Here is a 55,396-nt window from a genome sequence, read left to right as displayed (position 1 = left end):
TTGCCCGCGATGACGTCCTTCGAACCAGCGCAGATCTTCAGGCCAGTGCTGCCAGCCGCTCCACCGTATCGGGAAAACGCTGTACCAGGCGGATCAGGGTGGTGGCCTGAGCGTTGGGTTTTGCCCGTCCTTGCTCCCAGTTCTCCAGGGTCCGGGTATTGGTGCGCAGGTACATGGCAAATACCGATCTGGACAGGTTCAGCTGTTCGCGCACGGCCAGCACTTCTTCGGCGGTGATCGGTAGCAGTGCGTTCAGCTTGACCTTGTGGGTGCGCAGCGTGAGCTTGCCTTGGCGCTCTTTGGCCAGGGCGTCGAAACCTTCGACCAGTTCGGAAAAGATGTCACGTTTCATGATGGGTTCTCGCCTCGACTTCTCTGTTCAGCAGTTGCTTGAGCAGTTTTTTCTGATGGGGTGTCAGGTCGTTCTGCTCGTTCTTTGCGTAAAGGGTGAAGAGCCAGAATTGGGCGCCTCCGGACCACCAGTAATAAATCACCCGGATCCCGCCGCGTTTGCCCTTGTGCCGTCGCTCGTCGACAAAGCGGATCTTGCGCAAGCCGCCGGTTCCCTCGATGAGATCTCCGGCTTCGGGTGCTTTCAGCAATTCAAGCTGCAAGCTACGAAAAAGCTCGTCGTCCAGATAGTCCTGTCGATGGCGTTGGAACGGGGGTAACTCAATGAAAAGTGCGTCCATGCTCTGTACGTAATCTGCGTATATTTTTGATTGGATGGGTCGAGAGGTCAAGACGTTGCGCATGGCGCTCGTCGCCTTTTAATGACCTTAGACTTAGCAATCAGGATGAGGCGTAGGACGCGTCTTTAAAGCCTGAAAGGCAATTCCTTTCAGGTGGCAGGAGGAAGGGCAGGGCGGTTTTTCTTCGGAAAACAAAACGGCGCCCGAAGGCGCCGTCTTGTTTTACTGCGGATCGTGCTTGAGCGATCAGCCCGCCAGACCGGATTGCTGGACCAGGATCAGCAGCGGTTGTGGGTAGACGCCGAGGAAGAACGCCAGGACCGCGATGGCCAGCAGCATCACGCCGCCGGCTTTCTGTTCCCAGTGCAGCTGGGCGTCGACGCGGCGCAGGTTCGGCTCGATCAGGTACAGGGTGACCATGACGCGCAGGTAGTAGAACACGCCGATGGCGCTGCCCAGGACCAGGGAGCCGACCAGCCACCATTGGTGCGCTTCGACACCGGTGGCGATGATGTAGAACTTGCCGATGAAGCCCGCGGTCAGCGGGATACCGGCCAGGGACAGCATCATCACGGTCAGTACGGCGGTCAGGTACGGACGGCGCCAGAACAGGCCGCGATATTCGTACAGGGCATCCGCGTCGCGACCCTTGTAAGGCGAGGACATCAGGGTGATCACGCCGAAGGCGCCGAGGCTGGTGATCACGTAGGTGACCAGATAGACGCCGATGGCCTCCATCGCCAGGCCCTTGCTCGCCACCAGGGCGATCAGCAGGTAACCGAAGTGGGCGATGGACGAGTAACCCAGCAGACGCTTGAGGTTGCTCTGGGTCAGCGCCAGCAGGTTACCGAACAGGATCGAGGCAATCGCGATCAAGGTCAGCACGGTGTTCAGGACACCGCTGCTGGCCACCGGCGAGATCTGGAACAGACGCACCATCACCGCGAATACCGCCACCTTGCTCGCGGTGGCCAGGAAGGCCGCCACAGGCGCCGGAGCCCCTTCGTAGACGTCCGGGGTCCACAGGTGGAAGGGTACCAGCGACAGCTTGAACGCCAGGCCGATCAGCATCATGCCCAGGCCCAGTTGGGCCATCGGGCTAGGCAGGCCGGTCGCGGCCAGGGCCTGACCGATGCCGTTGAAGCTCAGGCTGCCGGCTTCGGCGTAGAGCAGGGCCATGCCGAACAGCAGGAACGCGGAACCGGCGGCCGACAGCACCATGTACTTGATGCCGGCTTCCAGCGAACGCTTGTTGAAGAAGGCATAAGCCACCAGGCCGTAGACCGGTACCGAGAGCAGCTCCAGACCGATGAACAAGCCGGCCAGGTGTTGCGCGCTGACCAGTACCAGGCCACCGGCGGCGGCCATCAGGATCAGCAGGTAGAGTTCTTCGCGGTTGCCCGGGTAACCGGTGCCGCCGTCGCCCAGGTAGGCGTGGGCGAGGGTGACGCAGGCCAGGGTGGCCACCAGGATCAGCGCCATGTACAGGCAGGCGAACTGGTCGATCTGCAGCAATGGAGTCACCGCCAGAGGGGTGACTTTCAGGGCTGGCAGGATCGACAGCAACGCCAGGTTCAGACCGGCGACCGACAGCAGGAAGGTTTGCGAATGGTTGCGACGCCAGGCGATAGCCAGCATCACCACAATGATGGTGAGGCTGGTGATCAACAGCGGCGCAAGCGCGATAAAGTGTTGAATCGTAAAGTCCATAGCGCTCTTACCGGGCCGAAGCGAGTTGAGTGAAGGCGGTACCGAGCCACTGCTGCACGCCACTCATCGTAGCGGCAGAGGTATCGAGGAACGGTTGCGGGTAGACGCCGATGTAAATCAGCAGTGCCGCCAGTCCAGTCACCATGATCAGTTCGCGAGCATCCATGCCGTGCAGTACTGCGTCCGATTTGGCCGGGCCGAAGTAGGCACGGTGAATCATGATCAACGAGTAGACCGAACCGAATACCAGGCCGGAAGTCGCGAGCACGGAAACCCATGGCGCGCTGGCGAAGGTACCGACCAGGATCAGGAATTCGCCGACGAAGTTACCGGTCGCCGGCAAGCCCAGGGAGGCCGCGGCGAAGAACAGGCTGATGGCCGGCAGGTAGGCGATCTTCGACCACAGGCCGCCCATTTCACGCATGTCGCGGGTGTGGGTGCGTTCGTACAACTGGCCGCACAGGATAAAGAGTGCCGCCGCCGACAGACCGTGAGCCAGCATCTGGATCACCGCGCCCTGCAGGGCCAGCTGGCTGCCGGAGTAGATGCCGATCAGCACGAAGCCCATGTGCGAAACGCTGGAGAATGCCACCAGGCGCTTGATGTCGGTCTGGGCGAAGGCCAGGAAGGCACCGTAGAAGATCCCGATCAGACCCAGGGTCATGGCGATCGGCGCGAACTCGGCCGAGGCATTCGGGAACAGTGGCAGGGCGAAGCGCAGCAGGCCGTAGGCCGCGGTCTTCAGCAGGATCCCCGCCAGGTCCACGGAACCCGCGGTCGGTGCCTGGGCGTGAGCATCAGGCAGCCAGGAGTGGAACGGCACCACTGGCAGCTTCACCGCGAAGGCGATGAAGAAGCCGAGCATCAGCACGTACTCGGTGGTGGTCGACATCTTGGTCTTCAACAGGTCGGCGTAGTTGAAGGTAATCACGCCGGTGTCGTTGAAGTTGACCAGTACCAGACCGAGGATCGCCACCAGCATGATCAGGCCGGAAGCCTGAGTGAAGATGAAGAACTTGGTCGCGGCGTAGATCCGGGTTTTCTTGCCGTCCGAAGAACTGTGACCCCAGAGCGCGATGAGGAAGTACATCGGCACCAGCATCATTTCCCAGAAGAAGAAGAACATGAACAGGTCGAGGGCGAGGAACACGCCGACGACACCGCCCAGGATCCACATCAGGTTCAGGTGGAAGAAGCCCACGTGACGCTGGATCTCTTTCCAGGAGCAGAGCACCGACAGCACGCCCAGAAGGCCGGTCAGCAGGATCATCAACAGCGACAGGCCGTCGAGGGCCAGGTGCACGTTGATGCCGAAGCGCTCGATCCAGACGTGCTTGAACTCCAGGGTCCAGGTCGGATCGGCGCCAGGCGCCGGAGCGAGTGAATAGTCGCCGTGGGCCCACAGCCAGAGGCCGAGGGCGAGCAGCAGGGACATGGTGATCAGCGCAATCCAGCGGGGGAGGGTGGCGCCGAAGCGCTCACCCATCCAGCACAGCAGGCCGCCGATGAAGGGGATCAGGATTAGCCAAGGCAGAATCATGACGGGCTCAATTCCTTTCGCAAGTTCGCAAGGTTCATATCAGACCGCTACCAGCACGACGGCGCCGATAACCAGCACGGCACCAGCAGCCATCGAGGCGGCGTACCAACGCAGTTGACCGGTTTCCGTACGGCTCAGGGAGTTGTGGCCCCCTTTGGCCAGGCGCGGGATCAGACCGATGGTCTGGTCGAGCGGGTCTTTGCGCAGTACATGGCTGATCGCCAGATATGGCTTGACGAACAGTTTGTCGTAGATCCAGTCGAAGCCCCAGGCAGCGAACCACCAGGCCGAGAGGATGCGGCCGATGCCGCTGTTGGCGATGGCGGTAACGAAGCGACGCTTGCCGAGGAACAGCAGCGCGGCCAGCAGGATACCGGCGATGGCGATGGCGCCAGACGCGAGTTCCAGGCTGTGCTTGGCTTCGCCGCCGGCATGGCCGACGCTGAGTGGCAACACACCGTGCAGCGGTGGAGTGATCATCGCGCCGACGGCGGTCGACAGAACGATCAGCACCGACAGCGGCAGCCAGTGGCTGATGCCGTGGCCGGCGTGGGCTTCGGTCTTGGCTTCACCGTGGAAGGTGATGAAGATCAGGCGGAAGGTGTACAGCGAGGTCATGAAGGCCCCCACCAGACCGGCATACAGCAGGCCGTGGTTACCGCTGGCGAAGGCTTCCCAGAGGATCTCGTCCTTGGAGTAGAAACCGGCGGTGACCAGTGGCAGGGCCGCCAGGGCCGCGCCGCCGACGATGAAGCTGGCGTAGGCCAACGGCAGTTTCTTCCACAGGCCGCCCATCTTGAAGATGTTCTGCTCGTGGTGGCAGGCAACGATCACCGCACCGGAGGCAAGGAACAGCAGGGCCTTGAAGAAGGCGTGGGTCATCAGGTGGAAGATTGCGCCGTCCCAGGCGCCAACGCCCAGGGCCAGGAACATGTAGCCGATCTGGCTCATGGTCGAGTAGGCGAGGATCCGCTTGATGTCGGTCTGTACCAGCGCGGCGAAACCGGCCAGGACCAGGGTCACGCCACCGACGACGCCCACCAGGTGCAGGATGTCCGGCGCCAGGGCGAACAGACCGTGGGTACGGGCGATCAGGTAGACACCGGCGGTCACCATGGTTGCGGCGTGGATCAGTGCCGAAACCGGGGTAGGACCGGCCATCGCGTCCGCCAGCCAGGTCTGCAGCGGCAGCTGGGCGGATTTACCGACCGCGCCACCCAGCAGCATCAGGGTCGCCAGGACGATCCAGAAGTCGCCGGCCTGGAACTTCGCAGGCGCCGCGACCAGCAGTTGCTGGATGTTCAGGGTGCCCAGCTGCTGGAACAGGATGAACAGGCCGATGGCCATGAACACGTCGCCGATGCGGGTGACGATGAAGGCCTTGAGTGCCGCGTTACCGTTATTGCGGTTGCTGTAGTAGAAACCGATCAGCAGGTACGAACACAGGCCCACGCCTTCCCAGCCGAAGTACAGGAACAACAGGTCATCGCCGAGCACCAGGAACAGCATGCTGGCGATGAACAGGTTGGTGTAGGCGAAGAAGCGCGAGTAACCGTCTTCACCGCGCATGTACCAGGACGCGAACAGGTGGATCAGGAAACCCACGCCCACCACCACGCCGAGCATGGTCACGGACAGGCCGTCCAGATACAGGGCGAAGGTCGGCTTGAAGTCGCCAACGGTCATCCACTGCCACAGCACCTGGGTGTAGTGGCCACCTTCCGGCGGGGCGACGTTGAATTGCCAGATCACATAAGCCGCGACAATCGCCGACAGGCCAACGGAACCGACACCGATCAGGGCGGAAAGGTTTTCCGAGAGGCGTCCACGGGAGAACGCCAGCAGCAGGAAACCGATCAGGGGGAACAGGAAAGTCAGATAGAGAAGGTTCATCCGCGCATCTCGCTGGCAGCGTCGATATCGAGAGTGTGGAAGCGGCGATACAGCTGCAACAGGATCGCCAGGCCGATACTGGCCTCGGCGGCTGCCAGGCTGATCACCAGGATGAACATGACCTGTCCATCCGGCTGCGCCCAGCGGCTACCGGCGACGATGAAGGCCAAGGCGGAGGCATTCATCATCACCTCCAGGCTCATCAGCACGAAGAGAATGTTGCGGCGCACCATCAGGCCGACCAGGCCGAGGCAGAACAGGATGCCGGCGACGGCCATGCCATGCTCCAGAGGGATAGTTCCGATAGTAGGCATGGTCTTACTCCTTCGCCTCGTTGCGGCCCAGGTGGAACGCCGTGACGGCTGCGGCGAGCAGCAGCATCGAGGCGAGTTCGACCACCAGCAGGTAAGGACCGAACAGGCTGATGCCCACGGCCTTGGCGTCCACGGTGGTGTGGCCGATACCGTTACCGCTCTGGTGGCTGAACAGCACGTACAGCAGTTCCACCAGCAGCAGGGCGGCGAGCACCACCGGCCCGAGCCAGATCCCCGGCTTGAGCCAGATGCGTTCCTGCTGAACCGAGGCAGGCCCCAGGTTCAGCATCATCACCACGAACACGAACAGCACCATGATGGCGCCGGCATAGGCGATCACTTCCAGCACGCCGGCGAACGGCGCGCCGAGGCTGAAGAACGTCATCGCCACGGCGATCAGCGAAATGATCAGGTAGAGCAGGGCGTGCACAGGGTTGGTGTTGGTCACCACGCGTAGCGTGGAGACAACGGCGACACCTGACGCGAAATAGAAAGCGAATTCCATCTTTCTTCCTTAAGGCAGCAAGCTCTTCACGTTGATCGGCTCGGCTTCGTTTTGCGCGGAGCCTTTTGGCTTACCGGCAATGGCCATACCTGCAACACGATAGAAGTTGTAATCAGGGTTCTTTCCGGGACCGGAGATCAGCAGATCTTCTTTCTCGTAAACCAGGTCCTGACGTTTGAACTCGGCCATCTCGAAATCCGGGGTCAGCTGGATTGCGGTGGTCGGGCAGGCTTCCTCGCAGAGGCCGCAGAAGATGCAACGCGAGAAGTTGATGCGGAAGAAGTCCGGGTACCAGCGACCGTCTTCGGTTTCAGCTTTCTGCAGCGAGATGCAACCCACCGGGCACGCCACGGCGCACAGGTTGCAGGCTACGCAACGCTCTTCGCCATCGGGGTCGCGGGTCAGCACGATGCGGCCACGGTAGCGGGGCGGCAGGTAGACCGGCTCTTCCGGGTATTGCAGGGTGTCGCGCTTGCGAAAGCCATGGCCGAAGACCATCACCAGGCTGCGCAGTTGGGTACCAGTACCCTTAACGATGTCGCCAATATATTTGAACATGGGTCAAATCCTCACTGAACCGCGCCCGCTGGCGTGTTCAACAACACAAGCGCAGCAGTCACCAGCAAATTGATCAGGGTCAGCGGCAGGCAGAATTTCCAGCTGAAGTCCATCACCTGGTCATAACGCGGACGCGGGATGGAAGCGCGCAGCAGGATGAACAGCATGATGAAGAACGCGGTCTTCAGGGCGAACCAGACGAAGGACAGTTGCGGCAGGATGCCGAACGGACCGTGCCAGCCACCGAAGAACAGGGTGACCAGCAGTGCCGAGATCAGGATGATGCCGATGTACTCGCCAACGAAGAACATGCCCCATTTCATGCCGGCGTATTCAATGTGGTAACCGTCGGCCAGTTCCTGTTCCGCTTCCGGCTGGTCGAACGGGTGACGGTGAGTCACGGCCACGCCAGCGATGAAGAAGGTACAGAAGCCGAAGAACTGCGGAATGATGAACCACAGGTTCTGCGCCTGGTAGTCGACGATGTCGCGCATGTTGAACGAGCCGACCTGGGCCACGATGCCCATCAGCGCCAGGCCCATGAACACTTCATAGGACACGGTCTGGGCCGAGGCCCGCAGGCTGCCGAGCAGGGCGAACTTGTTGTTGCTCGACCAGCCGGCGAACAGCACCGCGTAGACCGACAGGCCAGCCATGGCGAAGAAGAACAGCAGGCCGATGTTCAGGTCCGCCACGCCCCAGGTCGGGGTGATCGGGATGATCGCGAAAGCGATCAGCAAGGCACTCATGGCCACGACCGGCGCCAGGGTGAAGATCACCTTGTCGGCAAACGGCGGGGTCCAGTCTTCCTTGAAGAACATCTTCAGCATGTCGGCGGCGATCTGGAACATACCGAACGGGCCAACGCGGTTCGGACCGTAACGGTCCTGCCACCAGCCCAGCAGGCGACGCTCGACAAAGCTGAGCAAGGCACCGGCGACCACCACGGCCAGCATGATGACCAGGGCTTTGACGACCGCCAGGATCACGTCGATCACTTCAGGGGTGAACCAGGTCATTGCGCTGCCTCCTGCAGACCGTCAACGGATTTGCCAAAGATCGCCGGAGGAATGCCCGCCAGGCCGGCCGGCAGGGCCACCAGGCCAGCGCCCAGTTCTTCGTTGATGCGCAGCGGCAGACGCAGGGTCTGGCCCGCCACGTTCACGGCAAGCAGCGCGCCATCGTTGACACCCAGGCGATCGGCTTCGGACTTGGCCAGGGAAACGTAGGCGGCCGGGATGCGTTCCTGGACCGGAGCGGCTTTCGAAGAGTTCTCTTCGCTGCCGAACAGGTGGTAGAACGGCACCGCCTGCCAGGTGCCCTGGGCAGGGGAGAAGGCGCGCGGCACGCTGGCGAACCAGCCGAGGCTGTCGCCCTGGCTTTCGATCAGGCGGGTGCCCGGATCACCGGCACGCAGGTGACCACCGACTTCGTCCTGGAACTTGTTCCAGGCTTGCGGCGAGTTCCAGCCCGGCGACCAGGCGAACGGCACCTGGGAGCGCGGTTCCACGGAGCCCGAGTAACCTTCCATGGAGAAGGAGAACGCAGTGTCCTGGTCCTGCGGGGTACGTGGCTCGTGCACGTTGATGTCGGCGCGCATGGCGGTACGGCCGCTGTAACGCAGCGGTTCGCGGGCCAGCTTCAGGCCCTTGATGCGGAACGACGCCGATGGCGCGGCATCGACGATGCGCGCCAGTTGCGAGTTGCTCTGGGCGCAGGCGGCGGTCACGTGGTCCAGTTGGGTCCAGTCCACCGGCTTGTTCAGCAGGGTAGAGCGCAGGGCATGCAGCCAGCGCCAGCCTTCGTGAACCAGGATGCTGGCATCCATATAGGTTGGATCGAACACCTGGAAGAAGCGCTGGGCACGGCCTTCCTGGCTGACCAGGGTGCCGTCGCCCTCGGCGAAGCTGGCCGCTGGCAGAACCAGGTGCGCGCGATCGCTGGTGGCAGTCTTCTGGTGGTCGGCGACGATCACCACTTTCGCGGCGTTCAGCGCGGCATCGACCTTGGCAGCGTCGGTGCGGGTGTACAGATCGTTTTCCAGCACGACCAGGGCGTCGGCCTTGCCGTCGATCACCGCTTGCAGCGCGGCGTCCACCGATTCGCCACCGAGCATGGCCAGGCCGAGGCTGTTGGCCTCAGGCACGATCAGGCTGATGGAACCGTTCTTCTCGCGCAGCTTCAGGGCCTTGGCGATGTTCGCCGCGGCTTCGATCAGCGCCTTGGAACCCAGGGAGGTGCCGGCGATGATCAGTGGGCGCTTGGCGGCGAGGAGGGCGTCGGCGATGCGCTTGGCCAGTTCCTGGGCTTGCGCGTCCAGACCTTCTACGGCCGGGGCGCTGGCGTCCAGGGCGTGGGCCACGGCGAAACCGATGCGCGCCAGGTCGTCGGGAGCGGCGTGTACACACTCCTCGGCAACGTCGTCGAGCTTGGTTTCAGCCAGGCTGGCGATGAACAGCGGGTTCAGCGCGTGCTGGCCGATGTTTTTCACCGCGGCGTCGAGCCATGGCTGGACGCGCATGGCGTCGGCCATTTCTTCGGCCTTGCCCCTGACCGACTGGCGCAGGGCCAGGGCCATGCGGGCGGCGGTCTGGGTCAGGTCTTCGCCGAGGACGAACACCGCATCGTGGTCTTCGATGTCGCGCATGGTCGGCACGGGCAGCGGGCTGTTTTTCAGCACTTGCAGGACCAGGCGGATACGCTCCAGTTCGGCGGCTTCGATACCGCTGTAGAAGTGCTCGGCGCCTACCAGTTCACGCAGGGCGTAGTTGCTTTCCAGGCTGGCGCGAGGCGAGCCGATACCGACGATATTGCGGCCGCGCAGCAGGTCGGCGGCCTTGTCCAGCGCCTGGTCCAGGTTCAGCTTGGTGCCGTCGTTCAGCAGCGGCTGGCGTGGACGGTCTGTGCGGTTGACGTAGCCATAACCGAAACGGCCGCGGTCGCACAGGAAGTACTGGTTCACCGAACCGTTGTAGCGGTTCTCGATACGGCGCAGTTCGCCGTAGCGCTCGCCCGGGGAGATGTTGCAACCGCTGGAGCAGCCATGGCAGATGCTCGGCGAGAACTGCATGTCCCATTTGCGGTTGTAGCGTTCGGAGTGAGTCTTGTCGGTGAACACGCCGGTCGGGCAGACCTCGGTGAGGTTGCCGGAGAACTCGCTTTCCAGGGTGCCGTCTTCAACGCGACCGAAGTACACGTTGTCGTGGGCGCCGAACACGCCGAGGTCGGTACCGCCGGCATAGTCCTTGTAGAAACGCACGCAACGGTAGCAGGCGATGCAGCGGTTCATCTCGTGAGCGATGAACGGGCCGAGCTCCTGGTTCTGGTGGGTGCGCTTGGTGAAGCGATAACGGCGCTCGTTGTGGCCGGTCATCACGGTCATGTCTTGCAGGTGGCAGTGACCGCCTTCCTCGCAGACCGGGCAGTCGTGCGGGTGGTTGGTCATCAGCCATTCGACGACACTGGCGCGGAAGGCCTTGGATTCTTCATCGTCGATGGAGATCCAGGTGTTGTCGGTGGCGGGCGTCATGCAGGACATGACGATGCGACCACGGGTGTCGTTTTCGTCGGTGTACTGCTTGACCGCGCACTGGCGACAGGCACCGACGCTACCGAGAGCGGGGTGCCAGCAGAAATAAGGGATGTCGAGGCCTAGTGACAGACATGCCTGTAACAGGTTGTCCGCCCCATCGACTTCGAGCGCTTTGCCGTCTACGTGGATAGTGGCCATGGTTCAAAGTTCTTCGTTGGCCCGGTGTCAGCGGGCGTGGCTAATGGAATCTTGGTGCTCGCCTGGCGCGTCGCGGCGTCTTCAGGCGATACGAGGGCGGCACGGACCACCCTCGTTCGATACGTTTACGCGCCGACTACGATCGGCCGGGCCAGGGGCGGGACGGCGGCAGCACTGGTGGCTGCGATGCCGGCCTCGAACTCTGGACGGAAATACTTGATGGCACTGCCCAACGGCTCCACGGCGCCCGGTGCGTGAGCACAGAAGGTCTTGCCCGGGCCGAGGAAGCCGACCAGACCCAGCAGGGTCTCGATATCGCCGGCTTGCCCTTCGCCTTTCTCGAGGGCGCGCAGCAGCTTGACGCTCCATGGCAGGCCATCGCGGCAAGGGGTGCAGAAGCCACAGGATTCGCGGGCGAAGAACTCTTCCATGTTGCGCAGCAGCGACACCATGTTGATGCTGTCGTCGACCGCCATGGCCAGGCCGGTACCCATGCGGGTGCCTACCTTGGCGATGCCGCCGGCGTACATCTGCGCGTCCAGGTGTTCAGGCAACAGGAAACCGGTACCGGCGCCGCCTGGCTGCCAGCACTTGAGCTTGAAGCCGTCGCGCATGCCGCCGGCGTAGTCTTCGAACAGCTCGCGCGCGGTCACGCCGAACGGCAGTTCCCACAGGCCAGGGTTCTTCACTTTGCCGGAGAAGCCCATCAGCTTGGTGCCGTGGTCTTCACTGCCTTCGCGAGCGAGGGATTTGTACCATTCCACGCCGTCGCCGATGATCGCTGGCACGTTGCACAGGGTCTCGACGTTGTTCACGCAGGTCGGCTTGCCCCACACGCCGACGGCGGCAGGGAAGGGCGGCTTGGAGCGCGGGTTGGCGCGGCGGCCTTCGAGGGAGTTGATCAGTGCGGTTTCTTCACCGCAGATGTAACGCCCGGCGCCGGTGTGGACGAACAGCTCGAAGTCGAAGCCGCTGCCCAGGATGTTCTTGCCCAGCAGGCCCGCGGCCTTGGCTTCTTCCACGGCACGGTTGAGGTGCTTGGCGGCGGTGGTGTACTCGCCCCGCAGGAAGATATAGCCGCGGTAGGTTTTCAGCGCGCGGGCGCTGATCAGCATGCCTTCGATCAGCAGATGGGGCAGTTGCTCCATCAGCATGCGGTCTTTCCAGGTGTTGGGTTCCATTTCGTCCGCGTTGCACAGCAGGTAGCGGATGTTCATGGATTCGTCTTTGGGCATCAGGCCCCACTTCACGCCAGTGGGGAAGCCCGCGCCGCCGCGGCCCTTGAGGCCCGAGTCCTTGACGGTCTGGACGATGTCGTCCTGGGACAGGTCGGCGAAGGCCTTGCGCGCCGCGGCGTAGCCGTTCTTGGCCTGGTACTCGTCGAGCCATACCGGCTCGCCGTCGTCGCGCAGGCGCCAGGTCAGCGGATGGGTTTGCGGGCTGCGCTGGATGCGGTTGGCGGGGCCGAAGGATGTCAGGGTCATACGTAGCCCTCCAACAGTTTGGCCACGCCAGCAGGCTGCACGTCGCCGAAAGTGTCGTCGTCGATCATCAGTGCCGGGGCCTTGTCGCAGTTGCCCAGGCAGCACACCGGCAGCAGGGTGAAGCGGCCGTCCGCGGTGGTCTGGCCGAGGCCGATGCCCAGCTCGCTCTGGATCTGGCTGACCACGGACTCGTGGCCGCCGATGTAGCAGACCATGCTGTCGCAGACACGGATGATGTGGCGGCCGACCGGCTGGCGGAAGATCTGGCTGTAGAACGTCGCCACGCCTTCTACGTCGCTGGCCGGGATTCCGAGGATCTCGCCGATGGCGTAGAGCGCGCCATCAGGCACCCAGCCACGTTCCTTCTGGACGATCTTCAGGGCTTCGATAGACGCCGCGCGCGGGTCTTCGTAGTGATGCAGCTCGTGCTCGATGGCCGAGCGCTCGGTTTCGCTCAGGGCGAAACGGTCTGTCTGGATAAGCGGGCTGTTCATGCTTAGCGGTCCACGTCGGCCATAACGAAGTCGATACTACCCAGGTACGCGATCAAGTCCGCGACCATGCTGCCGCGGATCACCGAAGGGATCTGCTGCAGGTGGGCGAAGCTCGGGGTACGGATCCGGGTGCGGTAGCTCATGGTGCCGCCATCGCTCGTCAGGTAATAACTGTTGATGCCCTTGGTCGCTTCGATCATCTGGAAGGACTCGTTGGCCGGCATGACCGGGCCCCACGAAACCTGCAGGAAGTGCGTGATCAGGGTCTCGATGTGCTGCAGCGTGCGCTCTTTCGGCGGCGGCGTGGTCAGCGGGTGGTCCGCCTTGTACGGGCCTTCCGGCATGTTGCGCAGGCACTGGTCGATGATCTTGATGCTCTGGCGCATCTCTTCGACGCGGACCATGCAGCGGTCGTAGGCATCGCCGTTGGCCGCCAGAGGGACTTCGAACTCGAAGTTCTCGTAGCCGGAGTAGGGGCGCGCTTTACGCAGGTCGAAATCGCAACCGGTGGAACGCAGGCCGGCACCGGTGACGCCCCATTCCAGGGCTTCCTTGGTGTTGTAGGCGGCGACGCCGATGGTACGACCCTTGAGGATGCTGTTCTGCAGGGCGGCCTTGGTGTATTCGTCGAGGCGCTTGGGCAACCAGTCGACGAAGTCCTTCACCAGTTTTTCCCAGCCGCGCGGCAGGTCGTGGGCGACGCCGCCGATGCGGTACCAGGCCGGGTGCAGACGGAAACCGGTGATGGCCTCGATCACGGTGTAGGCGCGCTGACGGTCGGTGAAAGTGAAGAACACCGGGGTCATGGCGCCGACGTCCTGGATGTAGGTACCCAGGAACAGCAGGTGGCTGGTGATCCGGAAGAACTCGGCCAGCATGATGCGGATGACGTCGACCTTCTCCGGCACCTTGATCCCGGCCAGCTTCTCGACCGAGAGCACGTACGGCAGGTTGTTCATCACGCCGCCGAGGTAGTCGATACGGTCGGTGTACGGAATGAAGCTGTGCCAGGACTGACGCTCGGCCATCTTCTCGGCGCCACGGTGGTGGTAGCCGATGTCCGGTACGCAGTCGACGATCTCTTCGCCGTCCAGCTGCAGGATGATGCGGAAGGCACCGTGGGCCGAAGGGTGGTTCGGGCCCAGGTTGAGGAACATGTAGTCCTCGTTGGCGCCGGAACGCTTCATGCCCCAGTCTTCCGGCTTGAAGCGCGCGGCTTCTTCTTCCAGTTGTTGCTTGGCCAGGGTCAGGCTGAACGGATCGAATTCGGTGGCGCGCGCCGGGAAGTCCTTGCGCAGCGGGTGACCTTCCCAGGTCGGCGGCATCATGATGCGCGACAGGTGAGGGTGGCCGGCGAAGTCGATGCCGAACATGTCCCAGACTTCACGCTCGTACCAGTTGGCGTTCGGCCAGATACCGGTCACGGTCGGCAAGCTGAGGTCGCTCTCGGACAAGGCGACCTTGATCATCACGTCACTATTACGTTCGATCGACAGCAGGTGGTAGAACACGCTGAAGTCGGCGCCTGGCAGCCCTTGACGCTTGGTGCGCAGACGCTCGTCCACGCCATGCAGGTCATAGAGCATGACGTACGGCTTGGGCAGGTTGCGCAGGAAGGTCAGGACTTCGACGAGTTTGGCACGGGTAACCCACAGCACCGGCATGCCGGTGCGGGTGGCCTGGGCGGTGAACGCCTCAGGGCCAAAACGGTTATTGAGTTCGACGACCACATCCTGGTCGTCTGCCTTATAAGGCGGGATGTACAGAGCACTGCCTGTAGTCATGGTTTTTTATCGCTTTCGGTCAACGTAAAGAATGAAGCCAGTTTTTCGTTCTTTGTAAGAAGCGCTCTGGAATCAGACTTCGTCGGGGCTGCGCAGGTTGGTTACCTGAATACGCTGTTCGCGGCGCTGTTCCTTTTGCGACGGCATTTCGGCGCGATACACGCCTTGGTCACCGACGACCCAGGAAAGTGGGCGACGCTCCTGGCCAATCGACTCCTGCAAGAGCATCAGGCCTTGCAGAAAAGCTTCAGGGCGGGGCGGGCAGCCAGGCACGTAGACGTCCACGGGCAGGAACTTGTCCACCCCTTGAACGACGGAATAGATGTCGTACATGCCACCGGAGTTGGCGCACGAACCCATGGAGATAACCCACTTCGGTTCGAGCATTTGCTCGTAGAGACGCTGAATGATCGGCGCCATCTTGATGAAGCAGGTTCCGGCAATAACCATGAAATCCGCCTGGCGCGGTGATGCCCGGATAACTTCGGCGCCGAAGCGCGCGATGTCGTGGGGCGCCGTGAAGGCGGTGGTCATTTCCACGTAGCAGCAGGACAGGCCGAAGTTGTACGGCCACAGGGAATTCTTACGCCCCCAGTTGACCGCGCCGCTCAGCACGTCTTCCAGCTTGCCCATGAAGATGTTTTTGTGGACTTGATCTTCTAACGGATCGGAAACGGTTTCCCGTTCGCCGATCGGATACTGCTCGTTAGGAGCATCGGGGTCGATCCTGGTGAGATTGTATTGCATCGCCAAAGCCTCATTGTTTTAGCTTCGCCTGCCGCTTACGGCGACCTTCCGGAGCCCAATCAAGAGCCCCCACCCGCCAAAGGTAGACAAGACCTGCCAACAGAATTGCTATGAAAACGAGAGCTTCGACGAATCCGGTCCAGCCGCTTTCGCGGACGGACACAGACCAGGCAAAGAGAAATAGGGCTTCGATATCGAAGATCACGAAGAGCATCGCGACCAGATAGAATTTGGCTGAGAGCCGCAAGCGGGCGCCACCGGTAGGTAGCATGCCGGACTCGAACGGTTCGTTTTTGCTGCGGCCCCAGGCTTTTGACCCGAGGAGGCTGGAGACGCCGAGCATGAAGGCGCAGAGGCCGCCTACACCCAGAAGGAAAATGGCAAAGCCCCAGTTGTGGGCCATGAGTCCTGTCGCTTCGGGCATGCTGGTAATCCTTAACAGAGAGCAAAGGTCTCTGAGCTTGATAAAGAAATAAAGCAGTGACGATATGTCGCAGTGCAGTCAATCGGCGTGATTTTATGGCTAAACACCGGGCAAGTAAATTTTCTATGGCGAAATTATTTAGTGAAATAAGGACATAGCCCCCTTGCAAGCCCCGTAAGCCACGGCCTGTGGGCATTAGCGGGTGTTTTGTTAATTATCTTTTGTCCTTGCTGTAACGAATATCGTCATCATCTAAATGATAATCAATATTATTTGGTGCTACTTTTAAACAATGGTTCCCATGAAGAGCCGCTAAGTTGTCTTTTATATGCTCGTTACTGCAAGTTGCGAGCGAGCCCCTTTTACCCGCTTTTTCCTCCATGCATACCGCTCTGGATCAATGTTTTGCCTGATTGGCAGGTGTCCGGGCCGACGTCGTCGCCAGCAGGCTCGTTCCTGTCGGAGCTTGGGGTTTGGGTGATGCTGGCAAAAGCCGCAGGCAAAAAAAACGCCCCGAACCAGTCGGGGCGTCAGATGTGTGGCACTGCAGTTAGCTTTTACCGGGTCTGCAATGGCCGTTTTTCAGCGCGAAGTCGAATCAGTGGAACTGTTCTTCTTCGGTGGAGCCGGTCAGCGCGGTAACCGAGGACGAGCCGCCCTGGATCACGGTGGTCATGTCGTCGAAGTAGCCGGTGCCCACTTCCTGCTGGTGAGCCACGAAGGTGTAGCCCTTGGCGGCGTCAGCGAATTCCTGCTCTTGCAGCTTCACGTAGGCGGTCATGTCGTTGCGGGCGTAGTCGTGCGCCAGGTTGAACATGCTGTGCCACATGTTGTGAATGCCGGCCAGGGTGATGAACTGGTGCTTGTAGCCCATGGCGGACAGTTCGCGCTGGAACTTGGCGATGGTCGCGTCGTCCAGGTTCTTCTTCCAGTTGAAGGAAGGCGAGCAGTTGTACGACAGGATCTGGTCCGGGTATTCCTTCTTGATCGCTTCGGCGAAGCGACGAGCTTCGTCCAGGTCCGGCTTGGCGGTTTCGCACCAGATCAGGTCGGCGTACGGCGCGTAGGCCAGGCCACGAGCGATGGCCTGGTCGAGGCCGGCGCGCACTTTATAGAAACCTTCCTGGGTACGGGTGCCAGTCACGAACGGCTGGTCGTACGGGTCGCAGTCGGAAGTCAGCAGGTCGGCGGCGTTGGCGTCGGTACGGGCCAGGATGATGGTCGGTACGCCGGCAACGTCGGCCGCCAGACGGGCAGCGGTCAGCTTCTGTACGGCTTCCTGGGTTGGAACCAGTACTTTGCCGCCCATGTGGCCGCATTTCTTCACGGAAGCCAGCTGGTCTTCGAAGTGAACGCCGGCGGCGCCTGCTTCGATCATGCTCTTCATCAGCTCGTAGGCGTTCAGCACGCCGCCGAAACCGGCTTCGGCGTCAGCCACGATCGGCGCGAAGTAGTCGATGTAGCCTTCGTCGCCCGGGTTCTTGCCGGCTTTCCACTGGATCTGGTCGGCACGACGGAACGAGTTGTTGATGCGCTTGACCACGGTTGGAACGGAGTCCACCGGGTACAGCGACTGGTCCGGGTACATCGATTCGGCGGAGTTGTTGTCCGCAGCAACCTGCCAGCCCGACAGGTAGATCGCCTGGATGCCGGCTTTGACTTGCTGTACCGCCTGGCCGCCGGTCAGGGCGCCCATGCAGTTGACGAAATCTTTCTCAGGACGGAAGGACGGTTTGGCACCCTGGGTCACCAGGTTCCAGAGCTTCTCGGCGCCCATGCGTGCCAGGGTGTGCTCAGGTTGAACCGAGCCACGCAGACGGACAACGTCGGCAGCGGAATAAGTGCGAGTCACGCCTTTCCAGCGCGGGTTTTCAGCCCAGTCTTTTTCAAGGGCTGCAATTTGCTGTTCGCGTGTCAGTGCCATGGAGATAAACCTCGTCGCGTCTTGTGTGAAAAGTCGTTCTTGGGCGGAAAATTCCGACTCGCCAGATACGCAGGGTCAAAGGGTGCGTAGTTGGCTGCTCGCTGACCAGAAGCTTAGGCGGTCAAGTCGGGTATGACGCGATGGCGACGGTTGAACGATGGGCTCAAGGGGAAAGTGAGCAGGTGAGGGCCAGCTGTCGGGCGCATTCGGGCGTCGTGGGCCTTCATACGAACCATCAGTGTGTTGCCGATCTACCTAATTAGCTTCCGTCCCTCGGGACAACCTCGTTCCAGTCGCAATCTCGTCAAACACACCTTGTGGGCGGTACAGACACGAATCGGCTCAGGTGGGTAGGTTAGAGCGGCGATCCGAAGGCCCTTGCCAGGGCCCCTGATTAGCGGGAGCGAGGCCATCATGCCTTCGGTTTTTTGCCTCGTCAAACGTTTTGTAGTGCTTTTTTTCTAACACTACATCTTTGGTCTAATACGACTAATCAGTCAGTTTTCGGTGCTTTAGTCCAAGGCGTCGACTTTCACTCGCAAGGTCATGTCATCCCGGCCCTGAGTCGAGTAGCTGCGGGTTTCAGCCTGTTTGTCGGCCTGGTTCTGGCGATTGACGCCGGCCAGGGTGATCCACTCGCCAAGGCGGCCGCTGACAGTTGTGTCGGTACTTTGCACATTCACTACATCGGGACGTTCCTGGCTCATGCGGTCACGGTTGGTACTGATGCTCAGGTGAACGGTTTCGCCGGTGACGCTGGCTGTGACGTAGAAGCCCTGGGTGACATTGCGATACTGGGTCTGGTTCTGCAGGCGACCGTAAGGATCGGTCTGGGTGGTGGTCAGCGGCACGCTCTGGCCAACCTGGATCAGCGCCGGTATGCCTTCGCTGGCCTGGATCTGCTGTATGCCGCCATCGCGGCTGGCGGTGCTGCGGGTGATGATGCGAGTTTGTGGCGCGCCGTTGACCGAATAACCCTGATTGTTCTGGCTGTTGTTTTCGTTGGTGTCGACCGTGATCAGCAGGCGTTTGGCGGCGGTATCCAATTGCGCGATGAAGGCGCGCAGTTCCTCGATCTTCTCCGGTTCAGCATTGACGATCAGCTGGTTGCCGTAGGCGCTGACCCGGCCTTCCTTGCCGAGGAAGTTCTGCGCGACGGGCAGCAGGTCGGCGCTGGTGCGGTTGTTCAGGGGCACGATCTCGGTCGCAGCCGTGACTGAAAAGCTTGCAGTCAGCAGCAGCGTCGTGAGCAGGGTGCGTAGGGACATGTCCGTTATCTCCGCTATGGGGTGGAAGCCTTGAGTTTGACAGTTTGTCGGCTCGCGGTGGGGCAAGTTGAATCGCCGATAGCAAAACGCCCCAGCCTCCAAGGAGCCAGCTTAGCTTGCTGGATCCGGGGAGGGCGGGGCGTTTTGTGACGTCTGGCAGGATTATCGCTGGCAGGTTCACTGCTGCGCAGGGCTTGCTCAGGCGTTGCCGCGGACCATGTCGACGTGAGGGATGCCTGCTTCCAGGAATTCCGCGCTGACGATGCTGAAGCCCAGGCGCTCATAGAAGGCGGTAGCCTGAACCTGGGCGCTGAGCATCAGCTGCTTGAGGCCACGTTTCTCGGCTTCGCCGATCACTGCCTGCATCAGTGCGTCGCCGACCTTCAGGCCGCGCCAGTCCTTGAGGACCGATACCCGGCCGACCTGCCCGTCGGGCAGCAGGCGGGCGGTACCGATCGGAAAGTCGCCTTCGAGCGCGAGGAAATGCACCGCGCTGTCGTCGTCGGCGTCCCACTCCAGTTCGGGCGGGACGGATTGCTCGACGATGAACACTGCTTCACGAATGCGCCGGATCTCGGCGTTATCCTTTTGCCAGTCTGCGACACGTACGCGAATCTTATTCATCGGCAAATCCCAGGCTTCCTTGCTTGACCAGTTCGCACAGCAGGCTGCGTCCATCCTCGTCCGCCAGCCATGGGCCGAGGTTGTCGAGGTGCAGCGCGTCGGCGGCGCAAATCATCTTCAGCAGTTCACGCAGCTTGCCCGGCAGGTAACGGCTCTGGCCGCTGGCGAACAGCAGCAGGTCGTCGTCGACTTCGGACCAGGCCAGGCGCGCGCTCGGGTTGCGGATCAGGATGGCGCCCTGTTCGAGACTGCCGAGCAGGTCTTCTTCTTCCAGCTCGGGGCCGACCACCAGTTCCGGGTAGCGCGGCTCGGTCATGAACTGGCCGAACCAGGTCAGCAGCATGCGCTCGTCGCTCATGTGCTCGGCCAGCAGGCCCTTGAGGCGATCGAGGGCGTCGTGCTGGATCTGGTGCGGATCGCTGACAGGTTGCACGTCGGCGTCGGTATAGCGGTCTTCGTCCGGCAGGTACTGGCTGAGGAAGTCGGTGAAGTGGGTCAGCACTTCGGCGGCGCTCGGAGCGCGGAAGCCCACCGAGTAGGTCATGCAGTCATTCACTGCAACGCCGTAATGGGCCAGGCGCGGTGGCAGGTAGAGCATGTCGCCGGGTTCCAGGACCCAGCTTTCGGTTTCTTCGAATTCGGCGAGGATGCGCAGGTCCGCGTGCTGCAGCAGCGGGCTCTCGGCGTCGCACATCTGGCCGATCTTCCAGTTGCGCTTGCCGTGGCCTTGCAGCAGGAACACGTCGTAGTTATCGAAGTGCGGACCGACGTTACCGCCGGGAGCGGCGAAGCTGATCATCACGTCGTCAATGCGCCAGCTCGGCAGGAAGCGGAAATGCTCCAGCAGTTCGGCGACTTCCGGCACGAACTGGTCGACGGCCTGGACCAGCAGGGTCCAGTCACGCTCCGGCAGCTTGCTGAACTCGTCTTCGGCGAACGGGCCGCGGCGCAGTTCCCAGGGGCGTTCGCCGTGCTCGATGACCAGGCGCGACTCGACCTCTTCTTCCAGCGCCAGGCCGGCCAGTTCGTCGGCGTCGATCGGGCTTTCGAAGTCGGGCAGGGCCTGACGGATCAGCAGGGGCTTTTTCTGCCAGTAGTCACGCAGGAATTCCCGTGCGCTGATGCCGCCCAAAAGTTGAAGAGGAATGTCAGGATTCATGTGTAACCTATTGAAAAAATGCACTTTTCATACGGGAATAAAAACGCCCGGCGCTGCCGGGCGTCAAAGGTCTTGCCATCGATCAGATGCGTTTGGCTTGGGCCACGGCGTTGCCGATGTAGCTGGCCGGGGTGAGCTTCTTCAGCTCGGCCTTGGCGGCTTCAGGCATTTCCAGCGCGTCGATGAAGGTCTGCAGCGCTTCAGGGCTGATGCCCTTGCCGCGAGTCAGTTCCTTGAGTTTTTCGTACGGGTTTTCGATGTTGTAGCGACGCATCACGGTCTGGATCGGCTCGGCCAGGACTTCCCAGCAGGCGTCCAGGTCTTCGGCGATCTTCTGGGCGTTGAGCTCCAGCTTGCTGATGCCTTTGAGGCTGGCTTCGTAAGCGATCACGCTGTGGGCGAAACCGACGCCCAGGTTACGCAGGACGGTGGAGTCGGTCAGGTCGCGCTGCCAGCGGGAGATCGGCAGTTTGCTCGCCAGGTGCTGGAACAGCGCATTGGCGATGCCCAGGTTGCCTTCGGAGTTCTCGAAGTCGATCGGGTTGACCTTGTGCGGCATGGTCGAGGAACCGATTTCGCCGGCGATGGTGCGCTGCTTGAAGTAGCCCAGGGAGATGTAGCCCCAGATATCGCGATCGAAGTCGATCAGGATGGTGTTGAAGCGCGCGATGGCGTCGAACAGCTCGGCGATGTAGTCGTGCGGCTCGATCTGCGTGGTGTACGGGTTGAAGCTCAGGCCCAGCTCGTCTTCGATGAAGGCACGGGCGTTGGCTTCCCAGTCGATTTCCGGGTAGGCCGACAGGTGGGCGTTGTAGTTGCCCACGGCGCCGTTGATCTTGCCCAGCAGCGGCACGGCGGCGACCTGAGCGATCTGGCGCTCCAGGCGGTACACCACGTTCGCCAGTTCCTTGCCCAGGGTGGTCGGCGAGGCCGGCTGACCGTGGGTGCGCGACAGCATTGGCACGTCGGCGAAGCGCAGAGCCAGTTCGCGGATAGCCCCGGCGGTCTGGCGCATCAGCGGCAGCATCACCTCGTCGCGGCCTTCGCGCAGCATCAGGGCGTGGGACAGGTTGTTGATGTCCTCGCTGGTGCAGGCGAAGTGGATGAATTCGCTGACGTTGGCCAGTTCAGGCAGCTTGGCGGCCTGTTCCTTGAGGAGGTACTCGATGGCCTTGACGTCGTGGTTGGTGGTGCGTTCGATCTCTTTGACACGCTCGGCGTGCTCCAGAGAGAAGTTTTCCGCCAGGGTGTTCAGCACAGCGTTGGCCTCAGCGGAAAACGCTGGCACTTCGCTGATGGCGGAATGGGCAGCCAGGCGCTGGAGCCAGCGCACTTCGACCAGGACGCGAGCACGGATCAGGCCGTATTCGCTGAAAATGGGGCGCAGGGCCTGGGTTTTGCCGGCGTAGCGGCCGTCAACAGGGGAAACCGCAGTGAGCGAAGAGAGCTGCATGGGGTGTTCTCGGACAGTCGGGCAACGAAATGGGGCGCGTATCATACATGAAAATATCCGCCGGTCCGTTGCCAACTGACCAGCGTCTTACGCGTTACTGACTACAAAAGGTCTTGCGGGCGCAGTTCAGCTGCTGCGCATCAGCGGATAAAGCTCTTTGAGCAATTTGCGGCGGCTGATCACCAGCTGCCAGCGATGGCCACCCAACTGGCGCCACAGGCGCGCCGAACGGATGCCGGCCAACAGCAGGGCGCGGATCTTCGAGGCGTTGCTCGGCTGCTGCAGGTTGCGCATGTCGCCATGCACCTGGATCCGCTGGCGCAGGGTGCTCAGGGTGTCCTGATACAGCGAGCCGCAGGCGGCAATCACGTTTTCGTGGGCCGGGCCGAAGTGTTCGACCTGGGACTGAATCTGCGGCAGGCGCTTGCCGATGATTTCCAGCAGGTCGTCGCGCTTGGCCAGCTGGCGCTCGAGCCCTAGCATCGACAGGGCGTAGCGCAGCGGCTCGCGCTGCAGGGTGCTGGGGTCGCGTTCCAGGGCGCCGATCAGGGCGCGATAACCCTCACGCAGGTTGATGTCGTCGCCACCGTAGACTTCCAGGGTGTCTTTCGGGTCGCGGATCAGCAGGCTGCCGAGCATGCAGCTCAAGGCCGCTTCGGTGACCTGGCCGGTCTTGGCGATCTTGTCCACCAGGACGGCGGCGAGAAACACGCCGCCCAATGCCGTCAGTTGTTCCTGGGTCGGGCTCATGCCTTGCTGCTCCAGGGCTCTGCGACTTCGATCACGCCACCGCCCAGGCAGATTTCGCCGTCATAGAAGACTACGGATTGGCCGGGGGTGACCGCGCGTTGCGGGTCGTCGAAGGTGGCGCGGTAGCCGTTGGCGGTCTTTTCCAGGGTGCAGGGCTGGTCGCTCTGGCGATAGCGCACTTTCGCGGTGAGGCGGCGCGGTTGGCTCAGGTCGATCGGGTTGACCCAATAGATGTCGGAGGCGAGCAGGGCGCGGGAGAACAGCCACGGGTGATCGTTGCCCTGGCCAACGATCAGCTCGTTGTGTTCCAGGTCCTTGATCAGGACGTACCACGGCTCTTCGCCGGCGTCCTTGAGGCCGCCGATGCCCAGGCCCTGGCGCTGGCCGATGGTGTGGTACATCAGGCCGTGGTGGCGGCCGATCACTTCACCTTCGGTGGTCTTGATCTCGCCGGGCTGGGCCGGCAGGTATTGCTTGAGGAAGTCGCTGAAGCGCCGCTCACCGATAAAGCAGATACCGGTGGAGTCCTTCTTCTTGGCGGTGGCCAGGTCGTGTTTCTCGGCGATGGCGCGGACTTCGGGCTTTTCCAGCTCGCCGACCGGGAACAGGGTCTTGGCGATCTGCTCGCCGCCGACGGCGTGCAGGAAGTAACTCTGGTCCTTGTTCGGATCCAGGCCCTTGAGCAGCTCGGTGCGCCCGTCGATGTCGCGGCGGCGCACATAGTGGCCGGTGGCGATCAGGTCGGCACCAAGCATCATGGCGTAGTCGAGGAACGCCTTGAACTTGATTTCACGGTTGCACAGGATGTCCGGGTTCGGCGTGCGGCCGGCCTTGTATTCGGCCAGGAAGTGCTCGAACACATTGTCCCAGTACTCGGCGGCGAAGTTGGCGGTGTGCAGCTTGATGCCGATCTTGTCGCACACGGCCTGGGCGTCCGCGAGGTCGTCCATGGCGGTGCAGTACTCGGTTCCGTCGTCTTCCTCCCAGTTCTTCATGAACAGGCCTTCCACCTGGTAACCCTGCTCCATCAGCAGGAGGGCGGAAACGGAAGAGTCCACGCCGCCGGACATGCCGACGATGACGCGCTTCTTTTGGGTGTCAGAAGGGGCTGGATCACGCATAGGAATTCAACGGGTGTCTTGAAAAAGGACGCGATTCTAACAGGCTGAGGCCTGCAAGGCTAAAACTGCGGTTAAAGCGACGGACGGATCAGCTCGAGGCTGTGTAGTTGCCCGGCCAGATAGTCGTCGACGCAACGGATGATCAGCTCGCTGCGCCATTGCGGGCGCAAGGCCAGCAGTTCGTCGCGGCTCAGCCAGCGCGGGCCGATGATGCCGTCGTCCAGTGGGTAATCGGGGTGGTGCCTGAGCGGTTTGCCGGCAAAGCAGACGCGCTGGTAGGTCACGCCATTGCTGGGGGCGGTATACAGGTAGATGCCGACCACGCCGGTCAACTCGATGTCCCAGCCGGTTTCTTCCAGGGTTTCGCGAATGGCGGCCTGGAGCAGGCTTTCGTCCGGGTCCAGGTGCCCGGCGGGCTGGTTGAACACCGCCTGGTCGCCTTGGAACTCTTCGACGAACAGAAAACGTCCCTGATCCTCAACGATGGTGGCGACGGTGATGTGGGGTTGCCATTCCATATATAAAGCTCTGTCTTGAGTGGGTGGACATCATAAGGCGAACGCCAGCCCCGTAGGAGCGAAGCTTGCTCGCGATGAAAACAGTGCGNCTATCGCGAGCAAGCTTCGCTCCTGCAGGGAAGGTGTTGTCCAGAAAGCACAAACCCCGGCACCTGGCCGGGGTTTGCATTGCAGCGGTGTTGCTTAAACCAGCGCAGCGATAGCCGCGTTGAGGGTGGCGCTTGGGCGCATGGCCTTGCTCACCAGCTCAGGGTTGGCGCTGTAGTAGCCGCCGATGTCCACTGGCTTGCCTTGAACGCCGTTGAGCTCGGCGACGATAGTCGCTTCGTTCTCGGTCAGGGTCTTGGCCAGGGTGCTGAACTGCGCTTGCAGGGCTGCATCTTCGGTCTGGGCGGCCAGGGCCTGGGCCCAGTACAGCGCCAGGTAGAAGTGGCTGCCGCGGTTGTCGATGTTGCCGACTTTGCGCGATGGCGACTTGTTGTTGTCCAGGAACTGACCGGTTGCCTGGTCGAGTGTCTTGGCCAATACCAGCGCTTTCGGGTTGTTATAGGTGTTGCCCAGGTGCTCCAGGGAGGCGGCCAGGGCCAGGAACTCACCCAGGGAATCCCAGCGCAGGAAGTTCTCTTCCAGCAGCTGCTGCACGTGCTTCGGAGCCGAACCGCCGGCGCCGGTTTCGAACAGGCCGCCGCCGTTCATCAGCGGCACGATCGACAGCATCTTGGCGCTGGTGCCCAGTTCCATGATCGGGAACAGGTCAGTCAGGTAGTCGCGCAGCACGTTGCCGGTGACGGAGATGGTGTCCTTGCCTTCGCGGGTGCGGGCCAGGGTGAACTTCATGGCATCGACCGGCGACATCACGCGGATGTCCAGGTCGGCGGTGTCGTGATCCTTCAGGTAAGCCTGAACCTTCTCGATCATCACGCCGTCGTGGGCGCGCATCGGGTCCAGCCAGAAAATCGCTGGAGTGCTGCTGGCGCGAGCGCGGTTGACGGCCAGCTTGACCCAATCCTGGATCGGCGCGTCCTTGGTCTGGCACATGCGGAAGATGTCGCCGGCTTCGACGGCCTGTTCCAGCAGCAGGTTGCCCTTGCTGTCGGTGACGCGCACGACGCCGTCAGCCTTGATCTGGAAGGTCTTGTCGTGGGAACCGTACTCTTCGGCTTTCTTCGCCATCAGGCCAACGTTTGGCACGCTGCCCATGGTGGTCGGGTCGAAGGCGCCGTTGGCCTTGCAGTCTTCGATCACGGCCTGGTAGATGGTGGCGTAGCAACGATCCGGGATCAGGGCCTTGGTGTCGTGCAGCTGGCCGTCGGTGCCCCACATCTTGCCGGAGTCACGGATCATGGCCGGCATCGAGGCGTCGACGATCACGTCGCTCGGCACGTGCAGGTTGGTGATGCCTTTGTCGGAGTTGACCATGGCCAGGGTAGGGCGCACGGCGTAGACCGCCTGGATGTCGGCTTCGATCTGCGCTTGCTGCTCCGCGGGCAGGGCCTTGATGCGGGCGTACAGGTCGCCGATGCCGTTGTTCAGGTTGAAGCCGATCTGGCTCAGCACGTCAGCGTGCTTGCTCAGGGCGTCCTGATAGAACTCGGCAACGATCTGGCCGAACATGATCGGGTCGGAAACCTTCATCATGGTGGCTTTCAGGTGTACCGACAGCAGTACGCCTTGCTTCTTGGCGTCTTCGATCTCGGCGGCAACGAAAGCCCGCAGGGCCTTCTTGCTCATGACTGCGCAATCGAGGATCTCGCCGGCTTGTACGGCGGTTTTTTCCTTCAGGACGGTAGCGCTACCGTCTTGAGCGATCAGCTCGATCTTCACGGTGTCCTGGGCGTCGATCAGGGCGGCTTTTTCGCTGCCGTAGAAATCGCCCTGGCTCATGTGAGCAACGTGGGACTTGGAGTCTTTGGCCCAGGCGCCCATTTTGTGCGGGTGCTTGCGCGCGTAGTTCTTGACCGACAGCGGAGCGCGGCGGTCGGAGTTGCCTTCGCGCAGGACCGGGTTCACGGCGCTGCCCTTGACCTTGTCGTAGCGCGCCTTGGCGTCTTTGTCGGCGTCGCAGGTGACGGTTTCCGGGTAGTCCGGCAGGGCGTAGCCCTTGGCTTGCAGCTCTTTGATCGCGGCCTGAAGCTGCGGTACCGAAGCACTGATGTTCGGCAGCTTGATGATGTTGGCTTCAGGGGTTACAGCCAGGTCGCCCAGCTCGGCCAGGTGGTCCGGTACGGCTTTGTCGCCCAGCAGCTCCGGGAAGCTGGCAAGAATACGCCCTGCGAGAGAGATGTCGCGGGTTTCCACGGCAATATCAGCGGAAGCGGTGAAGGCTTCGACGATAGGTAGCAGCGAGTAGGTGGCGAGGGCGGGGGCTTCGTCGGTGAAGGTATAGATGATCTTCGAGCGGGTGGGCATATTCGGATTAACTCTCTTCTTTGCTAAAGCGTGCGCAGAAACTCGAGGGGCGCCGGGTAAGCGCGTTCGTTCAAAGTCATCCATGAACCGAATATCGAGGTTTCTTCGCGGTGATGTTGGGTGCATCAGTCGAGCGTCAAGCGGGTGGGCTGCGGTAACAACCCGGCTTTGGGCGGAAAGTCTCGGCTCCTTTTTTCCAGTAGCAGAGCGCTCAGCCGTCGTGACTCTGTGGTCAGCGGCGGCATTATACATAGGTAGCTGGCAAAACGCCGACGGTTCATATGCAACCGATCTCGTCCATTGGTCTAAAGGTCGCAGGTGGGGTGGCGGCGTAGAGTCCCCCAAAGTGCTCGAGTTTGTCGCTTTTCCCTTTGCTTTCAGGCTTGTAGGCCACGAACTGCGCAGCCTTCACGGCATATGAGTGGAACATGAGGTTCCCGTCCAGATTCAACTGGGGTACGCTCGAACGCAGCCAGATGTTCAATCCACACAACGGAGTTCAGCATGGGATACAAGAAGATTCAGGTTCCAGCAGTCGGCGACAAAATCACCGTCAACGCAGACCATTCTCTCAATGTTCCTAACAACCCGATCATCCCTTTCATCGAAGGCGATGGTATTGGCGTTGATATCAGCCCGGTCATGATCAAGGTTGTCGATGCTGCTGTTAAGAAGGCCTACGGCGGCGAGCGCAAAATCTCCTGGATGGAAGTCTATGCCGGCGAGAAAGCAACTCAAGTGTACGACCAGGACACCTGGCTCCCTCAGGAGACTCTGGACGCAGTCAAGGATTACGTGGTTTCCATCAAGGGCCCGCTGACCACTCCGGTAGGTGGCGGTATCCGTTCCCTGAACGTGGCGCTGCGTCAGCAGCTTGACCTGTATGTGTGCCTGCGTCCGGTGCGCTGGTTCGAAGGCGTGCCGAGTCCGGTGAAGAAGCCTGGCGATGTCGACATGACCATTTTCCGTGAGAACTCGGAAGACATTTACGCCGGTATCGAATGGAAGGCCGGTTCCGCCGAAGCGACCAAGGTCATCAAGTTCCTCAAAGAAGAAATGGGCGTCACCAAGATCCGTTTCGACGAAAACTGCGGTATCGGCGTCAAGCCGGTTTCCCTGCAGGGCACCAAGCGTCTGGCGCGCAAGGCGCTGCAATATGTGGTCGACAACGATCGCGATTCGCTGACCATCGTGCATAAAGGCAACATCATGAAGTTCACCGAAGGTGCCTTCAAGGAGTGGGCCTATGAAGTGGCGGCGGAAGAATTTGGCGCGACGCTGCTCGACGGCGGCCCGTGGATGCAGTTCAAGAACCCGAAAACCGGCAAGAACGTGATCGTCAAGGACGCCATCGCCGATGCGATGCTCCAGCAGATCCTGCTGCGTCCGGCCGAATACGACGTGATCGCCACCCTCAACCTGAACGGTGACTACCTGTCCGATGCACTGGCGGCTGAAGTAGGCGGGATCGGTATCGCTCCGGGCGCCAACCTGTCCGACACCGTGGCCATGTTCGAGGCGACCCACGGTACGGCGCCGAAGTACGCGGGCAAGGACCAGGTGAACCCGGGCTCGCTGATCCTCTCCGCGGAAATGATGCTGCGTCATATGGGCTGGACCGAAGCGGCCGACCTGATCATCAAGGGCACCAACGGCGCCATTGGTGCCAAGACCGTGACCTACGACTTCGAGCGCCTGATGGAAGGCGCCACGCTGTTGTCGTCGTCGGCATTCGGCGATGCGCTGATCTCGCACATGTAAGCAGTACGCATCAAACGAAGCGGCCGGTTCAAATGATTGAACCGGCCGTTTTTTTATGACTGTTTTTTAGGGTTGGACCTGGATACAGGTGTTTCAGCTCAGGACCGTTTCCTGCTGGGGAGAGGCTGCGGCGGAGGCATTCTGGGTCTTGATGGAGTTGATCTTCACTGCGTGCAGGCCCTTGGGCCCTTGGGTGATCTCAAAACTCACGGCCTGTCCGGCTTTCAAGGTTTTGTAGCCTTCCATCTCGATGGCCGAGTAATGGGCGAAAAGGTCGTCGCTCTTGCCCTCCTCATTAATGAAGCCATAACCCTTGGCGTTGTTGAACCACTTGACCTTGCCGCTTGCCATGCTCATATCCCTCTGCAACAGACTCCATCACTGGAGTATCATCCTGTTAATCCGTACCGAAATCCGCAATATAGGATTGACTGTACGGACCTTTATTACCCAATGTGGGCTCTATTGGTTGTAACACCGTTTTGCCGATAGTCAAGGTGACCCGGCGGTCGGAGTTGAAATCCCCCCAGAGCGCCCCCACCACTGTATTTGCACAACTAACGAACCTTTCTTTCCATGCATGCAATCAGCCAGATTCGACTAACATTCAATCAGGATCGCCCGGATTTCCAAGACGACGATTCCGCTGGCTTGGCTGTACAGGAAGCTAAGCCGACGTTGCAGGCTCCGCCGATGTACAAGGTGGTTTTGTTCAATGATGACTACACACCGATGGATTTCGTCGTCGAAGTGCTCGAGGTGTTTTTTAACCTGAATCGCGAGCTGGCGACCAAGGTAATGCTGGCCGTTCATACAGAAGGACGGGCAGTATGTGGATTGTTTACCCGCGACATCGCCGAGACCAAGGCCATGCAGGTCAACCAGTACGCCAGGGAAAGCCAGCATCCGCTACTCTGTGAAATCGAGAAGGACGGTTAACGCCGACCACTTGGGTATGAGGTGAAGCTATGTTAAACCGCGAGCTCGAAGTCACCCTCAATCTCGCCTTCAAAGAGGCTCGTTCGAAGCGTCATGAGTTCATGACCGTCGAGCACCTCTTGTTGGCTCTTTTGGATAATGAGGCCGCCGCCACCGTTTTGCGTGCCTGCGGAGCAAACCTCGACAAACTCAAGCACGACCTGCAGGAGTTCATCGACTCCACCACGCCACTGATTCCCGTGCATGACGAGGATCGCGAAACCCAGCCAACCCTGGGCTTCCAGCGTGTACTGCAGCGTGCTGTCTTCCATGTGCAGAGCTCGGGCAAGCGCGAAGTGACTGGCGCCAATGTGCTGGTTGCGATCTTCAGTGAGCAAGAGAGTCAGGCAGTGTTCCTGCTGAAACAGCAGAGCGTTGCCCGTATCGATGTCGTCAACTACATCGCCCATGGCATCTCCAAGGTGCCCGGGCATGGCGATCATTCTGAAGGTGAACAGGATATGCAGGACGATGAAGGCGGTGAGTCTTCCTCTTCAGGTAATCCGCTGGATGCTTATGCCAGCAACCTTAATGAACTGGCACGCCAGGGGCGTATCGACCCGTTGGTGGGGCGTGAGCAGGAAGTCGAGCGTGTGGCGCAGATTCTCGCGCGCCGGCGCAAGAACAACCCGCTGCTGGTAGGCGAGGCTGGTGTAGGTAAAACCGCGATCGCCGAAGGCTTGGCCAAGCGCATCGTCGACAGCCAGGTGCCTGATCTGCTGGCCAACAGCGTGGTGTATTCCCTGGATCTCGGTGCGTTGCTGGCGGGTACCAAATACCGCGGCGATTTCGAGAAGCGCTTCAAGGCGTTGCTGGGCGAATTGAAGAAACGTCCGCAGGCGATCCTGTTCATCGACGAGATTCACACCATCATTGGCGCCGGTGCGGCGTCCGGTGGGGTGATGGATGCCTCGAACCTGCTCAAGCCGCTGCTTTCCTCGGGTGATATCCGTTGCATCGGTTCGACCACCTTCCAGGAATTCCGTGGAATTTTCGAGAAGGACCGGGCCTTGGCTCGCCGCTTCCAGAAGGTCGATGTGTCCGAGCCTTCGGTAGAGGACACCATCGGCATTCTGCGCGGCCTCAAGGGGCGTTTCGAGCAGCACCACAGCATCGAGTACAGCGATGAGGCACTGCGCGCCGCCGCCGAACTGGCATCGCGTTATATCAATGACCGGCATATGCCCGACAAGGCGATCGACGTGATCGACGAGGCGGGCGCCTATCAGCGGCTGCAACCGTCCGACAAGCGCGTCAAGCGTATCGAGGTGGCTCAGGTCGAGGATATCGTGGCGAAAATCGCGCGGATTCCGCCGAAACACGTCACCAGTTCCGACAAGGAGCTGCTGCGTAACCTCGAGCGTGACCTGAAGTTGACGGTGTTCGGCCAGGATGCGGCGATCGACTCGCTGTCGACCGCGATCAAGCTGTCCCGTGCCGGCCTGAAATCGCCAGACAAGCCCGTCGGTTCGTTCCTGTTCGCCGGGCCTACCGGTGTCGGTAAGACCGAGGCCGCGCGGCAGTTGGCCAAGGCGCTGGGCATCGAGCTGGTGCGTTTCGACATGTCCGAGTACATGGAGCGTCACACCGTCTCGCGTCTGATCGGTGCGCCTCCGGGTTATGTCGGTTTCGACCAGGGCGGTTTGCTGACCGAAGCTATTACCAAGCAGCCTCACTGCGTACTGCTGCTCGATGAAATCGAGAAGGCACACCCGGAAGTCTTCAACCTGCTGCTGCAGGTGATGGACCACGGTACCTTGACCGACAACAACGGGCGCAAGGCGGATTTCCGCAACGTGATCGTGATCATGACCACCAACGCGGGTGCCGAAACCGCGGCGCGGGCTTCCATCGGCTTCACTCATCAGGATCACTCTTCCGATGCCATGGAAGTGATCAAGAAGAGCTTCACGCCGGAATTCCGTAACCGTCTGGACACCATTATCCAGTTTGGTCGCCTCAGCCATGAGGTTATCAAGAGCGTGGTGGACAAGTTCCTTACCGAACTGCAGGCGCAGCTGGAGGACAAGCGCGTCCAGCTGGAAGTCACCGACGCGGCCCGCAGCTGGCTGGCGGCAGGTGGTTACGACGTGACCATGGGCGCTCGTCCTATGGCGCGCCTGATCCAGGACAAGATCAAGCGTCCGCTGGCGGAAGAGATACTCTTTGGCGAACTGGCCGAACATGGCGGTGTGGTACACATCGACATCAAGGATGGCGAGCTGACCTTCGAGTTCGAGACCACCGCAGAAATGGCCTGATAGGCCGCAATAAAAAAGGCGCCGCAAGGCGCCTTTTTTATATCTGTTCTGCAGGTATGCGGAGTAAATCGCAGGCAAACAAAAACGCCCGGCGTGGGCCGGGCGTCTTGTATTGACTTGCTTAGCGAGCGCGGTAAGTGATGCGCCCTTTGCTCAAGTCATAGGGCGTCAGTTCGACGCGCACTTTGTCACCGGTAAGAATACGAATGTAGTTCTTGCGCATCTTGCCGGAGATATGCGCGGTTACGACGTGCCCATTTTCCAACTCCACACGAAACATGGTGTTGGGCAGGGTGTCGACGACAGTGCCTTCCATTTCGAAGCTGTCTTCTTTCGACATGCAGTAAAGCCCTCGGTGTCCAATGAATGGCCCGGTGCAACTGCGCCAGGCAAAAGCGGCGTGCATTGTGCCCGAAAAGTGGGGTTCAAGCCAAGGGCTTCTAGTTCAGGATGACCCATCTCTGGTTAATCAGCAGCTCAATGGGCCGATATTGGGTCTTGTAGTTCATCTTTTTGCAGTTCTTGATCCAGTATCCGAGGTAGACCGCGTCCAGGCCCAGGCGCAAGGCTTCGCCTATTTGCCACAGAATGGCGTAGCGACCGAGGCTGCGACGCTCCTCATCGGGTTCGTAGAAGGTGTAGACCGCGGAAAGGCCATTGGGCAGCAGGTCGGTGACGGCCACGGCGAGCAGGCGCCCATCGAGGCGGAACTCGTAGAACCTGGAGAAGGGCAGGTCGCGAACCAGAAAGGTCGAGAACTGATCGCGGCTGGGCGGGTACATGTCGCCATCGGCGTGGCGTTGCTCGATATAACGCTGGTAAAGGTCGAAATACTCTTCGCTGAACCCCGGTTTGACAGGCTGGACCTTCAGGTCGGCATTGCGTTTGAGAATGCGTTTTTGCTGACGGTTGGGTACAAACTGCGCGGCAGGAATACGTGCCGGAACACAGGCATTGCAGTTCTGGCAATGCGGCCGGTACAGGTGGTCGCCACTGCGACGAAAGCCCATTTCCGACAGATCTGCGTAGACATGCACATCCATGGGCTGGCTAGGGTCGAGGAACAGCGTGGTCGCCTGTTCTTCGGGCAGGTAGCTGCAAGAGTGGGGCTGAGTGGCATAAAACTTCAAACGCGCCAACTCGGTCATGAATCAACCCTCGGGATTAGCTTTGAATTAAGTGTAAGCCACACCGGCAAAACCCGCCTAGGAAACCCATATGGCGCGGCTGGGCTGGTCCAGATGGCGCCGCAGATAGCCGGCGAACTCCTGGCGCGGGATGGCGCGGGCGCCCAGGCTGTGCAGGTGGTCGGTGGGCATCTGGCAGTCGATCAGGGCAAAGCCCCAGGCCCGTAAATGTTGGACCAGCGTGACGAAACCGAATTTCGACGCATTGTCGGCCCGACTGAACATCGATTCGCCGAAAAACAGCTGGCCCATTGCCAGGCCATACAGCCCGCCTACCAGCGACCCCTGATCCCAGACTTCGACCGAATGGGCATGACCGCGCTTGTGCAATTCAAGGTAGGCATTCTGCATCGACTCGGTGATCCAGGTGCCATCGGCATAGGGGCGTGGCGCCGCGCAGGCGCTGATGACCGCGGCGAAATCCTGGTCGAAGGTGACCTGGTAACGTTGCTGGCGCAGCAGTTTGCCCAGGCTGCGGGATACGTGCAGTTCGTCTGGAAATAACACTGTACGCGGGTCGGGTGACCACCAGAGGATGGGCTGGCCCTCGGAAAACCAGGGAAAGCAGCCGTGGCGATAGGCCTGGATCAGTCGGTCGGCCGACAGGTCGCCGCCGGCGGCCAGCAGGCCGTTGGGGTCGCGCAGGGCCTTTTCCAGCGGGGGAAACTCGAAGGTGTTGCGTTGTAACCAGGTCAGCATGGCATTCAGACTTGCGGAAGGGGAGGGCGGTGGCGGGCCTGCAAGACCCGCCGCAAGCGTAGGTCGGGAGGTCAGTTGTCGTCGAGGAATTTCTCCGCATCCAGGGCCGCCATGCAGCCCGCGCCCGCGGAGGTGACGGCCTGGCGATACACGTGGTCGGCTACATCGCCCGCGGCGAATACGCCCTCGATGCCGGTGGCGGTGGCATCGCCTTCGCTGCCGCCTTTGACCAGCAGATAGCCGTCGCGCATTTCCAGCTGGCTTTTGAACAGGTCCGTATTGGGCTTATGGCCAATGGCGATGAAGACGCCGGCCAGTGCCAGTTCGTTGGTCTCTCCGGTCTGGCTGTCGCGCAGGCGGGCGCCGGTGACGCCGCTGGCATCGCCCAGCACTTCGTCGAGATTCTGGTTCCAGTGCAGGCGGATATTGCCCTTGGCGGCTTTGTCGAACAGCTTGTCCTGGAGGATTTTCTCCGCGCGCAGCTTGTCGCGCCGGTGCACCAGGTGCACCTCTTTGGCGATGTTGGAGAGGTACAGGGCTTCCTCCACGGCGGTGTTGCCGCCGCCGACCACGGCAACCACTTGATTGCGATAAAAAAAGCCGTCACAGGTAGCGCAGGCGGATACACCCTTGCCAGCGAAGGCTTCTTCGGAGGGCAGGCCCAGGTACTGGGCCGATGCGCCGGTGGCGATGATCAGCGCGTCACAGCTATAGATGCCGCTGTCGCCCTTGAGGATAAAGGGCCGCTGCTGCAACTCCGCGGTATGAATGTGGTCGTAGACGATCTCGGTATCGAAGCGTTCAGCGTGTTTTTGCATGCGTTCCATCAGCACCGGACCGGTCAGGCCTTCGACATCGCCAGGCCAATTGTCGACCTCGACGGTGGTGGTCAACTGGCCGCCGGCTTGCAGGCCGGTGATGACGGTCGGTTTGAGGTTGGCGCGTGCGGCATAAACGGCAGCGCTGTAACCGGCAGGGCCGGAGCCCAGGATGATCAGGCGTGAATGCTTCGCTTCGGTCATAAAAACACCTCATAAGCCTTTGTCACAAAAGAGAATGCATGCTCAAATTGAATACTGCGTAAAGTGTTCCTGACTTATGCTACACCCAGTATTGAGCAGCGTGGCACGGCGCTTACAAACCCGTACAATGCGGGTTTGCACGCCTATATGGAATACATCGGCAGTGCACGCGGCAGCTCTTACAGTTTCGCAATGCGTGGGCAGAATGTTAAAAGTAGCCCCAGTTACACTCGTCAACTTTTTTACCTGCCTGGATTGGGCAGTATTTTTTAGTCGATCAACAGTTGGACGCGCCCATGGCGCAGGAAAAGACGCGTTTTGAAGAAATCCACCGCAGCACCTAAAACAGTAGTCCCACTCTGGCGCCAGCAATTGCACTACCGGCTCAAGGAAGGTGCGTTGATCGCCATTGGGGCCTTGTGCCTGTTCCTGATGATGGCATTGCTGACATATGGCAAAGACGATCCGGGCTGGAGTCATAACAGCAAGATCGAAGATGTACAGAACTTCGGTGGTCCTGCCGGTTCTTACAGCGCCGATATCCTGTTTATGGTGTTGGGTTACTTCGCCTATATCTTCCCGTTGTTATTGGCGATCAAGACTTATCAGATCTTCCGTCAGCGCCATGAGCCATGGCAGTGGAGCGGCTGGCTGTTTTCCTGGCGCCTGATCGGCCTGGTGTTCCTGGTGCTGTCCGGTGCCGCGTTGGCGCATATCCATTTCCATGCGGCGACCGGTCTGCCGGCCGGCGCGGGTGGGGCGCTGGGTGAAAGCCTGGGCGACCTGGCCAAGAACGCGCTGAACATCCAGGGCAGTACCCTGATGTTCATCGCGCTGTTCCTGTTCGGCCTGACCGTTTTTACCGATCTTTCCTGGTTCAAGGTCATGGATGTGACCGGCAAGATCACCCTCGACCTGTTCGAACTGTTCCAGGGCGCCGCCAACCGCTGGTGGGCCGCGCGTACCGAACGCAAGCAACTGGTTGCCCAGTTGCGCGAAGTGGATGCCCGGGTCGACGAAGTGGTCGCCCCGACCGTGACCGACAAACGTGAGCAGGCCAAGGTCAAGGAGCGCCTGATCGAGCGCGAGCAGGCCCTGAGCAAGCACATGTCCGACCGTGAGAAACAGGTCCCGCCGGTGATCGCCCCGGCCCCGGTAAAAGCGCCCGAGCCAAGCAAGCGCGTGCAGAAAGAGAAACAGGTTCCGCTGTTCATCGACAGCGCGGTCGAAGGCACCTTGCCGCCTATTTCGATTCTCGATCCGGCGGAAAAGAAACAGCTCAACTATTCCCCCGAGTCGCTGGCCGCCGTCGGCCATTTGCTGGAAATCAAACTCAAGGAGTTCGGGGTCGAAGTCTCGGTGGACTCGATCCATCCGGGCCCGGTGATTACCCGTTACGAAATCCAGCCGGCCGCCGGTGTGAAAGTCAGCCGTATCGCCAACCTGGCCAAGGACCTGGCGCGTTCGCTGGCGGTGACCAGCGTGCGGGTAGTGGAAGTGATTCCCGGCAAGACCACCGTGGGTATCGAGATCCCCAACGAAGACCGGCAGATCGTGCGCTTCTCCGAAGTGTTGTCGACCCCGGAATACGACAACTTCAAATCCCCGGTCACCCTGGCCCTGGGCCACGATATCGGCGGCAAGCCGATCATCACCGACCTGGCCAAGATGCCTCACCTGCTGGTGGCCGGTACCACCGGTTCCGGTAAGTCGGTGGGGGTGAACGCGATGATCCTGTCGATCCTGTTCAAGTCCGGCCCGGAAGACGCCAAGCTGATCATGATCGACCCGAAAATGCTCGAGCTGTCGATCTATGAAGGCATCCCGCACCTGCTGTGCCCGGTGGTGACCGACATGAAGGACGCCGCCAACGCCCTGCGCTGGAGCGTGGCCGAGATGGAGCGGCGCTACAAGCTGATGGCGAAGATGGGCGTGCGTAACCTGTCGGGCTTCAACGCCAAGGTTAAAGAGGCGATCGAAGCCGGTACGCCGCTGACCGACCCGCTGTACAACCGCGAAAGCATCCACGACGAAGCGCCGCTGCTGACCAAGCTGCCGACCATCGTCGTGGTGGTCGACGAATTCGCCGACATGATGATGATCGTCGGCAAGAAGGTCGAAGAGCTGATCGCGCGGATCGCCCAGAAAGCCCGTGCCGCGGGGATCCACCTGATCCTGGCGACCCAGCGTCCGTCGGTGGACGTGATCACCGGCCTGATCAAGGCCAACATTCCGACCCGCATGGCGTTCCAGGTATCGAGCAAGATCGACTCCCGGACCATCATCGACCAGGGCGGCGCCGAACAGCTGCTGGGCCACGGTGACATGCTCTACATGCCGCCGGGCACCAGCCTGCCGATCCGTGTCCATGGCGCCTTCGTCTCCGACGATGAAGTGCACCGGGTGGTGGAAGCCTGGAAACTGCGTGGCGCGCCGGAGTACAACGACGACATCCTCAACGGTGTCGAAGAGGCCGGTAGCGGCTTCGACGGCGGCAGCGGCGGTGGCGACGGTGACGACGCCGAGACCGACGCGCTGTACGACGAAGCGGTGCAGTTCGTCCTCGAGAGCCGCCGGGCGTCGATTTCCGCGGTCCAGCGCAAGCTCAAGATCGGCTACAACCGCGCGGCCCGCATGATCGAAGCCATGGAGATGGCCGGGGTGGTGACCGCCATGAACACCAACGGCTCCCGCGAAGTGATAGCGCCGGGTCCGATGCGCGACTGAACAATGACCCGACACAGGCGGCGCGACCCTGCGCCGCCGGTTTTTTCCACGAATCTAATGAGGACTCCCATGCGTCTTATCCGCATGTTGCTGGTACCGGTACTGGCTTTAACGACGCTGTCGGCCCATGCCGATCAGAAAGACGTGGCGCGCCTGACCCAGTTGCTCGAAAAGTCCCAGACCCTGACCGCGCGCTTCTCGCAGCTGACCCTCGACGGCAGTGGCACCCAGCTGCAGGAAACCGCTGGCGACATGGCACTGAAGCGTCCGGGCCTGTTCTACTGGCACACCGATGCGCCGCAGGAGCAACTGATGGTCTCCGACGGCAAGAAGGTTTCCCTGTGGGACCCGGACCTGGAGCAGGTCACCATCAAGACCCTGGACCAGCGCCTGACCCAGACCCCGGCCCTGTTGCTGTCGGGCGACGTGTCGAAAATCAGCGAAAGCTTCGACATCAGCGCCAAGGAAGCCGGTGGCGTGGTCGACTTCATCCTCAAGCCGAAAACCAAGGACACCCTGTTCGACAGCCTGCGCCTGTCGTTCCGCAACGGTCTGGTGAATGACATGCAACTGATCGACAGCGTTGGCCAGCGCACCAATATCCTGTTCACCGGGGTCAAGGCCAACGAGCCGATCTCTGCCTCCAAGTTCAAGTTCGACATCCCCAAGGGTGCCGACGTGATTCAAGAATAAGTCGACGCCAAGAGGTTTCAATCGTCCGCCATGGATCTGTTTCGCAGTGACCCGATCGCCCAACCCCTGGCCGCGCGTTTGCGCCCGGCCAACCTGGACGAGTACGTCGGTCAGGAGCATGTGCTCGCCCGCGGCAAGCCTCTGCGCGAAGCGCTGGAGCAGGGGGTCTTGCACTCGATGATCTTCTGGGGGCCGCCGGGGGTGGGCAAGACCACCTTGGCGCGGCTCCTGGCGAAAGTCTCGGATGCGCACTTCGAAACGGTCTCGGCGGTACTGGCCGGGGTCAAGGAGATCCGCCAGGCGGTGGAAATCGCCAAGCAGCAGGCGGCCCAGTACGGGCGCAGGACCATCCTGTTCGTCGACGAAGTGCATCGCTTCAACAAGTCCCAGCAGGATGCCTTCCTGCCCTATGTCGAAGACGGCACCCTGATTTTCATCGGTGCGACCACCGAGAACCCGTCCTTCGAGCTGAACAACGCACTCTTGTCCCGGGCCCGGGTGTATGTGCTCAAGAGCCTCGACGAGGCGGCGCTGCACAAGCTGGTGCAGCGCGCGTTGAGCGAAGAGCGCGGGCTGGGCAAGCGCCAGCTGAGCCTCAGTGACGAAGGCTTCCAGATGCTCCTGGCGGCGGCGGACGGCGATGGCCGGCGGCTGCTCAACCTGCTGGAGAACGCCTCCGATCTCGCCGAAGACGGCACGGAAATCGGTGTCGAGCTGCTGCAGAGCCTGCTGGGCGATACCCGTCGGCGTTTCGACAAGGGCGGCGAAGCCTTCTACGACCAGATATCGGCGCTGCACAAGTCGGTCCGCGGTTCCAACCCGGACGGCGCGCTGTACTGGTTCGCGCGGATGCTCGATGGCGGTTGCGACCCGCTGTACCTGGCGCGGCGCGTGGTGCGCATGGCCAGCGAAGATATCGGCAACGCCGATCCACGGGCACTGAGCCTGTGCCTGGCCGCCTGGGATGTGCAGGAACGCCTGGGCAGCCCCGAAGGTGAGCTGGCGGTGGCCCAGGCCATTACCTACCTGGCCTGCGCACCGAAAAGCAATGCCGTGTACATGGGTTTCAAGGCCGCCATGCGCAGCGCCGCCGAACATGGTTCGCTGGAAGTGCCGCTGCACCTGCGCAATGCGCCGACCAAACTGATGAAGCAGCTGGGCTACGGCGACGAGTACCGTTATGCCCACGATGAGCCGGATGCCTACGCGGCCGGCGAAGACTACTTTCCCGAGGCACTGGAGCCACAGCCCTTCTATCAACCGGTGCCCCGTGGCCTGGAGTTGAAGATCGGCGAGAAGCTCAAGCATCTGGCGGAGCTTGACCGGGCCAGCCCCAGGCAGCGGAGAAAACCGTGATTCCGCTGATCGTCGCCGTCTCGGTGGGCGGCATTGCCGGTACCCTGTTGCGCTTTGCCACCGGCAACTGGATCAACGCCAATTGGCCGCGGCACTTCTATACCGCGACGCTGGCCGTTAATATCGTGGGCTGCCTGTTGATCGGCGTGCTGTACGGCCTGTTTCTGATACGCCCGGAGGTGCCCATCGAGGTGCGTGCCGGGTTGATGGTGGGCTTCCTTGGCGGCCTGACGACTTTTTCATCCTTTTCACTGGATACGCTGCGTCTGCTGGAGAGCGGACAGGTACCGCTGGCCCTGGGCTATGCGACCATCAGCGTATTCGGCGGGCTGCTCGCGACCTGGGCTGGCCTGTCCCTGACCAAACTTTGATAAACGAGAGACCGACATGCTCGATTCCAAACTGTTACGTAGCAACCTTCAGGACGTAGCGGACCGCCTGGCATCCCGTGGCTTTGCCCTGGATGTAGCACGCATCGAAGCGCTGGAAGAACAGCGCAAGACCGTCCAGACCCGCACCGAACAACTGCAGGCCGAACGTAACGCGCGCTCCAAGTCCATCGGTCAGGCCAAGCAGCGTGGCGAAGACATTGCGCCGCTGATGGCTGACGTCGAGCGCATGGGGAACGAGCTGACTTCCGGCAAGGTCGAGCTGGAAAGCATCCAGACCGAGCTGGACTCGATCCTGCAAGGTATCCCGAACCTGCCTCACGAATCGGTGCCGGTTGGCGACGACGAAGAGGGCAACGTCGAAGTGCGCCGCTGGGGCACGCCGACGGCGTTCGACTTCCCGATCCTGGACCACGTTGCCCTGGGCGAAAAGCACGGCTGGCTGGATTTCGAGACCGCGGCCAAGCTGTCGGGCGCGCGTTTTGCCCTGCTGCGCGGGCCGATCGCCCGTCTGCACCGCGCCCTGGCGCAGTTCATGATCAACCTGCACACCAGCGAACACGGCTACGAAGAGGCCTACACCCCTTACCTGGTGCAGGCACCGGCGCTGGTGGGTACCGGCCAGTTGCCGAAGTTCGAAGAAGACCTGTTCAAGATCAGCCGCGAAAACGAAGCCGATCTGTACCTGATCCCGACCGCCGAAGTGTCGCTGACCAACATCGTGGCCGGTGAAATCCTCGATTCGAAGCAACTGCCGATCAAGTTCGTCGCCCACACCCCGTGCTTCCGCAGCGAAGCCGGTTCGTCGGGTCGCGACACCCGCGGCATGATCCGCCAGCACCAGTTCGACAAGGTCGAGATGGTCCAGATCGTCGAGCCATCGACCTCCATGGAAGCCCTGGAAGGCCTGACCGCCAACGCCGAGAAAGTCCTGCAGTTGCTGGAACTGCCTTACCGCACCCTGGCGCTGTGCACCGGCGACATGGGCTTCAGCGCGGTCAAGACCTACGACCTGGAAGTGTGGATCCCGAGCCAGGACAAGTACCGCGAGATTTCGTCGTGCTCCAACTGCGGCGACTTCCAGGCCCGTCGCATGCAGGCGCGCTTCCGCAACCCGGAAACCGGCAAGCCGGAGCTGGTGCATACCCTGAACGGTTCCGGCCTGGCGGTCGGTCGTACCCTGGTGGCGGTGCTGGAGAACTACCAGCAGGCCGACGGTTCGATCCGTGTGCCTGATGTGCTCAAGCCTTACATGGGCGGCGTCGAGGTCATCGGCTAAATGGAATTTCTGCCGCTGTTTCATAACCTGCGCGGCAGTCGTGTGTTGGTGGTCGGCGGCGGGGAGATTGCCTTGCGCAAATCCCGCCTGCTGGCCGACGCCGGTGCGCTGCTGCGGGTAGTTGCACCTGAAGTGGAACCACAGTTGCGCGAGCTGGTCACGGCCAGCGGCGGCGAATGCCTGTTGCGCGGTTATGTCGAGGCGGACCTGGACGGCTGCGTGCTGATCATTGCCGCCACCGACGACGAACCGCTCAATGCCCAGGTCTCCACCGACGCTCATCGGCGCTGCGTGCCGGTCAATGTGGTGGACGCGCCGGCCCTGTGCAGTGTGATCTTCCCGGCGATCGTCGACCGTTCGCCGCTGGTGATCGCCGTCTCCAGCGGCGGCGATGCGCCGGTGCTGGCGCGCCTGATCCGGGCCAAGCTGGAAACCTGGATTCCCTCGACCTACGGCCAACTGGCTGGTCTGGCCGCGCGTTTTCGCAATCAGGTCAAGGGCCTGTTTCCGGACGTGCAGCAGCGTCGTGCTTTCTGGGAAGACGTGTTCCAGGGCCCCATCGCCGACCGGCAACTGGCCGGGCAGGGCGATGAGGCCGAGCGTTTGCTACAGGCCAAGATCGCTGGCGAAGCGCCCCATGCACCGGGCGAGGTGTATCTGGTGGGAGCAGGGCCGGGCGATCCGGACCTGCTGACCTTCCGTGCCCTGCGCCTGATGCAGCAAGCCGATGTGGTGCTCTACGACCGCCTGGTAGCACCGGCGATTCTCGAACTGTGCCGGCGTGATGCCGAGCGGGTGTATGTCGGCAAGCGCCGCGCCGATCACGCCTTGCCCCAGGAGCAGATCAACCAGCAACTGGTGGACCTGGCCAAGCAGGGCAAGCGCGTGCTGCGGCTGAAGGGCGGTGATCCGTTCATCTTCGGCCGGGGCGGCGAGGAGATCGAAGAGCTGGCGGCCCATGGCATTCCGTTCCAGGTGGTGCCGGGGATTACCGCGGCCAGCGGCTGCGCGGCCTATGCCGGGATTCCGCTGACCCACCGTGACTACGCGCAGTCCGTGCGTTTCGTCACCGGGCACCTGAAGGATGGCACCACCGATCTGCCTTGGGCCGACCTGGTCGCGCCTGCGCAGACCCTGGTGTTCTACATGGGGTTGGTGGGCTTGCCGGTGATCTGCGAACAACTGATCCAGCATGGCCGTTCGGCGGATACGCCGGCAGCCTTGATCCAGCAGGGCACGACCTCCAACCAGCGGGTGTTCACCGGCACCCTGGCGGACCTGCCGAAGCTGGTGGCGGAGCATGAAGTGCATGCGCCGACCCTGGTGATAGTCGGCGAAGTGGTGCAGCTTCGCGAGAAGCTCGCCTGGTTCGAAGGCGCGCAGTCGCAGGTCTGAAAAGCATCGCGGGCAATCGAGCGTCGACCGGCCGCTCCTACAGAAGGTGTTTTCTATGTAGGAGCGAGGCTTGCCCGCGATAGCGATCGATTGCTTACCTCAATTCTTCCGCCAAACCCCACGCCCACTCAAACGCTCGCGATCATGCGCCGCATCGAAGTCCTGCTCCGGTCCTTTCGGCACGACGCCAGTCGGGTTGATGGTGCGGTGGCTGGCGTAGTAGTGCCCCTTGATATGGGTGAAGTCCACGGTTTCGGCGATCCCCGGCCACTGATACAGCTCGCGCAGCCAGTTCGACAGGTTGGGGTAGTCGGCAATGCGCCGCAGGTTGCACTTGAAGTGACCGTAATACACCGCGTCGAAGCGGATCAGCGTGGTGAACAGGCGGATGTCCGCTTCCGTCAGGTATTCGCCGGCCAGGTAGCGTTTGCTGCCCAGGCGCTGTTCCAGCCAGTCGAGTTCGGCGAACACATCGTCGAAGGCCGCTTCGTAGGCTTGCTGCGAAGTGGCGAAGCCGGCGCGATAGACGCCGTTGTTCACCGCCGGATAGATGCGCGCGTTCAGCTCGTCGATTTCACGGCGTAGCGGCTCCGGGTAGAAGTCCAGGCCGTTGCCGCTCAGGTCATCGAAGGCGCTGTTGAACATGCGGATGATTTCCGCCGATTCGTTGCTGACGATGCGTTTCTGCTGTTTGTCCCAGAGCACGGGCACGGTGACGCGGCCGGTGTAGTCGCGGGTATCGGCGGTGTAGCGCTGGTGCAGGAAATCCAGGTGATCCAGCTTGTCGCCGCTGGAGCCCAGGGCCCGGTCGAAAGTCCAGCCTTGTTCCAGCATCAGCCAGCTGACCACAGACACGTCGATCAGGCTTTCCAGGCCCTTGAGCTTGCGCAGGATCAGCGTGCGGTGTGCCCAGGGGCAGGCCAGGGAAACGTACAGGTGATAACGCCCGGCTTCGGCGCGGAAGCCGCCTTCGCCGCTTGGGCCCGGCTTGCCATCGGCGGTCACCCAGTTGCGGCGTTGCGCCTGTTCGCGCTGGAAGGCGCCGTCTTTGCTGCTTTCGTACCACTGGTCGTGCCAGCGTCCTTCAATCAGCAGGCCCATGAAAAAACTCCTCGGTCAGTGTGCATTGGCGTGCAGTCTAATCCGAGGAGTTCGAACGAATTACGCAAAAGTCGGGCGGTTATGATCGGTTAAATCGATCTATCGCGGGCATCCCAGTATTGCCGAGCCTGCTCGAACGCCTGTTCCCGGGGCATGCCGAGCCCGCGCAGGGCCAGGGCCATGGTGGCGATCAGCGCCAGTTGCGGGTAGCTGTCCTGCACATCGCCGCGCCAGACGGCTTTCAGGTGCTCGGGGTCGAGGCTGGCCGGTTTTACATGGCGCTGCTCGGACAGCGCCGGCCATTCCTCATCCCAGCTGATGCCGCCGGTGGTGCCGTACAGGTGGCTGGTGCTGTCCGGGTTGATCTCGATTTCGCCGCCGTCGCCCTTGATCACGATGACGTTGTCCCCCAGCAGGCCGCTGGCATCACGGTGCACGGCCTGATAGCCGGGGTGGAAGATGCTTTGCAGGCCGCAGCGCGCGCCCAGCGGGTTGAGGATGCGCGCCAGGGAGTGGATCGGTGAGCGCAGGCCCAGGGTGTTGCGCAGGTCGATCATGCGTTGCAGTTGTGGCGCCCAGTCGCCCAGGGGGATAAAGGCCAGGTTGCCCTGGTCCAGCGCGGTAGCGACTGCCTGCCAGTTGCGGCACAGCGGGATCTGCAACTGCTCCAGCAATTGTTCGGTGTACAGCCGGCCGGCGGTATGGGCGCCGCCGCCGTGCAGCAGGATGCGCACGCCGTTCTGCGCCAGGCACTTGGCGGCCAGCAGGAACCAGGGCAGGTGGCGCTTTTTGCCGGCGTAGCTGGGCCAGTCCAGGTCGACCTTGATCGGCGGCGCCTGCAGGCGCTGGCGCAGGGCTTCGGTAAAGCCCGCCAGCTCCTCGGGGCTTTCTTCCTTGTGCCGCAACAGCATCAGGAAGGCGCCGAGCTGGGTGTCCTCGACCTTGTCGTCGAGCAGCATGCCCATGGCTTCGCGGGCCTCTTCACGGGTGAGGCTGCGGGCGCCGCGTTTGCCTTTGCCGAGAATGCGCACGAACTGCGCGAAAGGATGCTCGGCGGGCGTTTCGGTGGTCAACGGAGCGAAATCGGTCATAGGCAATTGGTCGGCTTGGGCAGGCCCGCCAGCTTGGCGGCAAGTTTGGCGGGAGTGCCTTTGAACAGTCGGTTCAGGTGCAGGCTGTTGCCCTTGTCCGGGCCCAGCTTCAAGGCGGTGTATTTGATCAGGGGACGGGTCGCAGGCGACAACTGGAACTCTTGATAGAAGCCGCGCAGCAACTCGAGGATTTCCCAGTGCTCGGGGGTCAGTTCGATCTGTTCCGCCGCGGCCAGAGCATCGGCCACTTCGTTGGACCAGTCGTCCAGCTCCACCAGGTAGCCGTCCTTGTCCAGGGCGATGGCGCGTTCACCGACAGTCAGTGCATTCATAACCAGCTGTTGACCTTGTCGTAGTGGATCGACAGCGCGACGAACGCCGGGTAGTCGACACTGGTGGCCCAGGACGGAACTTCCAGGCCGCGGGCCTGGTGGTCTTCCGCCAGGACGTAGAGCGCCAGCGCCTCGCCGCGCTCCTGCAGGGCCGCCAGCGGCGCGCTGCCAGGCTGCAGGGCGTACACCGCGTCGCCACACAGCAGGATGGCATCCTGCGGGCCGAGCAGGCGCAGGCAACTGGTCAGCCGGGAGTCGGTGAAGGGCGAGTGGGACAACACGTGCAAGGTCGACATCAGAGGGTGATCACCTGGTCAAAACGGTCAATGAGTGCGCCGAGTTCGGCCGGGGCCAGGACCTGCACCTCGTCCAGGTTCAGCGCGGCCGGGTCGAGGCCGCGTTCCGCCACGCTGGCGCCACAGGCGAACAACTGCTCGACACCAAACAGCGACAGGGCCTGCAGATTGGCGCTGAGGTCCTTTTGCTGCACGGCAGCGGCTTGCTGCCCGGGGGCCAGCTGAAACACGCCGTCGTCGAGAAACAGCAGGCCGATCGGCAGGTCGAAGGCGCCGCCGGCCAGCACGATATCCAGGGCTTCGCGGGCGCCGGGACCGGACCAGGGTGCCTGGCGGCTGATAATCAGCAGGGATTGCGCCATCTTATGGCCCTCCAAAACAGATCAGTCGATCGGCCGCCTGTACGGCGTCGTGCAACTGGCCGAGCCCGGAAAGCTCCCAGGGCGCGCTCAGGTTGACGGCCGGGCGCTGGTAGCGCGCGGCTTCCTCCTGGTCCAGCACCCCGCGGCGCAGGGCCGCGGCAATGCACACCACGCCATCGAGCTGGTGCTCGCTGACGAAGGTCCGCCATTGCGCGGGCAGGTCCAGTTCGTCCTGCGGGGTGACGATGTTGTCCGATGCGCTGTGCACGCCATCCTGATAGAAAAACAGCCGCACGATCTCGTGGCCACCGGCCAGCGCTGCCTGGGCGAATGCCAGGGCGCGGCGCGAGGAGGGCGCGTGAGCGGCGGAAAAAAGGGCAATGGCGAACTTCATGAAGAACTCTGTCTGCAAACCTGGGGCCATGATAAAGCTTTATGCCGGGCCCGGCGAAGTGGCTTTAGCGCGGCATGTAGCCCAGTTGCCAGCGATGGGGGATCTTCAGCGACAACAACCCCAGCAGCGCCGACAGCAGGCCGCTGACGAACAGGGCCGCGAGGCCGAGATGCTGCTCCAGAACGGCGCCCAGCACGGCACCGGCGAACATGCCGCTCCAGGGCACCAGCTGCACGCGCCAGCCATTGCGCCGTTCGCCGAGCATCCAGCGGCCCAGGCCGCGGCCAAAGCGTGACAGGGCGCCGGTAACATAGGTCAGGCCCACGGGCAGCCCGTTCACTTCCTCGACCGCCGCATTGAGCATGCCCATGGCGATGATCGCGGCCAGCAAGGCCGGCAGCCGTTGTTCAAATGGCCAGGCGGCCGCCGCGCACAACAGCGTGGCAATGCACAGCAGCAGCGGCAGGGCCCGACGGCCACCGAAGCGGCTGACGACTATGCCCAGGGCGTTGCCGGCGATGAAGGTGGCGACCAGCAACAGCAGATGCAGGGTCAGGGCCAGGTCGGCATCGCTGATGGCGACGGCCAGGCGCGTGGTGTTGCCGCTCATGAAGGAGACGAAGTCTCCGGTGGCCATGAAGCCGATGGCATCGGTCATGCCGGCCAGCACCGACAGGCTGGCGACCAGGCACAGGCCTATGCGGCCGCGCCATTTCTGGCGGCGCAGCAGGCCCGGGTTAGTACGGGGGCTGGTGGAAGAGGGCAACATCAGCGTTGACTCATGGAGGCTGTGATCCTTTATCGAAGGCCCGAGCTGCACTCAATCGCGCGGCAGGCCGTGTAGCTCGCAATACTCGGCCCAGGGCATGCCGGCCATTTCCGCCACTTCCCGGTGCACTTCGAGCCGCTGCGCGGCGAATTCTTCCGCACTCTGCGCGGTCAGTTGCAGGCTCAGTTCCCAGGCAAACAGGCCCTGACGTTCCGCCTCGGCCTCGAAGGCTTCGTGCAGTCGCTCGGCACGGTATTGTTCCTGGGTTTCGCCCCTGGCCTGGGCGGCCAGGGGGTTGAGGTGATCGAGTGCTTCACGAAGCTCCGGGCGCGCCGCGAGAAACTTCTGCAGGGCCACTTCATGTGGGTGTTCGGGTGCGGCCATCGTCGATCCTGGATGGAGTTGGAGGAAGTCGTTTCGGGTTGGCAAGGTGCGCAAGCCCAGCGACCATAGCGCCTGGCCGGTCCAGCGTCAAAATGCGCTCGGCCGACGCTGCCGCGACTGAAGGTCAGGGTGGTGCTCGCGCCGTGCCACTGAGCGGATTGGCCTGGCAAAAATGCGGGCTGGATAACACTTTGCAGTGAATGCCTTGGTATGAGTTGCGTTCTTGTGACCTATTCTCAAGGGGCACTCTCTCCAAGTGGTCCCGCCAAGGAGGAATTTCCCATGCTCTCGATGGACGAGCTTTGCCAGATCCTGGAGTCCGGTTTCCTGCCGCTTTCCTGCACCTGCAGCGTCAACCTCGACGGCTCCCTGGCGATCAAGGTTTTCGAGCCGCAAAGCGGGCGGATCGATCTGTTCATTACCGGAGTCTCGACCGAGCATCTCACCAGTGTTCGGGCGGCGGCCAATTTTGTCGGTGAGTTGCGGACTGAAATCAGGGCGGGGCGTCGGGCATTTGCCGGCGGTTTCTAGCTGTTGTGCAAGTGGCGCATTGGACAGGTAGAGCGCTTCCTTGCGCGAGTGTCGGACGTCTGGGCTGTGCGGGGGAGGCAGGGCTAGGTCTTTTCAGACAGCTCTCTCCAGTTCGCCAGCGTGACGCCGCTGCGTTCGGCGAATCTCTGCATGGTGCGGTAGGTCCCGCCGCAAGGGGTGTCGTGGGTAATCAGGCACCCGGAATGCAGGAAGGCCAGATACCAGGTGTCGCTGTCGCTCAATCGCACGCCCTGGTAAGTGAAGGTCCTTTGCGAACCTGCAAAACAGTAGCGAATCTCGAAAGTCTTGATGATGTTCATCGCCGCGTCCTTTGGGCTTTGGGGGTGCTGGCGATTCAAGATATTCCCAAAAGAACCTGTTGGCTTGCACCACTCATCCGAACTGTAGGAACAGTCGCCCTGTGCTCCTCAAATGCCTCGTCGCATCGTCCTGCATCCCATGGCGCCGGGCTGAAACCGCCCTCAATAGGTGTCGTGTTGCGCCAGGTCATCGGTGATGGTGAACCAGGGCGCTTTGCTCCCGACAAAGACATGGCGGTTTGCACTGACCCGAGGATCGCTGTCCAGGGTCCCCAAGGGGAATCCGAGAACTTGTGGGTCGGCATCAAAACGGGTGAACAGGCTGGAGCCACAGACGGAGCAGAAGCTTTTCCATTCCCCGGGGGACGATTCATAAAAAGACAGCAACTGCTCCCCGCACAGGGTTTTCCAATCCTGGCTCCTGACCTTGGCGCGGGTACGAAAGGCAGCGGCATGCAGCTTTCTGCACATGGAGCAGTGACAGTTCAGTACATCTGTCAGTTCTCCGTTTATTTGGTAGCGTACGCCGCCGCACAGGCAACTTCCTTGATGAGTCATGGCTATTTTCCAAAGGGTGGGCTGGTTGCTCAAACTAGCCGGCAGCCCCTGGGTGCAGGAAGGTGCGCAGACGACAGGCAGCGGGAATTTTCCGCCAATCGAGTCCGCCGCGGACAAAGTGTCATTTGCCTGTTCGGGGACGTGATGGGGTTAACGTTTTCTTGACAGATATCAGGTGATGATCGCCGGGCGGGGATACCGTTCGGCGAAAGAGGCAGGTGTTGCTAACGATCGGAGCGGGCAAATGATACATTTCTCGATTTTTTAGGGATGAGGAAGACATATGCGAGTTTGGCTAGGGGCGTCGCTGATGGGACTGTTGGCCGGGTGTTCGTTACCCACGGCTTTGGCACCGGGCAAGCCGAATCTCAGTGAGCTGACTGGCAAAACGCCGAAAGACTATGCGCAGTGTGTCTTGCCGGCCTGGCAGCGGGAGACGCCCAGGACCATCCAGTCCGATATCTCCAATGGCTATCGGATCACCGCTCCTGGCAGCCTGGCGTCGGATGAGGTCGTGGAAGTGGTGAAGTCGAAGAACGGCAGCCTGGTCTCGCTCTACCAGGGAACACCCTGGGCCAAGTCCGCCGCGCTGAAAAAGGCGGTACGTGATTGCCTGTAGAGCGCCTAATGCCTTGGGTGAAGGGTTTGTCAAAGTGACAGCCCGTTGCCGTTGAGTCGCGCGACTCCATCCACAAGAAAGCCCTGGCCGTTCAAGGGCTTTTTTTGTGCCTGGTATTCGCCGGATCTTGTCCAGGGCGTTCACCTTGCTTGTATTCGGGCAAATTCTTGAATCATCAAGGTACGTTTCTGCATAAAAACAGGATAAATCCGACAGTTTTTTTGACGGCCTTATCCGTCCAGTAGACAATGGCGCGTTAGCCACCACCCATGATGGCCATTTCGTTTTCAGCAGGAGGGCTGCCAGGGTTGGGGGCGATCCCTGTGTGCGATACCCATGGCCTTGCCGCTGTCAGGCGGTGATCGAGGGTGTTGGCAGCAGGCCGATCGTGATACCGGGTGTTGTTGATTCACTCCTTTGGTTACACCCGACTAGTCTCTCCATGGGAATGTGGTTTTAGCGGGCGTTTCGGACCGTCGATCGATGCTGTCCGAAGGCGTCCCAACAAAATAGTGTCACTCAAGTAGCTGAAGCCAATAGCGAATAAGAAGTCAGCGCAGGAGCGACATATAAACTGAGGTCGATAGTGTCATGTCGGCCTTGTGTGCCCACCCTTCAGTTCTTCTGAGTGCGGGAACCCATGGCGGTGCCGGGGCGACTGATGATCGAGAATGGGGGGCGGATGGCGTTCTATCGTAGGAACTACTGTATGTTGAAAAAAGTGAACACGGCCCTGCTGGGCTTGGCGATGACGATGGGGCTCAGCTCCGCGTACGCCGCCGAGACCAAAAAAGTGGATGTGCTGCTCATCGGTGGCGGCATCATGAGTTCGACCCTGGGTGTCTGGCTCAATGAGCTGGAGCCGGGCTGGTCGATGGAAATGATCGAGCGTCTCGACGGCGTTGCCGAAGAAAGCTCGAACGGCTGGAACAACGCCGGTACCGGTCACTCCGCCCTGGCGGAACTGAACTACACCCCGGAAAACAAGGACGGCAAGGTCGAGATCGCCAAGGCGATCGAGATCAACGAAGCCTTCCAGATTTCCCGCCAGTTCTGGTCGTGGCAAGTCAAGAACGATGTCCTGAAGAACCCGCGTTCGTTCATCAACTCCACTCCGCACATGAGCTTCGTGTGGGGCGATGACAACATCAAGTTCCTGAAGAAGCGCTACGAAGCGCTGCAGGCGAGCCCGCTGTTCGCCGGCATGCAGTACTCCGAAGACCCGGAGCAGATCAAGAAGTGGGTCCCGCTGATGATGGAAGGGCGCGATCCGAAGCAGAAGATCGCCGCCACCTGGTCGCCGCTCGGCACCGACGTGAACTTCGGCGAGATCACCCGCCAGTTCGTCGGCCACCTGAAGGCCCAGCCGAACTTCTCGCTCAAGTTGTCCAGCGAAGTCGAAGACATCAAGCGTAACGAAGATGGTTCCTGGCGCGTGGTGTACAAGAACCTGAAAGACGGTACTGAAACCCAGACCGACGCCAAGTTCGTGTTCATCGGCGCGGGCGGCGGTGCCTTGCACCTGCTGCAGAAGTCGGGCATCCCTGAAGCCCAGGAATATGCCGGTTTCCCTGTGGGCGGCTCGTTCCTGGTGACCGAGAACCCGACGATCGCCGAGCAGCACCTGGCGAAGGCCTACGGCAAGGCGTCGGTTGGCGCTCCACCGATGTCGGTTCCGCACCTGGACACCCGCGTGCTGGACGGCAAGCGCGTGATCCTGTTTGGCCCGTTCGCGACCTTCTCCACCAAGTTCCTCAAGGAAGGTTCGTACCTCGACCTGCTGACCACTACCACCACTCACAACATCTGGCCTATGACCAAGGTCGGCATCAAGGAGTACCCGCTGGTCGAGTACCTCGCCGGCCAGCTGATGCTGTCGGATGAAGACCGCCTGAATGCCCTGAAAGAGTACTTCCCTAACGCCAAGGCTGAAGACTGGCGTCTGTGGCAGGCCGGCCAGCGCGTGCAGATCATCAAGCGTGACGAGCAACTGGGTGGCGTGCTGAAACTGGGCACCGAGATCGTCAGCGCCAAGGACGGCAGCATTGCCGGCCTGCTGGGTGCTTCGCCAGGTGCTTCGACCGCCGCGCCGATCATGCTCAGCGTGCTGGAGAAGGTCTTCAAGGACAAGGTCGCGACTCCTGCCTGGCAGGCCAAGCTGCACCAGATCGTGCCGAGCTACGGTACCCAGCTCAATGGCAGTCCTGAGCGTGTCGCTCAAGAGTGGGCCTACACCAGCGAAGTGCTGCAATTGGCTCCGCCTCCGGCCATCGGTCAGACCGCTGCTCCTCAGCAGCCGGCTGGCGACAAGCCGAAAGCGCAAGAGAGCAACCCGTCGGCTGACATGGCTCTGTAATACCCGGCTGCGCCCGACCCGGTCGGCTGCAGCCAATACCCGGAACCCGCTGTTCGTTCCAGGTTAAAAAAACGCCGCTCCCAGGAGCGGCGTTTTTGTTTGTGTGGCGGGCTCAAGAGCCTTTGCCCTGGTGTCCTGCGATCCTGCCTTGCGTCCATGGCGCATTTCTAACCGAAACATTCAGCTCACGGCTGCCCGGGAACTATTGCCGGGAAATCCCTTTCCATAAGCTCGACGCAATGATGCCTGGAGAAGGCGATGTTCAGAGCTGGCTCGTTAATCTCGATCGTCTCGATTCTGCTGTCGATCCCACTGGATGCCGACGCCGCGCCTGGCACGCAGGCCAACGCCCGGTACTCCAACGACCATGCGAATTGGGACCGTCTTCCCGTGGTCAACTACTACCAGGTGAAAACGCTGTTGCAGGCTTCGAAGCGGGACTGGAGCACGGCTGCGGCGCTGCCGGCCGATGCCAGGCAGAACCTGCGCCGGGGCAGGACGCTGCCCAAACAGCAGTCGCGACCCTTGAACCCCAGACTGGTCCGGCAGCTGCCGTGTTATGACGGCTACCAATGGTGGCGTGCCGGCTCTGATCTGCTGCTGGTCAGGACCTCGAATCAGATGATCTTCGACGTCCTGGTCGATGCCTTCCAGTAGGGCAGGCCCCGATCAGAAGTTGATCGAGGCACTCAAGCGCGCAGTCAGGGGCGCGCCCTGGAACAGGTAGCCATCGCCCATGTATTCACCGGCGTCACGCCAGTAGCGCTTGTCGAACAGGTTGTCCACAGTCAACCGGAATACGGTGTCGTAACCGTCGATGCGGGTGCTGTAGCGGCCGCCGATGTTGAACACGGCGTAGCTGCCGGTCTGCACTTCGCCCTCGCGGTTGGCGTACTTGCGACCGCTGTACTGCACCCCGCCGAGCAGCGCCAGGCCGTCGAACCAGGGCAGGGCGTAGTCGCCATAGAGGCTGGCGCGCAGGGTCGGCACGTTGAGCGCCTGGTGACCTTCATACTCCGGAGTGTCGCTGCCGGTGACCCGCGCGCGGATTGCCGCGACGCTGGCCGAGACCTGCAGGCGTTGGGTGGCCCAGCCATTGGCCGAGAGTTCCAGGCCGGTGTTCTTCTGTTCGCCCTGCTGGGTGAAGGTAAAGGTGCCGTCGCCATTCGGCCGGGAGTACTGGTAGGCCTGGCGGATCTGGAACAGCGCCGCGGCCAGGCTGATGCGCTGCCAGTCGTATTTGATGCCGGCCTCGATCTGCCGCGACACGGTGGGCGCGAGGATTTCAAAGGCATTGCTGGCGAACCACGGTGCTTCGCCGCCCAGGGACAGGCCCTTGCTGTAGCGGGTGTACAGCGCCAGGTTCTGCACCGGCTTGTAGATCAGCGCGGCCTGGGGCAGGAACACATAACGCTGGGTGTGGCGGGTGGTGTCGCCCTGGCTGTCGAAGGTTTCCTCGTCCAGGCGTACTTCACGCCCGCCGAGAACGGTCTGCCAGTGTTCGTTGAAGCTGATCCGATCGTTGAAGAACAGCCCGTACTGGCGGCTGTCCAGGCGGCGGTAGGAGTCGTTGAGCGGGCCGTCGTAACGGGCGAAATCCGCTGGCTCAGCGTTGATATTGGCACTGCCGATCATCTGGTTGATCGGGTCGCGCTTGTCCACCACGCGGCGGAACGCGCTGGTCCCGAAGCTGAGTTCGTGACCCAGGCCACCGGTGTCGAAGCTGCCGCTGAGGACGGCCTGCACTTCGTCGTTGCGCCGGGTATCGTCGGGGCTGCGGAAGTCGTAGATGTCGTAGTCGCCCTCGGGGCTGAAGTGATTGGGCACCGTCGTGCCCGCGCAACTGGCGGCGCCGTAGCAACCCCAGGCGAATGAGCTGTAGTCGTCAATCACTACCCGGCTGCGGGAGGCGCTGAGGTTGCCTTTCCACTGATCGTTGAAGCGGTATTCGAAGTTGCCGTTGAGGTTCAGCGCGTCGGTGCTGACCGGCTTCGAACCGCTCTGGTGCGCCAGGAGCTTTTTCGGCGAGGCGTGGTGCGGCAGGCTGGAGCCGCCGAGCAATTGATAACCCGGGGCCGAGCGCTGTTCCTTGGTCTGGTACTCGACATCCAGTTGCAGCAGGGCGTCGGGGCTGATGTTCCAGTCGAAGGCCAGGGAGGCGAAGTCGCGCTGGCCGTTGGTGTGTTCGACGTAGGAGTGGATGTCTTCGTGGGCCAGGTTGGCGCGCAGCCCGAACTGCTGCTCGCTGCCGAACCAGCCGCCGACGTCGGTGGCCACATAGCCGCTGCCGCGATCGTCGGTGGAGACCGTGACCGAGCGCACGTCGGTGGGGCGCTTGGTCACGTAGTTGATCAGCCCGCCGGGCTCGCTGACGCCGCTCTGCAGGCCGTTCAACCCCTTGAGCAATTCCACCTGCTGCTTGTTTTCCAGGCCGACATTCTGTTCGCCGGTGATGCTGCGGCCGTTGATCCGGTAGCTGCTGGCGGCGTTCAGCGAGAAACCGCGCACCGTGAAGTTCTCGTAGTAGCCGACCGGCGCATAGCTTTCGCCTACCGAGGCGTCGTTCTTCAGCACCTCGCTGAGCAGGCGGGCCTGCTGGTCCTTGATCAGGGCTTCGTTGATCACCGCAATCGAGGCTGGCGTATCGAGCAGAGGAGCCGACTCGAAACCGCCGACCGCGGCGCTGCTGGCCTGATAGCCGGAGCGGTCTTCGCCGGTTACGGTCAGCGCCGGCAGTTCGGTTTCGGCGGCCTGGGTCACGGGCGCGGCACCGGCCAGCAGCAGGCCCAGCAGATTGCGCGCGAACCGCGGGGCGGGCAGCCCCTGGCGGGAAACCCGGTAAAGCATATCCATGAAAAGCTCCTCGACGATGGCGATCCCGGACCAGGCGAATACCAGGCACAGAGGCCCAGGCGCGCTCGGGAAAGCATCGTGCTGTTTAAGACGGGGGAAGCGCTGTGTGCCCTGAAGGCGTCAGGCCGGATTTGCTCCGGTGGTCATTGGCAAGACGAAATCCGCGACCCATTCTTGAAGCGCGCCATCATACAAGAGATCGGGCCCGCGGCATGCACGGCGTACCGCGTCGCTTGGATCGCCAGCAAGCCTGGCTCCTACAGAGGCAGTGGCGCCATCGAGAATGCTGCATGCCTCGGGGAAGGGTGTAGGAGCGAGGCTTGCCCGCGATGGCGGTCTGCCTGACCCACCGCGTCGCTTGGATCGCCGGCAAGCCTGGCTCCTACAAAGGCAGTGGTGTCATCGAACATGCGGCATGCCCCGGGAGAGTGATGTAGGAGCGAGGCTTGCCCGCGATAGCGGTCTGCCTGACCCACCGCGTCGCCTGGATCGCCAGCAAGCTTGGCTCCTACAGAGGCAGTGGCGCCATCGAGAATGCTGCATGCCTCGGGGAAGGGTGTAGGAGCGAGGCTTGCCCGCGAT

At 61.7% G+C, this 55,396-nt stretch carries 53 protein-coding genes; 13 read left to right on the top strand and 40 right to left on the bottom strand.

Annotated features, from left to right (window positions below):
• Positions 1-37 precede the first annotated feature (37 nt).
• The 24 genes from ACTJKT_RS09225 to ACTJKT_RS09110 form a co-directional block, all read right to left on the bottom strand.
• Positions 38-352 carry a helix-turn-helix domain-containing protein gene (locus ACTJKT_RS09225; protein WP_025804712.1) on the bottom strand — a complete coding sequence of 105 codons (315 nt, stop codon included), beginning with the start codon at positions 350-352 and terminating at the stop codon, positions 38-40.
• A complete protein-coding gene (locus tag ACTJKT_RS09220) occupies positions 342-755 on the bottom strand; it encodes a toxin (protein ID WP_081360449.1) in 414 nt (137 codons plus the stop codon). Before ACTJKT_RS09220 ends, ACTJKT_RS09225 begins: the two co-directional genes overlap by 11 nt.
• A 183-nt stretch (positions 756-938) precedes the next feature.
• Complete coding sequence (gene nuoN / locus ACTJKT_RS09215) at positions 939-2,402, bottom strand: NADH-quinone oxidoreductase subunit NuoN (RefSeq protein ID WP_009049791.1); 1,464 nt, start codon at positions 2,400-2,402, stop codon at positions 939-941.
• 7 nt (positions 2,403-2,409) lie between these two features.
• Positions 2,410-3,942, bottom strand: coding sequence for an NADH-quinone oxidoreductase subunit M (nuoM, locus tag ACTJKT_RS09210; protein WP_097304253.1), 1,533 nt, complete (start codon positions 3,940-3,942; stop codon positions 2,410-2,412).
• A 39-nt stretch (positions 3,943-3,981) separates the two neighbouring features.
• Positions 3,982-5,835: an NADH-quinone oxidoreductase subunit L gene (gene nuoL, locus ACTJKT_RS09205; protein WP_053279910.1), complete on the bottom strand. Its 1,854-nt coding sequence runs from the start codon at positions 5,833-5,835 to the stop codon at positions 3,982-3,984.
• On the bottom strand, positions 5,832-6,140 hold the full coding sequence (nuoK, locus tag ACTJKT_RS09200) for an NADH-quinone oxidoreductase subunit NuoK (protein WP_023964387.1): 309 nt from the start codon (positions 6,138-6,140) through the stop codon (positions 5,832-5,834). Before nuoK ends, nuoL begins: the two co-directional genes overlap by 4 nt.
• A 13-nt stretch (positions 6,141-6,153) precedes the next feature.
• On the bottom strand, positions 6,154-6,654 hold the full coding sequence (gene nuoJ, locus ACTJKT_RS09195; RefSeq protein WP_440786853.1) for an NADH-quinone oxidoreductase subunit J: 501 nt from the start codon (positions 6,652-6,654) through the stop codon (positions 6,154-6,156).
• 9 nt (positions 6,655-6,663) lie between these two features.
• Positions 6,664-7,212 carry an NADH-quinone oxidoreductase subunit NuoI gene (gene nuoI / locus ACTJKT_RS09190; protein WP_003223795.1) on the bottom strand — a complete coding sequence of 183 codons (549 nt, stop codon included), beginning with the start codon at positions 7,210-7,212 and terminating at the stop codon, positions 6,664-6,666.
• An 11-nt stretch (positions 7,213-7,223) separates the two neighbouring features.
• A complete protein-coding gene (gene nuoH / locus ACTJKT_RS09185; protein ID WP_007929607.1) occupies positions 7,224-8,231 on the bottom strand; it encodes an NADH-quinone oxidoreductase subunit NuoH in 1,008 nt (335 codons plus the stop codon).
• Positions 8,228-10,942 carry an NADH-quinone oxidoreductase subunit NuoG gene (gene nuoG, locus ACTJKT_RS09180; protein ID WP_440786852.1) on the bottom strand — a complete coding sequence of 905 codons (2,715 nt, stop codon included), beginning with the start codon at positions 10,940-10,942 and terminating at the stop codon, positions 8,228-8,230. Before nuoG ends, nuoH begins: the two co-directional genes overlap by 4 nt.
• A 125-nt stretch (positions 10,943-11,067) precedes the next feature.
• A complete protein-coding gene (gene nuoF, locus ACTJKT_RS09175) occupies positions 11,068-12,426 on the bottom strand; it encodes an NADH-quinone oxidoreductase subunit NuoF (RefSeq protein ID WP_440786851.1) in 1,359 nt (452 codons plus the stop codon).
• Entirely contained in the window at positions 12,423-12,920 is a 498-nt protein-coding gene (nuoE, locus tag ACTJKT_RS09170; protein WP_009044589.1) for an NADH-quinone oxidoreductase subunit NuoE, read from the bottom strand. The genes nuoF and nuoE overlap by 4 nt, the downstream gene beginning before the upstream one ends.
• Positions 12,921-12,922: 2 nt before the next feature.
• On the bottom strand, positions 12,923-14,704 hold the full coding sequence (nuoC, locus tag ACTJKT_RS09165; protein ID WP_097304248.1) for an NADH-quinone oxidoreductase subunit C/D: 1,782 nt from the start codon (positions 14,702-14,704) through the stop codon (positions 12,923-12,925).
• Between the two features lie 72 nt (positions 14,705-14,776).
• Positions 14,777-15,451 carry a NuoB/complex I 20 kDa subunit family protein gene (locus ACTJKT_RS09160; RefSeq protein ID WP_007929186.1) on the bottom strand — a complete coding sequence of 225 codons (675 nt, stop codon included), beginning with the start codon at positions 15,449-15,451 and terminating at the stop codon, positions 14,777-14,779.
• 10 nt (positions 15,452-15,461) lie between these two features.
• Positions 15,462-15,875 (bottom strand): NADH-quinone oxidoreductase subunit A, encoded by a 414-nt coding sequence (locus ACTJKT_RS09155; protein ID WP_007929187.1) that lies wholly within the window; start codon positions 15,873-15,875, stop codon positions 15,462-15,464.
• 598 nt (positions 15,876-16,473) lie between these two features.
• Entirely contained in the window at positions 16,474-17,799 is a 1,326-nt protein-coding gene (aceA, locus tag ACTJKT_RS09150; RefSeq protein WP_025804703.1) for an isocitrate lyase, read from the bottom strand.
• A gap of 512 nt (positions 17,800-18,311) precedes the next feature.
• The gene (locus ACTJKT_RS09145) at positions 18,312-19,067 is read right to left on the bottom strand and encodes a secretin N-terminal domain-containing protein (protein WP_440786850.1); all 756 of its coding nucleotides are present in this window, start codon (positions 19,065-19,067) and stop codon (positions 18,312-18,314) included.
• 198 nt (positions 19,068-19,265) lie between these two features.
• Positions 19,266-19,691, bottom strand: coding sequence for a GNAT family N-acetyltransferase (locus ACTJKT_RS09140; RefSeq protein ID WP_440786849.1), 426 nt, complete (start codon positions 19,689-19,691; stop codon positions 19,266-19,268).
• Positions 19,684-20,850 carry a ribosomal protein uL16 3-hydroxylase gene (locus ACTJKT_RS09135; protein WP_440786848.1) on the bottom strand — a complete coding sequence of 389 codons (1,167 nt, stop codon included), beginning with the start codon at positions 20,848-20,850 and terminating at the stop codon, positions 19,684-19,686. Before ACTJKT_RS09135 ends, ACTJKT_RS09140 begins: the two co-directional genes overlap by 8 nt.
• Positions 20,851-20,932: 82 nt before the next feature.
• Positions 20,933-22,303 (bottom strand): adenylosuccinate lyase, encoded by a 1,371-nt coding sequence (gene purB / locus ACTJKT_RS09130; RefSeq protein ID WP_092304507.1) that lies wholly within the window; start codon positions 22,301-22,303, stop codon positions 20,933-20,935.
• Positions 22,304-22,429: 126 nt separating this feature from the next.
• The gene (gene hflD / locus ACTJKT_RS09125) at positions 22,430-23,053 is read right to left on the bottom strand and encodes a high frequency lysogenization protein HflD (protein ID WP_009049779.1); all 624 of its coding nucleotides are present in this window, start codon (positions 23,051-23,053) and stop codon (positions 22,430-22,432) included.
• Positions 23,050-24,174: a tRNA 2-thiouridine(34) synthase MnmA gene (gene mnmA, locus ACTJKT_RS09120; RefSeq protein ID WP_097304246.1), complete on the bottom strand. Its 1,125-nt coding sequence runs from the start codon at positions 24,172-24,174 to the stop codon at positions 23,050-23,052. Before mnmA ends, hflD begins: the two co-directional genes overlap by 4 nt.
• A gap of 71 nt (positions 24,175-24,245) precedes the next feature.
• Positions 24,246-24,692 carry an NUDIX hydrolase gene (locus ACTJKT_RS09115; protein WP_053279904.1) on the bottom strand — a complete coding sequence of 149 codons (447 nt, stop codon included), beginning with the start codon at positions 24,690-24,692 and terminating at the stop codon, positions 24,246-24,248.
• A 183-nt stretch (positions 24,693-24,875) separates the two neighbouring features.
• Positions 24,876-27,101 (bottom strand): NADP-dependent isocitrate dehydrogenase, encoded by a 2,226-nt coding sequence (locus ACTJKT_RS09110; RefSeq protein ID WP_440786847.1) that lies wholly within the window; start codon positions 27,099-27,101, stop codon positions 24,876-24,878.
• Positions 27,102-27,605: 504 nt separating this feature from the next.
• Here ACTJKT_RS09110 and icd point away from each other — a divergent pair.
• The gene (gene icd / locus ACTJKT_RS09105) at positions 27,606-28,862 is read left to right on the top strand and encodes an NADP-dependent isocitrate dehydrogenase (protein WP_007929208.1); all 1,257 of its coding nucleotides are present in this window, start codon (positions 27,606-27,608) and stop codon (positions 28,860-28,862) included.
• Between the two features lie 93 nt (positions 28,863-28,955).
• On the opposite strand, the gene cspD is transcribed toward icd, so the two are convergent.
• Positions 28,956-29,213 carry a cold shock domain-containing protein CspD gene (cspD, locus tag ACTJKT_RS09100; protein ID WP_009049775.1) on the bottom strand — a complete coding sequence of 86 codons (258 nt, stop codon included), beginning with the start codon at positions 29,211-29,213 and terminating at the stop codon, positions 28,956-28,958.
• Between the two features lie 225 nt (positions 29,214-29,438).
• Between cspD and clpS the strand changes: the two genes are divergently transcribed.
• Together clpS and clpA are read left to right on the top strand one after the other, a co-directional pair.
• A complete protein-coding gene (clpS, locus tag ACTJKT_RS09095) occupies positions 29,439-29,801 on the top strand; it encodes an ATP-dependent Clp protease adapter ClpS (RefSeq protein ID WP_009044582.1) in 363 nt (120 codons plus the stop codon).
• 29 nt (positions 29,802-29,830) lie between these two features.
• Positions 29,831-32,101 (top strand): ATP-dependent Clp protease ATP-binding subunit ClpA, encoded by a 2,271-nt coding sequence (gene clpA / locus ACTJKT_RS09090; RefSeq protein WP_415263251.1) that lies wholly within the window; start codon positions 29,831-29,833, stop codon positions 32,099-32,101.
• A gap of 121 nt (positions 32,102-32,222) precedes the next feature.
• On the opposite strand, the gene infA is transcribed toward clpA, so the two are convergent.
• The 4 genes from infA to trxB form a co-directional block, all read right to left on the bottom strand.
• Positions 32,223-32,441: a translation initiation factor IF-1 gene (gene infA, locus ACTJKT_RS09085; protein WP_002553999.1), complete on the bottom strand. Its 219-nt coding sequence runs from the start codon at positions 32,439-32,441 to the stop codon at positions 32,223-32,225.
• A 100-nt stretch (positions 32,442-32,541) separates the two neighbouring features.
• On the bottom strand, positions 32,542-33,249 hold the full coding sequence (locus tag ACTJKT_RS09080; RefSeq protein WP_007929216.1) for an arginyltransferase: 708 nt from the start codon (positions 33,247-33,249) through the stop codon (positions 32,542-32,544).
• 57 nt (positions 33,250-33,306) lie between these two features.
• Positions 33,307-33,987 carry a leucyl/phenylalanyl-tRNA--protein transferase gene (aat, locus tag ACTJKT_RS09075; RefSeq protein WP_440786846.1) on the bottom strand — a complete coding sequence of 227 codons (681 nt, stop codon included), beginning with the start codon at positions 33,985-33,987 and terminating at the stop codon, positions 33,307-33,309.
• A 71-nt stretch (positions 33,988-34,058) separates the two neighbouring features.
• Positions 34,059-35,009, bottom strand: coding sequence for a thioredoxin-disulfide reductase (trxB, locus tag ACTJKT_RS09070; RefSeq protein WP_440786845.1), 951 nt, complete (start codon positions 35,007-35,009; stop codon positions 34,059-34,061).
• Between the two features lie 318 nt (positions 35,010-35,327).
• Between trxB and ftsK the strand changes: the two genes are divergently transcribed.
• From ftsK to cysG, 6 genes are all read left to right on the top strand, one after another.
• A complete protein-coding gene (gene ftsK, locus ACTJKT_RS09065) occupies positions 35,328-37,736 on the top strand; it encodes a DNA translocase FtsK (protein ID WP_009044578.1) in 2,409 nt (802 codons plus the stop codon).
• Between the two features lie 69 nt (positions 37,737-37,805).
• On the top strand, positions 37,806-38,429 hold the full coding sequence (gene lolA / locus ACTJKT_RS09060) for an outer membrane lipoprotein chaperone LolA (protein WP_440786844.1): 624 nt from the start codon (positions 37,806-37,808) through the stop codon (positions 38,427-38,429).
• 30 nt (positions 38,430-38,459) lie between these two features.
• On the top strand, positions 38,460-39,785 hold the full coding sequence (locus tag ACTJKT_RS09055) for a replication-associated recombination protein A (protein ID WP_440786843.1): 1,326 nt from the start codon (positions 38,460-38,462) through the stop codon (positions 39,783-39,785).
• Complete coding sequence (gene crcB, locus ACTJKT_RS09050; RefSeq protein ID WP_440786842.1) at positions 39,782-40,156, top strand: fluoride efflux transporter CrcB; 375 nt, start codon at positions 39,782-39,784, stop codon at positions 40,154-40,156. The genes ACTJKT_RS09055 and crcB overlap by 4 nt, the downstream gene beginning before the upstream one ends.
• Before the next feature lie 16 nt (positions 40,157-40,172).
• Entirely contained in the window at positions 40,173-41,453 is a 1,281-nt protein-coding gene (gene serS / locus ACTJKT_RS09045) for a serine--tRNA ligase (RefSeq protein WP_440786841.1), read from the top strand.
• Entirely contained in the window at positions 41,454-42,848 is a 1,395-nt protein-coding gene (gene cysG / locus ACTJKT_RS09040; RefSeq protein WP_440786840.1) for a siroheme synthase CysG, read from the top strand. It begins immediately after the preceding gene.
• Positions 42,849-42,947: 99 nt separating this feature from the next.
• Here the strand turns inward: cysG and ACTJKT_RS09035 are convergent, their stop codons facing one another.
• The 8 genes from ACTJKT_RS09035 to ACTJKT_RS09000 form a co-directional block, all read right to left on the bottom strand.
• Positions 42,948-43,949, bottom strand: a complete 1,002-nt coding sequence (locus tag ACTJKT_RS09035) for a glutathione S-transferase family protein (protein ID WP_440786839.1) — start codon at positions 43,947-43,949, stop codon at positions 42,948-42,950.
• A gap of 89 nt (positions 43,950-44,038) precedes the next feature.
• The gene (locus ACTJKT_RS09030; RefSeq protein ID WP_440786838.1) at positions 44,039-45,040 is read right to left on the bottom strand and encodes a glycosyl transferase family protein; all 1,002 of its coding nucleotides are present in this window, start codon (positions 45,038-45,040) and stop codon (positions 44,039-44,041) included.
• Positions 45,037-45,372, bottom strand: a complete 336-nt coding sequence (locus ACTJKT_RS09025) for a TusE/DsrC/DsvC family sulfur relay protein (RefSeq protein ID WP_440786837.1) — start codon at positions 45,370-45,372, stop codon at positions 45,037-45,039. The genes ACTJKT_RS09030 and ACTJKT_RS09025 overlap by 4 nt, the downstream gene beginning before the upstream one ends.
• A complete protein-coding gene (gene tusB, locus ACTJKT_RS09020; RefSeq protein WP_440786836.1) occupies positions 45,369-45,668 on the bottom strand; it encodes a sulfurtransferase complex subunit TusB in 300 nt (99 codons plus the stop codon). The genes ACTJKT_RS09025 and tusB overlap by 4 nt, the downstream gene beginning before the upstream one ends.
• Positions 45,668-46,030, bottom strand: coding sequence for a sulfurtransferase complex subunit TusC (gene tusC, locus ACTJKT_RS09015; RefSeq protein ID WP_096374817.1), 363 nt, complete (start codon positions 46,028-46,030; stop codon positions 45,668-45,670). The genes tusB and tusC overlap by 1 nt, the downstream gene beginning before the upstream one ends.
• A gap of 1 nt (position 46,031) precedes the next feature.
• Positions 46,032-46,424, bottom strand: a complete 393-nt coding sequence (gene tusD / locus ACTJKT_RS09010) for a sulfurtransferase complex subunit TusD (RefSeq protein WP_063431979.1) — start codon at positions 46,422-46,424, stop codon at positions 46,032-46,034.
• A 64-nt stretch (positions 46,425-46,488) separates the two neighbouring features.
• Positions 46,489-47,193 (bottom strand): YoaK family protein, encoded by a 705-nt coding sequence (locus ACTJKT_RS09005; protein WP_440786835.1) that lies wholly within the window; start codon positions 47,191-47,193, stop codon positions 46,489-46,491.
• Positions 47,194-47,244: 51 nt separating this feature from the next.
• Positions 47,245-47,577 carry a DUF6388 family protein gene (locus ACTJKT_RS09000; protein ID WP_440786834.1) on the bottom strand — a complete coding sequence of 111 codons (333 nt, stop codon included), beginning with the start codon at positions 47,575-47,577 and terminating at the stop codon, positions 47,245-47,247.
• Positions 47,578-47,859: 282 nt separating this feature from the next.
• Between ACTJKT_RS09000 and ACTJKT_RS08995 the strand changes: the two genes are divergently transcribed.
• The gene (locus ACTJKT_RS08995) at positions 47,860-48,108 is read left to right on the top strand and encodes a DUF1652 domain-containing protein (protein WP_053279888.1); all 249 of its coding nucleotides are present in this window, start codon (positions 47,860-47,862) and stop codon (positions 48,106-48,108) included.
• An 83-nt stretch (positions 48,109-48,191) separates the two neighbouring features.
• Here ACTJKT_RS08995 and ACTJKT_RS08990 read toward each other — a convergent pair whose 3' ends face one another.
• Entirely contained in the window at positions 48,192-48,428 is a 237-nt protein-coding gene (locus ACTJKT_RS08990; RefSeq protein ID WP_025804676.1) for a DUF6555 family protein, read from the bottom strand.
• Positions 48,429-48,590: 162 nt separating this feature from the next.
• Positions 48,591-48,986 (bottom strand): GFA family protein, encoded by a 396-nt coding sequence (locus ACTJKT_RS08985; RefSeq protein ID WP_440786833.1) that lies wholly within the window; start codon positions 48,984-48,986, stop codon positions 48,591-48,593.
• 283 nt (positions 48,987-49,269) lie between these two features.
• Between ACTJKT_RS08985 and ACTJKT_RS08980 the strand changes: the two genes are divergently transcribed.
• The 3 genes from ACTJKT_RS08980 (at position 49,270) to ACTJKT_RS08970 (ending at position 52,618) form a co-directional block, all read left to right on the top strand.
• Positions 49,270-49,605, top strand: coding sequence for a hypothetical protein (locus ACTJKT_RS08980; RefSeq protein WP_440786832.1), 336 nt, complete (start codon positions 49,270-49,272; stop codon positions 49,603-49,605).
• Positions 49,606-50,314: 709 nt separating this feature from the next.
• The gene (gene mqo / locus ACTJKT_RS08975) at positions 50,315-51,961 is read left to right on the top strand and encodes a malate dehydrogenase (quinone) (protein WP_440786831.1); all 1,647 of its coding nucleotides are present in this window, start codon (positions 50,315-50,317) and stop codon (positions 51,959-51,961) included.
• A 258-nt stretch (positions 51,962-52,219) separates the two neighbouring features.
• Entirely contained in the window at positions 52,220-52,618 is a 399-nt protein-coding gene (locus tag ACTJKT_RS08970) for an anti-virulence regulator CigR family protein (protein ID WP_440786830.1), read from the top strand.
• A gap of 12 nt (positions 52,619-52,630) precedes the next feature.
• Here the strand turns inward: ACTJKT_RS08970 and ACTJKT_RS08965 are convergent, their stop codons facing one another.
• A complete protein-coding gene (locus tag ACTJKT_RS08965) occupies positions 52,631-54,814 on the bottom strand; it encodes a TonB-dependent siderophore receptor (RefSeq protein WP_440786829.1) in 2,184 nt (727 codons plus the stop codon).
• Positions 54,815-55,396 lie beyond the last annotated feature (582 nt).

Origin of the sequence: Pseudomonas sp. 22526 (genome assembly GCF_052044735.1) — a bacterium.
Taxonomy (GTDB): domain Bacteria; phylum Pseudomonadota; class Gammaproteobacteria; order Pseudomonadales; family Pseudomonadaceae; genus Aquipseudomonas; species Aquipseudomonas piscium.
The sequence above is the reverse complement of the archived record's forward strand: the minus strand, read 5'-3'. Positions and strand labels throughout refer to the sequence as shown.

Excerpts from the sequence above, each read along its gene's own strand:
- ACTJKT_RS09035 (WP_440786839.1), bottom strand. The coding sequence starts at position 43,949 with ATGGGCCTGCTGATTGAAGGACGCTGGCACGACCAGTGGTACGAAAGC.
- nuoG (WP_440786852.1), bottom strand. The coding sequence starts at position 10,942 with ATGGCCACTATCCACGTAGACGGCAAAGCGCTCGAAGTCGATGGGGCG.
- nuoE (WP_009044589.1), bottom strand. The coding sequence starts at position 12,920 with ATGAACAGCCCGCTTATCCAGACAGACCGTTTCGCCCTGAGCGAAACC.
- ACTJKT_RS09025 (WP_440786837.1), bottom strand. The coding sequence starts at position 45,372 with ATGAATGCACTGACTGTCGGTGAACGCGCCATCGCCCTGGACAAGGAC.
- ACTJKT_RS09000 (WP_440786834.1), bottom strand. The coding sequence starts at position 47,577 with ATGGCCGCACCCGAACACCCACATGAAGTGGCCCTGCAGAAGTTTCTC.
- clpA (WP_415263251.1), top strand. The coding sequence starts at position 29,831 with ATGTTAAACCGCGAGCTCGAAGTCACCCTCAATCTCGCCTTCAAAGAG.
- ACTJKT_RS08995 (WP_053279888.1), top strand. The coding sequence starts at position 47,860 with ATGCTCTCGATGGACGAGCTTTGCCAGATCCTGGAGTCCGGTTTCCTG.
- nuoM (WP_097304253.1), bottom strand. The coding sequence starts at position 3,942 with ATGATTCTGCCTTGGCTAATCCTGATCCCCTTCATCGGCGGCCTGCTG.
- ACTJKT_RS09225 (WP_025804712.1), bottom strand. The coding sequence starts at position 352 with ATGAAACGTGACATCTTTTCCGAACTGGTCGAAGGTTTCGACGCCCTG.
- aceA (WP_025804703.1), bottom strand. The coding sequence starts at position 17,799 with ATGGCACTGACACGCGAACAGCAAATTGCAGCCCTTGAAAAAGACTGG.
- tusB (WP_440786836.1), bottom strand. The coding sequence starts at position 45,668 with ATGTCGACCTTGCACGTGTTGTCCCACTCGCCCTTCACCGACTCCCGG.
- nuoF (WP_440786851.1), bottom strand. The coding sequence starts at position 12,426 with ATGACCCTGACATCCTTCGGCCCCGCCAACCGCATCCAGCGCAGCCCG.
- nuoH (WP_007929607.1), bottom strand. The coding sequence starts at position 8,231 with ATGACCTGGTTCACCCCTGAAGTGATCGACGTGATCCTGGCGGTCGTC.
- ACTJKT_RS09005 (WP_440786835.1), bottom strand. The coding sequence starts at position 47,193 with ATGTTGCCCTCTTCCACCAGCCCCCGTACTAACCCGGGCCTGCTGCGC.
- ACTJKT_RS08990 (WP_025804676.1), bottom strand. The coding sequence starts at position 48,428 with ATGAACATCATCAAGACTTTCGAGATTCGCTACTGTTTTGCAGGTTCG.
- nuoC (WP_097304248.1), bottom strand. The coding sequence starts at position 14,704 with ATGACTACAGGCAGTGCTCTGTACATCCCGCCTTATAAGGCAGACGAC.
- ACTJKT_RS08980 (WP_440786832.1), top strand. The coding sequence starts at position 49,270 with ATGCGAGTTTGGCTAGGGGCGTCGCTGATGGGACTGTTGGCCGGGTGT.
- ACTJKT_RS09140 (WP_440786849.1), bottom strand. The coding sequence starts at position 19,691 with ATGAATAAGATTCGCGTACGTGTCGCAGACTGGCAAAAGGATAACGCC.
- ACTJKT_RS09110 (WP_440786847.1), bottom strand. The coding sequence starts at position 27,101 with ATGCCCACCCGCTCGAAGATCATCTATACCTTCACCGACGAAGCCCCC.
- lolA (WP_440786844.1), top strand. The coding sequence starts at position 37,806 with ATGCGTCTTATCCGCATGTTGCTGGTACCGGTACTGGCTTTAACGACG.
- infA (WP_002553999.1), bottom strand. The coding sequence starts at position 32,441 with ATGTCGAAAGAAGACAGCTTCGAAATGGAAGGCACTGTCGTCGACACC.
- tusD (WP_063431979.1), bottom strand. The coding sequence starts at position 46,424 with ATGAAGTTCGCCATTGCCCTTTTTTCCGCCGCTCACGCGCCCTCCTCG.
- cysG (WP_440786840.1), top strand. The coding sequence starts at position 41,454 with ATGGAATTTCTGCCGCTGTTTCATAACCTGCGCGGCAGTCGTGTGTTG.
- ACTJKT_RS09080 (WP_007929216.1), bottom strand. The coding sequence starts at position 33,249 with ATGACCGAGTTGGCGCGTTTGAAGTTTTATGCCACTCAGCCCCACTCT.
- ACTJKT_RS09055 (WP_440786843.1), top strand. The coding sequence starts at position 38,460 with ATGGATCTGTTTCGCAGTGACCCGATCGCCCAACCCCTGGCCGCGCGT.
- mqo (WP_440786831.1), top strand. The coding sequence starts at position 50,315 with ATGTTGAAAAAAGTGAACACGGCCCTGCTGGGCTTGGCGATGACGATG.
- ACTJKT_RS09160 (WP_007929186.1), bottom strand. The coding sequence starts at position 15,451 with ATGCAATACAATCTCACCAGGATCGACCCCGATGCTCCTAACGAGCAG.
- nuoI (WP_003223795.1), bottom strand. The coding sequence starts at position 7,212 with ATGTTCAAATATATTGGCGACATCGTTAAGGGTACTGGTACCCAACTG.
- ACTJKT_RS08965 (WP_440786829.1), bottom strand. The coding sequence starts at position 54,814 with ATGGATATGCTTTACCGGGTTTCCCGCCAGGGGCTGCCCGCCCCGCGG.
- aat (WP_440786846.1), bottom strand. The coding sequence starts at position 33,987 with ATGCTGACCTGGTTACAACGCAACACCTTCGAGTTTCCCCCGCTGGAA.
- hflD (WP_009049779.1), bottom strand. The coding sequence starts at position 23,053 with ATGAGCCCGACCCAGGAACAACTGACGGCATTGGGCGGCGTGTTTCTC.
- ACTJKT_RS09115 (WP_053279904.1), bottom strand. The coding sequence starts at position 24,692 with ATGGAATGGCAACCCCACATCACCGTCGCCACCATCGTTGAGGATCAG.
- ACTJKT_RS09135 (WP_440786848.1), bottom strand. The coding sequence starts at position 20,850 with ATGAATCCTGACATTCCTCTTCAACTTTTGGGCGGCATCAGCGCACGG.
- ACTJKT_RS09220 (WP_081360449.1), bottom strand. The coding sequence starts at position 755 with ATGCGCAACGTCTTGACCTCTCGACCCATCCAATCAAAAATATACGCA.
- serS (WP_440786841.1), top strand. The coding sequence starts at position 40,173 with ATGCTCGATTCCAAACTGTTACGTAGCAACCTTCAGGACGTAGCGGAC.
- ACTJKT_RS09030 (WP_440786838.1), bottom strand. The coding sequence starts at position 45,040 with ATGACCGATTTCGCTCCGTTGACCACCGAAACGCCCGCCGAGCATCCT.
- ACTJKT_RS09145 (WP_440786850.1), bottom strand. The coding sequence starts at position 19,067 with ATGTCCCTACGCACCCTGCTCACGACGCTGCTGCTGACTGCAAGCTTT.
- cspD (WP_009049775.1), bottom strand. The coding sequence starts at position 29,213 with ATGGCAAGCGGCAAGGTCAAGTGGTTCAACAACGCCAAGGGTTATGGC.
- nuoN (WP_009049791.1), bottom strand. The coding sequence starts at position 2,402 with ATGGACTTTACGATTCAACACTTTATCGCGCTTGCGCCGCTGTTGATC.
- nuoL (WP_053279910.1), bottom strand. The coding sequence starts at position 5,835 with ATGAACCTTCTCTATCTGACTTTCCTGTTCCCCCTGATCGGTTTCCTG.
- ACTJKT_RS08985 (WP_440786833.1), bottom strand. The coding sequence starts at position 48,986 with ATGACTCATCAAGGAAGTTGCCTGTGCGGCGGCGTACGCTACCAAATA.
- nuoJ (WP_440786853.1), bottom strand. The coding sequence starts at position 6,654 with ATGGAATTCGCTTTCTATTTCGCGTCAGGTGTCGCCGTTGTCTCCACG.
- trxB (WP_440786845.1), bottom strand. The coding sequence starts at position 35,009 with ATGACCGAAGCGAAGCATTCACGCCTGATCATCCTGGGCTCCGGCCCT.
- icd (WP_007929208.1), top strand. The coding sequence starts at position 27,606 with ATGGGATACAAGAAGATTCAGGTTCCAGCAGTCGGCGACAAAATCACC.
- clpS (WP_009044582.1), top strand. The coding sequence starts at position 29,439 with ATGCATGCAATCAGCCAGATTCGACTAACATTCAATCAGGATCGCCCG.
- mnmA (WP_097304246.1), bottom strand. The coding sequence starts at position 24,174 with ATGCGTGATCCAGCCCCTTCTGACACCCAAAAGAAGCGCGTCATCGTC.
- ACTJKT_RS09155 (WP_007929187.1), bottom strand. The coding sequence starts at position 15,875 with ATGCCCGAAGCGACAGGACTCATGGCCCACAACTGGGGCTTTGCCATT.
- ACTJKT_RS08970 (WP_440786830.1), top strand. The coding sequence starts at position 52,220 with ATGTTCAGAGCTGGCTCGTTAATCTCGATCGTCTCGATTCTGCTGTCG.
- purB (WP_092304507.1), bottom strand. The coding sequence starts at position 22,303 with ATGCAGCTCTCTTCGCTCACTGCGGTTTCCCCTGTTGACGGCCGCTAC.
- tusC (WP_096374817.1), bottom strand. The coding sequence starts at position 46,030 with ATGGCGCAATCCCTGCTGATTATCAGCCGCCAGGCACCCTGGTCCGGT.